Source organism: Tardiphaga robiniae (genome assembly GCF_001618955.1).
In the GTDB taxonomy this organism is placed as follows: domain Bacteria; phylum Pseudomonadota; class Alphaproteobacteria; order Rhizobiales; family Xanthobacteraceae; genus Tardiphaga; species Tardiphaga robiniae_A.
Window position 1 is genome coordinate 170,411 of sequence record NZ_LVYV01000002.1, and the last position, 57,277, is coordinate 227,687.

52 protein-coding genes, 1 tRNA gene and 4 pseudogenes (2 of these 57 cut by a window edge) are annotated in these 57,277 nt (G+C 61.5%); 40 read left to right on the forward strand and 17 right to left on the reverse strand.

Annotated features, from left to right (window positions below; genetic code table 11):
• Positions 1-2,102, reverse strand: partial view of a multidrug efflux RND transporter permease subunit gene (locus A4A58_RS06375; RefSeq protein WP_068730619.1) — the 5' portion only. 1,042 nt of this gene lie to the left of the window's left edge; 2,102 of the gene's 3,144 nt are visible here — the first part of the coding sequence; its start codon is at positions 2,100-2,102; its stop codon lies beyond the left edge, outside the window.
• Positions 2,103-2,104: 2 nt separating this feature from the next.
• Positions 2,105-3,271 (reverse strand): efflux RND transporter periplasmic adaptor subunit, encoded by a 1,167-nt coding sequence (locus A4A58_RS06380; RefSeq protein ID WP_068730735.1) that lies wholly within the window; start codon positions 3,269-3,271, stop codon positions 2,105-2,107.
• A gap of 338 nt (positions 3,272-3,609) precedes the next feature.
• Between A4A58_RS06380 and A4A58_RS06385 the strand changes: the two genes are divergently transcribed.
• The 6 genes from A4A58_RS06385 to A4A58_RS06410 all read left to right on the forward strand — a co-directional run bounded on the left by A4A58_RS06385 (position 3,610) and on the right by A4A58_RS06410 (position 9,384).
• Positions 3,610-3,849: a hypothetical protein gene (locus A4A58_RS06385; protein ID WP_068730620.1), complete on the forward strand. Its 240-nt coding sequence runs from the start codon at positions 3,610-3,612 to the stop codon at positions 3,847-3,849.
• Positions 3,850-4,025: 176 nt separating this feature from the next.
• Positions 4,026-6,470 (forward strand): TonB-dependent receptor, encoded by a 2,445-nt coding sequence (locus A4A58_RS06390; RefSeq protein WP_068730621.1) that lies wholly within the window; start codon positions 4,026-4,028, stop codon positions 6,468-6,470.
• Positions 6,471-6,473: 3 nt separating this feature from the next.
• Complete coding sequence (locus tag A4A58_RS06395; RefSeq protein WP_068730622.1) at positions 6,474-7,163, forward strand: Fe2+-dependent dioxygenase; 690 nt, start codon at positions 6,474-6,476, stop codon at positions 7,161-7,163.
• A 2-nt stretch (positions 7,164-7,165) separates the two neighbouring features.
• Positions 7,166-8,095, forward strand: a complete 930-nt coding sequence (gene exbB / locus A4A58_RS06400) for a tonB-system energizer ExbB (RefSeq protein WP_081421754.1) — start codon at positions 7,166-7,168, stop codon at positions 8,093-8,095.
• A gap of 2 nt (positions 8,096-8,097) precedes the next feature.
• Positions 8,098-8,580, forward strand: a complete 483-nt coding sequence (gene exbD, locus A4A58_RS06405) for a TonB system transport protein ExbD (RefSeq protein WP_068730624.1) — start codon at positions 8,098-8,100, stop codon at positions 8,578-8,580.
• A 15-nt stretch (positions 8,581-8,595) separates the two neighbouring features.
• Positions 8,596-9,384: an energy transducer TonB family protein gene (locus tag A4A58_RS06410; protein WP_068730625.1), complete on the forward strand. Its 789-nt coding sequence runs from the start codon at positions 8,596-8,598 to the stop codon at positions 9,382-9,384.
• A 13-nt stretch (positions 9,385-9,397) separates the two neighbouring features.
• Here A4A58_RS06410 and A4A58_RS06415 read toward each other — a convergent pair whose 3' ends face one another.
• The 3 genes from A4A58_RS06415 to A4A58_RS06425 all read right to left on the reverse strand — a co-directional run bounded on the left by A4A58_RS06415 (position 9,398) and on the right by A4A58_RS06425 (position 12,855).
• Positions 9,398-10,144: an SDR family NAD(P)-dependent oxidoreductase gene (locus A4A58_RS06415; RefSeq protein WP_068730626.1), complete on the reverse strand. Its 747-nt coding sequence runs from the start codon at positions 10,142-10,144 to the stop codon at positions 9,398-9,400.
• Between the two features lie 16 nt (positions 10,145-10,160).
• Positions 10,161-10,895, reverse strand: a complete 735-nt coding sequence (locus A4A58_RS06420; protein ID WP_068730627.1) for an SDR family oxidoreductase — start codon at positions 10,893-10,895, stop codon at positions 10,161-10,163.
• Between the two features lie 121 nt (positions 10,896-11,016).
• Positions 11,017-12,855 carry an IlvD/Edd family dehydratase gene (locus A4A58_RS06425; protein WP_068730628.1) on the reverse strand — a complete coding sequence of 613 codons (1,839 nt, stop codon included), beginning with the start codon at positions 12,853-12,855 and terminating at the stop codon, positions 11,017-11,019.
• A gap of 234 nt (positions 12,856-13,089) precedes the next feature.
• Between A4A58_RS06425 and A4A58_RS06430 the strand changes: the two genes are divergently transcribed.
• The 15 genes from A4A58_RS06430 (at position 13,090) to A4A58_RS06500 (ending at position 29,894) form a co-directional block, all read left to right on the forward strand.
• Positions 13,090-14,157: an ABC transporter ATP-binding protein gene (locus A4A58_RS06430; RefSeq protein WP_068730629.1), complete on the forward strand. Its 1,068-nt coding sequence runs from the start codon at positions 13,090-13,092 to the stop codon at positions 14,155-14,157.
• A 72-nt stretch (positions 14,158-14,229) separates the two neighbouring features.
• On the forward strand, positions 14,230-15,555 hold the full coding sequence (locus A4A58_RS06435; protein ID WP_068730630.1) for an ABC transporter substrate-binding protein: 1,326 nt from the start codon (positions 14,230-14,232) through the stop codon (positions 15,553-15,555).
• A 98-nt stretch (positions 15,556-15,653) separates the two neighbouring features.
• Positions 15,654-16,067 carry a RidA family protein gene (locus A4A58_RS06440; protein WP_158005659.1) on the forward strand — a complete coding sequence of 138 codons (414 nt, stop codon included), beginning with the start codon at positions 15,654-15,656 and terminating at the stop codon, positions 16,065-16,067.
• Between the two features lie 70 nt (positions 16,068-16,137).
• Positions 16,138-17,097 carry a carbohydrate ABC transporter permease gene (locus A4A58_RS06445; RefSeq protein WP_068730632.1) on the forward strand — a complete coding sequence of 320 codons (960 nt, stop codon included), beginning with the start codon at positions 16,138-16,140 and terminating at the stop codon, positions 17,095-17,097.
• On the forward strand, positions 17,090-18,013 hold the full coding sequence (locus A4A58_RS06450; protein WP_068730633.1) for a carbohydrate ABC transporter permease: 924 nt from the start codon (positions 17,090-17,092) through the stop codon (positions 18,011-18,013). The genes A4A58_RS06445 and A4A58_RS06450 overlap by 8 nt, the downstream gene beginning before the upstream one ends.
• 162 nt (positions 18,014-18,175) lie before the next feature.
• A complete protein-coding gene (gene denD, locus A4A58_RS06455; RefSeq protein WP_068730634.1) occupies positions 18,176-19,162 on the forward strand; it encodes a D-erythronate dehydrogenase in 987 nt (328 codons plus the stop codon).
• Between the two features lie 7 nt (positions 19,163-19,169).
• Complete coding sequence (locus A4A58_RS06460; RefSeq protein WP_068730736.1) at positions 19,170-20,093, forward strand: sugar kinase; 924 nt, start codon at positions 19,170-19,172, stop codon at positions 20,091-20,093.
• A 13-nt stretch (positions 20,094-20,106) separates the two neighbouring features.
• On the forward strand, positions 20,107-20,769 hold the full coding sequence (eda, locus tag A4A58_RS06465) for a bifunctional 4-hydroxy-2-oxoglutarate aldolase/2-dehydro-3-deoxy-phosphogluconate aldolase (protein WP_068730635.1): 663 nt from the start codon (positions 20,107-20,109) through the stop codon (positions 20,767-20,769).
• Between the two features lie 49 nt (positions 20,770-20,818).
• Positions 20,819-21,988: an acetyl-CoA acetyltransferase gene (locus A4A58_RS06470; protein WP_068730636.1), complete on the forward strand. Its 1,170-nt coding sequence runs from the start codon at positions 20,819-20,821 to the stop codon at positions 21,986-21,988.
• A 29-nt stretch (positions 21,989-22,017) separates the two neighbouring features.
• A complete protein-coding gene (locus A4A58_RS06475) occupies positions 22,018-23,571 on the forward strand; it encodes a class I adenylate-forming enzyme family protein (RefSeq protein ID WP_068730637.1) in 1,554 nt (517 codons plus the stop codon).
• Positions 23,572-23,715: 144 nt separating this feature from the next.
• Positions 23,716-24,939 carry a CaiB/BaiF CoA transferase family protein gene (locus tag A4A58_RS06480; protein WP_081421756.1) on the forward strand — a complete coding sequence of 408 codons (1,224 nt, stop codon included), beginning with the start codon at positions 23,716-23,718 and terminating at the stop codon, positions 24,937-24,939.
• A gap of 3 nt (positions 24,940-24,942) precedes the next feature.
• Positions 24,943-26,109: an acyl-CoA dehydrogenase family protein gene (locus A4A58_RS06485; RefSeq protein WP_068730639.1), complete on the forward strand. Its 1,167-nt coding sequence runs from the start codon at positions 24,943-24,945 to the stop codon at positions 26,107-26,109.
• 208 nt (positions 26,110-26,317) lie between these two features.
• Positions 26,318-27,454, forward strand: a complete 1,137-nt coding sequence (locus tag A4A58_RS06490) for a thiolase family protein (RefSeq protein WP_068730640.1) — start codon at positions 26,318-26,320, stop codon at positions 27,452-27,454.
• The gene (locus A4A58_RS06495) at positions 27,451-27,819 is read left to right on the forward strand and encodes a Zn-ribbon domain-containing OB-fold protein (RefSeq protein WP_068730641.1); all 369 of its coding nucleotides are present in this window, start codon (positions 27,451-27,453) and stop codon (positions 27,817-27,819) included. The genes A4A58_RS06490 and A4A58_RS06495 overlap by 4 nt, the downstream gene beginning before the upstream one ends.
• Positions 27,816-29,894 carry an acetate--CoA ligase family protein gene (locus tag A4A58_RS06500; protein WP_068730642.1) on the forward strand — a complete coding sequence of 693 codons (2,079 nt, stop codon included), beginning with the start codon at positions 27,816-27,818 and terminating at the stop codon, positions 29,892-29,894. The genes A4A58_RS06495 and A4A58_RS06500 overlap by 4 nt, the downstream gene beginning before the upstream one ends.
• 42 nt (positions 29,895-29,936) lie before the next feature.
• Here A4A58_RS06500 and A4A58_RS06505 read toward each other — a convergent pair whose 3' ends face one another.
• Positions 29,937-30,800, reverse strand: coding sequence for a LysR substrate-binding domain-containing protein (locus A4A58_RS06505; protein ID WP_204378169.1), 864 nt, complete (start codon positions 30,798-30,800; stop codon positions 29,937-29,939).
• A gap of 98 nt (positions 30,801-30,898) precedes the next feature.
• On the opposite strand from A4A58_RS06505, the gene A4A58_RS06510 reads away from it, so the two are divergent.
• Complete coding sequence (locus A4A58_RS06510) at positions 30,899-31,915, forward strand: bile acid:sodium symporter family protein (RefSeq protein ID WP_068730644.1); 1,017 nt, start codon at positions 30,899-30,901, stop codon at positions 31,913-31,915.
• 81 nt (positions 31,916-31,996) lie between these two features.
• Here A4A58_RS06510 and A4A58_RS06515 read toward each other — a convergent pair whose 3' ends face one another.
• Positions 31,997-33,124 carry an S-(hydroxymethyl)glutathione dehydrogenase/class III alcohol dehydrogenase gene (locus tag A4A58_RS06515; protein WP_068730645.1) on the reverse strand — a complete coding sequence of 376 codons (1,128 nt, stop codon included), beginning with the start codon at positions 33,122-33,124 and terminating at the stop codon, positions 31,997-31,999.
• Positions 33,125-33,225: 101 nt separating this feature from the next.
• Between A4A58_RS06515 and A4A58_RS06520 the strand changes: the two genes are divergently transcribed.
• Positions 33,226-34,113, forward strand: a complete 888-nt coding sequence (locus tag A4A58_RS06520) for a DMT family transporter (RefSeq protein WP_068730646.1) — start codon at positions 33,226-33,228, stop codon at positions 34,111-34,113.
• Positions 34,114-34,278: 165 nt separating this feature from the next.
• Here A4A58_RS06520 and A4A58_RS06525 read toward each other — a convergent pair whose 3' ends face one another.
• The 3 genes from A4A58_RS06525 to A4A58_RS06535 all read right to left on the reverse strand — a co-directional run bounded on the left by A4A58_RS06525 (position 34,279) and on the right by A4A58_RS06535 (position 37,199).
• A complete protein-coding gene (locus A4A58_RS06525; RefSeq protein WP_068730647.1) occupies positions 34,279-34,641 on the reverse strand; it encodes a hypothetical protein in 363 nt (120 codons plus the stop codon).
• A 74-nt stretch (positions 34,642-34,715) separates the two neighbouring features.
• Complete coding sequence (locus tag A4A58_RS06530) at positions 34,716-36,194, reverse strand: cryptochrome/photolyase family protein (RefSeq protein ID WP_068730648.1); 1,479 nt, start codon at positions 36,192-36,194, stop codon at positions 34,716-34,718.
• A gap of 345 nt (positions 36,195-36,539) precedes the next feature.
• Complete coding sequence (locus A4A58_RS06535) at positions 36,540-37,199, reverse strand: peroxiredoxin (RefSeq protein ID WP_068730649.1); 660 nt, start codon at positions 37,197-37,199, stop codon at positions 36,540-36,542.
• Between the two features lie 384 nt (positions 37,200-37,583).
• Here A4A58_RS06535 and A4A58_RS06540 point away from each other — a divergent pair, with 384 nt between their 5' ends.
• Positions 37,584-38,150, forward strand: coding sequence for a hypothetical protein (locus A4A58_RS06540; protein ID WP_068730737.1), 567 nt, complete (start codon positions 37,584-37,586; stop codon positions 38,148-38,150).
• Between the two features lie 70 nt (positions 38,151-38,220).
• Here the strand turns inward: A4A58_RS06540 and A4A58_RS06545 are convergent, their stop codons facing one another.
• On the reverse strand, positions 38,221-40,050 hold the full coding sequence (locus tag A4A58_RS06545) for an alkaline phosphatase family protein (protein WP_068730650.1): 1,830 nt from the start codon (positions 40,048-40,050) through the stop codon (positions 38,221-38,223).
• A gap of 156 nt (positions 40,051-40,206) precedes the next feature.
• On the opposite strand from A4A58_RS06545, the gene A4A58_RS06550 reads away from it, so the two are divergent.
• The 3 genes from A4A58_RS06550 to A4A58_RS06560 are packed head-to-tail and all read left to right on the forward strand — an operon-like array spanning position 40,207 to position 43,385.
• Positions 40,207-42,222: an acetyl-CoA carboxylase biotin carboxylase subunit gene (locus tag A4A58_RS06550; protein WP_068730651.1), complete on the forward strand. Its 2,016-nt coding sequence runs from the start codon at positions 40,207-40,209 to the stop codon at positions 42,220-42,222.
• Positions 42,219-43,085 carry an isocitrate lyase/PEP mutase family protein gene (locus tag A4A58_RS06555; protein ID WP_283804891.1) on the forward strand — a complete coding sequence of 289 codons (867 nt, stop codon included), beginning with the start codon at positions 42,219-42,221 and terminating at the stop codon, positions 43,083-43,085. The genes A4A58_RS06550 and A4A58_RS06555 overlap by 4 nt, the downstream gene beginning before the upstream one ends.
• Positions 43,086-43,385 carry an acylphosphatase gene (locus tag A4A58_RS06560; protein WP_068730652.1) on the forward strand — a complete coding sequence of 100 codons (300 nt, stop codon included), beginning with the start codon at positions 43,086-43,088 and terminating at the stop codon, positions 43,383-43,385.
• Between the two features lie 6 nt (positions 43,386-43,391).
• Here the strand turns inward: A4A58_RS06560 and lipB are convergent, their stop codons facing one another.
• Positions 43,392-44,123: a lipoyl(octanoyl) transferase LipB gene (lipB, locus tag A4A58_RS06565; protein ID WP_068730653.1), complete on the reverse strand. Its 732-nt coding sequence runs from the start codon at positions 44,121-44,123 to the stop codon at positions 43,392-43,394.
• 81 nt (positions 44,124-44,204) lie between these two features.
• Between lipB and A4A58_RS06570 the strand changes: the two genes are divergently transcribed.
• Complete coding sequence (locus A4A58_RS06570; RefSeq protein ID WP_068730739.1) at positions 44,205-44,447, forward strand: FliM/FliN family flagellar motor switch protein; 243 nt, start codon at positions 44,205-44,207, stop codon at positions 44,445-44,447.
• Positions 44,448-44,548: 101 nt separating this feature from the next.
• Positions 44,549-44,633, forward strand: a tRNA-Leu gene (locus tag A4A58_RS06575).
• Between the two features lie 227 nt (positions 44,634-44,860).
• Here A4A58_RS06575 and A4A58_RS31800 read toward each other — a convergent pair.
• Positions 44,861-44,995: pseudogene (locus tag A4A58_RS31800) on the reverse strand (cupin domain-containing protein); the annotation flags it as partial.
• Here A4A58_RS31800 and A4A58_RS30745 point away from each other — a divergent pair.
• On the forward strand, positions 44,961-45,101 hold the full coding sequence (locus tag A4A58_RS30745; RefSeq protein WP_158005660.1) for a hypothetical protein: 141 nt from the start codon (positions 44,961-44,963) through the stop codon (positions 45,099-45,101). The pseudogene A4A58_RS31800 and the gene A4A58_RS30745 overlap by 35 nt on opposite strands.
• Positions 45,102-45,284: a hypothetical protein gene (locus A4A58_RS31425; RefSeq protein WP_244499687.1), complete on the forward strand. Its 183-nt coding sequence runs from the start codon at positions 45,102-45,104 to the stop codon at positions 45,282-45,284.
• Here the strand turns inward: A4A58_RS31425 and A4A58_RS31805 are convergent.
• Positions 45,197-45,424: pseudogene (locus tag A4A58_RS31805) on the reverse strand (helix-turn-helix domain-containing protein); the annotation flags it as partial. The gene A4A58_RS31425 and the pseudogene A4A58_RS31805 sit on opposite strands and share 88 nt — an antisense overlap.
• On the opposite strand from A4A58_RS31805, the gene A4A58_RS06585 reads away from it, so the two are divergent.
• The 8 genes and pseudogenes from A4A58_RS06585 (at position 45,408) to A4A58_RS06620 (ending at position 54,474) form a co-directional block, all read left to right on the forward strand.
• Complete coding sequence (locus A4A58_RS06585) at positions 45,408-46,658, forward strand: DUF2325 domain-containing protein (protein WP_068730655.1); 1,251 nt, start codon at positions 45,408-45,410, stop codon at positions 46,656-46,658. The pseudogene A4A58_RS31805 and the gene A4A58_RS06585 sit on opposite strands and share 17 nt — an antisense overlap.
• Positions 46,659-46,699: 41 nt before the next feature.
• Positions 46,700-46,933: pseudogene (locus A4A58_RS06590) on the forward strand (integrase core domain-containing protein); the annotation flags it as partial.
• Between the two features lie 117 nt (positions 46,934-47,050).
• A complete protein-coding gene (locus tag A4A58_RS06595; RefSeq protein ID WP_081421757.1) occupies positions 47,051-48,148 on the forward strand; it encodes a sensor histidine kinase in 1,098 nt (365 codons plus the stop codon).
• Positions 48,145-48,792 carry a response regulator transcription factor gene (locus A4A58_RS06600; RefSeq protein ID WP_068730657.1) on the forward strand — a complete coding sequence of 216 codons (648 nt, stop codon included), beginning with the start codon at positions 48,145-48,147 and terminating at the stop codon, positions 48,790-48,792. The genes A4A58_RS06595 and A4A58_RS06600 overlap by 4 nt, the downstream gene beginning before the upstream one ends.
• Positions 48,793-48,905: 113 nt before the next feature.
• Positions 48,906-49,295, forward strand: coding sequence for a response regulator transcription factor (locus A4A58_RS06605; RefSeq protein ID WP_068730741.1), 390 nt, complete (start codon positions 48,906-48,908; stop codon positions 49,293-49,295).
• 121 nt (positions 49,296-49,416) lie between these two features.
• Complete coding sequence (locus tag A4A58_RS06610) at positions 49,417-51,402, forward strand: carbohydrate porin (RefSeq protein WP_068730658.1); 1,986 nt, start codon at positions 49,417-49,419, stop codon at positions 51,400-51,402.
• A gap of 14 nt (positions 51,403-51,416) precedes the next feature.
• Entirely contained in the window at positions 51,417-53,150 is a 1,734-nt protein-coding gene (locus tag A4A58_RS06615; protein ID WP_068730659.1) for an ABC transporter permease, read from the forward strand.
• Between the two features lie 13 nt (positions 53,151-53,163).
• On the forward strand, positions 53,164-54,474 hold the full coding sequence (locus A4A58_RS06620) for an ABC transporter ATP-binding protein (protein WP_068730660.1): 1,311 nt from the start codon (positions 53,164-53,166) through the stop codon (positions 54,472-54,474).
• 130 nt (positions 54,475-54,604) lie between these two features.
• Here A4A58_RS06620 and A4A58_RS31430 read toward each other — a convergent pair.
• A pseudogene (locus tag A4A58_RS31430) lies at positions 54,605-54,798 on the reverse strand (cupin domain-containing protein); the annotation flags it as partial.
• Positions 54,762-56,069 carry an MFS transporter gene (locus tag A4A58_RS06625; protein ID WP_081421758.1) on the reverse strand — a complete coding sequence of 436 codons (1,308 nt, stop codon included), beginning with the start codon at positions 56,067-56,069 and terminating at the stop codon, positions 54,762-54,764. The pseudogene A4A58_RS31430 and the gene A4A58_RS06625, both read right to left, overlap by 37 nt.
• Positions 56,070-56,501: 432 nt before the next feature.
• Between A4A58_RS06625 and A4A58_RS06630 the strand changes: the two genes are divergently transcribed.
• Positions 56,502-56,873, forward strand: coding sequence for a hypothetical protein (locus A4A58_RS06630; RefSeq protein WP_068730661.1), 372 nt, complete (start codon positions 56,502-56,504; stop codon positions 56,871-56,873).
• 11 nt (positions 56,874-56,884) lie between these two features.
• On the opposite strand, the gene A4A58_RS06635 is transcribed toward A4A58_RS06630, so the two are convergent.
• Positions 56,885-57,277 carry the 3' end of a polysaccharide deacetylase family protein gene (locus tag A4A58_RS06635; RefSeq protein WP_068730662.1) on the reverse strand. Its footprint extends 906 nt past the window's final position, so only the last 393 of its 1,299 coding nucleotides appear in the window; the start codon falls outside the window, past its right edge — the gene reads right to left on this strand; the stop codon is at positions 56,885-56,887.

The following is a 57,277-nucleotide window of genomic DNA, read 5'->3' on the forward strand; positions in this document are numbered from 1 at the left end:
TCGGTGGCGACGTCGCGCAGCTCCGGCAGCGTCTGCATCTTGGCCAGAATTTTCGGCGCCCACTCGTTCAGTTCGGTCAGATTGGCGTCCTGCAGCGTGTATTCGAACTGGGTACGGGTGGCGCGGCCGCCAAGCCGGATATCCTGCGCCGCCTGCATGAACAGGCGGGCGCCCTGGATCTTTTCCAGCTGCGGCCGCAGCCGCGTGATGATCTGCTGCGCGCTGGCAGAGCGCTCGTCGCGCGGCTTCAGCGTGATGAACATGCGTCCCGTATTCAGCGCTCCGCCGCTGCCGCCGATCGACATGGCCACGCTGGCGACGTCGGGATCGGCCTGCACGATCTTGCCGAGTTCTTCCTGATGTATCTTCATGTCGGCGAAGGAAATATCCTGCGCCGCTTCGGAGGATGCAGTGATCAAGCCGGTGTCCTGCTGCGGGAAGAAGCCCTTCGGGATAATCATGAACAGATAGACCGACAGGACGAGCGTGGCGAAGAACACCATCAGCGTCGTCAGGCGCCAGCGCAGCACGAGGTCGAGGCCGCGCTCATAGGCGCGCAGCAGAGCGTCGAAGGCGTTCTCGCTGAGCTGATAGAGCCGGCCATGCTTGGCGTGTTTCTCCTCGCGCAGGAAGCGCGAGGCCATCATCGGGGTCAGCGTCAGCGACACCACCAGCGAGACGAAAATCGTCATGGTCAGTGTCACAGCGAATTCGCGGAACAGGCGGCCGATGATGCCGCCCATCAGCAGCAGCGGGATCAGCACCGCGACCAGCGAGACTGATATCGAGACGATGGTGAAGCCGATCTCACCGGCGCCTTTCAGCGCGGCAGCCATCGGTGTCTCGCCTTCCTCGATATAGCGCGTGATGTTTTCCAGCATCACGATGGCGTCGTCGACCACAAAGCCGACCGAGATGGTCAGCGCCATCAGCGACAGATTGTCGAGCGTATAGCCGAACACCCACATCAGCGCGCAGGCGCCGAGCAATGCGAGCGGTACGGTCACGCTGGGAATGACGGTGGCCCAGACGCTGCGCAGGAAGACGAAGATCACCATCACGACGAGGGCAATGGTCAGCAGCAGTGTGAACTGGACATCCTGCACGGCGGCGCGGATGGTCTGCGTACGATCGCTGAGGACCTCGATCTTCACGGTCGGCGGGATCGCGGCGACCAGACGCGGCAGCTCGGCCTTGATCTTGTCGACGGTGTCGATGACGTTGGCGCCGGGTTGCTTGAAAATCACCAGAAACACGCCGCGCTTGCCGTTAGCCCAGGCCGCCTGCTTGGCGTCTTCGGGACCCGTCACCGCCGTGCCGATATCCCTGACCCGCAGCGGGCCGCCATTGCGGTAGGCGATGATGACGTCGTTCCAGTCTTTCGATTCCGGCAACTGGTCGTTGGCGTAGATCGTGTAACTGCGAGTCGCGCCGTCGATATTGCCTTTCGGGCTGTCGACAGTGGTGATCGCGATCTGGCTGCGGATGTCTTCGAGTTGCAGCCCCTTGGCGACCAGCTTGGCGGGATCGATCTGGATGCGGATCGCCGGCTTTTGCTGGCCGCCGATCGTAACCTGGGCGACGCCGGAGATCTGGCTGATCTGCTGCGCCAGTTGCGCATCGACACTGTCGCTGACCGTCGTAATGGGGAGCGTATCCGATGTCGCCGACAGCAGCATGATCGGCGAGTCCGCCGGGTTGACCTTGCGATAGGTGGGCGGGCTCGGAAGCGTCTTCGGCAATTGCCCGCCGGCGGCATTGATCGCGGCTTGCACGTCATTGGCGGCGCCGTCGATCGAGCGGTTGAGATCGAACTGGATCGTGACCGCGGATGTGCCGAGCGAACTCGTGGAGGTCATCTGCGCCACGCCGGGGATCTGCGCGAGCTGTCGCTCCAGCGGCTGCGCCACCGAGGATGCCATGGTCTCGGGACTGGCGCCGGGCAGGGTGGCGGCGACCTGGATGGTCGGGAAGTCGACCTGCGGCAAAGGCGCTACGGGAAGCTGGGGATAGGAGACCAGGCCGACGAACAGGATGCCGGCCATCAGCAATGACGTTGCGATCGGATAGCGAATGAACGGTGCTGAAATTCCTCCGTTCATGGCTATTCGCCTTTCGCCGGAGTGGCTGCGGATGTTGCGACTGACGTCGCCACCAGCGCGCCCGGCTGCACTTTATATTGCCCGGCGACGATGACGCGCTCGCCGGCGCTCAGCCCGTCTTCGACCACGGTGCGGCCATCGATGGAACGGCCGACCTTGATTTTCTTCAGCTCGGCTTTGTTGTCAGCGCCGACCGCAAAGGCATAGAGCCCGTCGGCCCCATGCTGAACGGCGTCGTCGGGAATGACAGTCGCATCCTTCAACGTGGTCACCAGAAGCCGTGTCGAGACCGAGAGGCCGGGCCACAGCACGTGGTCCTTATTGTCGAACACCGCCTTCAGCCTGATGGTGCCGCTGGTCGTATCCACCTGATTATTGATGACTGAGAGCGTGCCTTCCGAAAGCACTCGCTTTCCGTCAGTCGTCAGCGCGATCACCTTGAGCGGATGTTCCGCGAGCGACTGGCTGATGTCGATGAGGTTCTGTTCAGGCGCGGTGAAGATCACGGCGATCGGCTCGATCTGCGCAATGGTGACGATGCCGGTCTGGGTGGCAGCGTTGACGATGTTGCCCTTGTCGACCTGACGGAAGCCGACGCGGCCGGAGATCGGCGCCTTGATCGTGGTGTAAGCGAGTTGGGTCTGCGCATTCGAGATCGCGGCATCATCGGCAGCGATCTGCGCGCTCAGCTGCTGCACGGTGGAGCGTTGTGTGTCTGTCTGTTGCCGTGTCGCGAATTCGCCGAGTTTGGTGAAGCGCTGCAGATCCAGATTGGCATTCGCGAGATTGGCTTCGTCCTGCGCCTTTTTGGCCTTGGCCTGATCGAGCGCTGCCTGGAACGGGCGCGGATCGATCTGTGCGAGCAGGTCACCCTCCTTGACGATCTGTCCTTCGATGAAAGCGATTGTGTCGATCTCACCATCGACGCGGGTCCGCACTACCACGGTGTTGAAACCCTGCACTGTGCCCAAACCGCCGAGATAAACGGGGAAATCAGCTTTTTCGACAGATGCAATTTTCACCGGGACGGGGGCAGGGCCGCGCGGTTTGTCGGCATTCGCCTGCTGTGCTCCGGTAGTCTCGTAATGACGCCATGCGATGGTTCCGCCGGCGGCAAGCAGCGCCAGAACGATCAGCCCAGTCCATCGAAAACGGGTAAGCGTTGGCATGGTGATCTCATCAATCTCTTGGCAGCCACTGACGCGGACATGCGCGTCCAATGCGCGCCCGCTTGGGCGGCTCCTGATCAGCTAGGTCTCGACTCAAATGCTGTAAACACACGACCGCTTGAACGCGTGCTTCATTGCCAAATCTTCATGTTCGCTGTTGGTGACGCCTGATCTCTCGCATCGTTCCGAGGGTACGCTGAGCTCCATTTTGTGCGGCGTCTTGGACAATCCATCGGTGCGGTGAGAAGCGCCTGGCGTTGTAACTGCGCGTCGTATCCGCCATAGCCTCGTCGAAGCCGACATCGCGGCCTGCAAATGTAATCGATCCGGAGCGAGACATGGACGAGTTGAATGGGCGGATGATCGCCTGTCAGATTTTGATTACCGGATTGATCGCGCGGGTCGCCAATGACTCGCCGGATCCGCTGCGCTTCCTGACCGACTATCGGGACGAGATCAAAGCCGTCGTGCGAGGCATCAACATCGCCGGCATGGAGAATACGGATCGGGTGAGGCAGTCGGCGCTGCAGACCATCGACGAGATGTTCTCGCTGATGAAGCCACCGAGCAGCGAGTAGGGCGGGCGTTTCATATTACCTTCAGGTAGCTGCCGCGACCAATCTAGACATATTCAAACATATGCCCCCTGCAATTTCGCCCAATTGCGTTGACCACCCGTTCTCCCGCCGACTACGTCCATGGGACAAATTATCGCACTTGATGCGTCCTAGCGTCGCAGTTTTGGGGGGATTCGATGGGTACGGCGAAAATGCCGCGGTCTTTGCGTGCTGTTTCTGAGGTTCGGGCCGGCGAGGGCGCCGATCCCTATTCTGGCCGCAAGGTGACTGCGGTTGCTGGTCTTATCGCGGTTGCGTCGTTCAGCGGTGCCGAGGCGCAGCAATCCACCCTTCCGCCGGTCACCGTGGAAGCCCCGGTTGCCCGGCCCCGGCCGGCGGCATCGAAGCCAACTCCGGACCAGATTCGCGCGCGCACTGCGCTGCGTCGCGCAGCCCGGCGGGCTCAACCGGTGCCAGTCGCACCCGTACCATTTCCGAATGCCGGCGGACTTGCCGCTGATCCTTATGCTGATCCCTCCGCGCCCTATAAAGGCGATCGGCTTGCGGGCGGAAAATTCACCGAGAAGCTGCTGGATACGCCGCGCACCGTCACGGTGCTCACCAGGGAAGTTCTCGAGGACAAGAACGCGACGTCGCTGCGCGATGCCGTCCGTTCGACAGCCGGCGTGACGCTCGGAACTGGAGAGGGCGGCAATGCTTTCGGCGATCGCTTCTTCATTCGCGGCTTCGATGCCCGCAATGACGTGTTCGTTGACGGTATCCGCGATCCGGCCGTCAGCATTCGTGAAAACTTCTTCACCAAACAGGTCGAGATTCTGCGCGGACCGGCATCGTCCTTCGCCGGACGCGGCACTGCCGGCGGTGCGATCAACATTGTCACCAAACAGGCAGGCGACAGGAATTTCACCAATATCGATACCGCCTTCGGCACCGATGCCACCAAGCGCGTGACCATCGACGCCAATCAGGTTCTGAGTCCGACGGTCGCGGTGCGCGCCGGCGGCCTGTTCCAGGACGCCAATGTTGCTGGCCGCAACACCACGACTGACGATCGCTGGGGAGGCTTCGCGGCCATCAAGTGGACGCCGGTCGATGCCGTGAAGGTCACGGCCAACTACATCCACACCGATCTCAATTCGATTCCGGATTTTGGTATTCCATGGGACCGCGCGGCCAACAAGCCATCAACGGAAACCGGCATCGCGAACCGCAACAACTACTATGGCTTCGCCAAACGCGATTTCCAGCATGCACGTCAGGATATCGGCTCGCTGAACACCGAAGTCGCGCTGACGCCGGATGTCACCTTCAGCAACAAGATGCGGTTGGAACGCTCGACCCTGGCCTATGTCGGCACCTTGCCGGAAGCGCCCCGCGCCGGCATTCCCGGCTATTCTCCCGATCCTGCCGGCTACGGTTTGGTGCAGCTCAACGCCGTCAGCCGCTATCAGACGACGGATACGATCGCCAACCAGTCAGATTTGAAGTTCAAATTCGACACCGGCCCGATCAGGCACACGACCATCGTTGGCGCCGAAATCTCGCGCGAAAAGGTCGACATTGACACCTTTACGGGCCTGACGACGGAGTCGCTGCCGGGTGGAAGCACGAGCATCGGCTCGGTGATCGTTCCGATCAACAATCCGTATCTGACCTATTCGGCTTTTGCGCAGCCCACGCGGGCCAACAACCCAACGGTGATCAAGGTCGACACCAATGCGGGCTACGCCATCAACACGGCGAACTACAACGACATCGTCTATCTGAACACCGGCATCCGCTACGACGATTACAGCGTCAGCGCGGGCAAGCCGTTTGCGACCACCACCACATTCCCGCAAAAGGCCGATAGCGGCAATGTGAATTGGAATGTCGGCCTGACGTTGAAGCCGCTGCCCTATGGCAGTGTTTATGTGGCCTATGCTACGTCGACCAACCCGGTCGGTGCGGAACTGGACGGCACCGACGCGCGCTATGGCGGCTTCAACCTCACGGGCGCCTATAATCAGGTGTTCGCGCCGGAGAAGAACAAGTCTGCGGAAGTCGGTACCAAGTGGGAACTGTTCGATCGCCATTTGTTGCTGACAGGCGCTCTGTTCGAGACCACCAAGAGCAATGCGCGTGAGCAGCTGACCGTTGCCGGTGCTACGCAGGTCGTGGCTGGCGCATCATACAGAATCCGCGGCATCGATCTCGGCGTTGCCGGCAAGATCACCGATCGCTGGAGCGTATTCGGCGGTCTGGTTCTGATGGAATCCAAGGTGCTGAACTCGGCAACGCCTGCTTTCATCGGGCGCGATCTCGCCAACATTGCACATCAGTCGTTCAACCTGATGACCAAGTACAAGTTCGATTACGGCTGGGAGCTGGGCGGGCAGGCGACCTATCAGTCGCAGCGGACTGGCGGCATCCTGTACACGACCACAACGACGGTCCTGCCGGAATTCTGGCGCTTCGACATGTTCGTCGAGAAGAAGATCGACCAGAACATCACCCTCAAGCTGTTCGTCAACAACCTGACCAACAAGCTTTACTATGACGGCTTCTACAACAGCGCGGCACCGTTTGTGCTGGTGGCGCCGGGCCGGTCGGGAACACTTGTTCTGAGCGGCAAGTTCTAGGGGATGCTAATCTGCATCCCTGATGTTCTGAGCAAGAGTGATGTGGCGGAGTTCCGCCGCATCATGGATGCGGCCGGTTGGGAGGACGGTCGCTCGACTGCCGGCGCGCAATCGGCACTGGTCAAACGAAATGAGCAACTGCCGCCGGATAGCGAGGTTGCCCGCGCGCTCGGCAATCGCATCATCTCGGCACTGATATCGAACCCGCGGTTTTTATCTGCGGCAATTCCGCTGCATATCCTTCCGCCGCTATTCAATCGTTACGTCTCGTCGGATGGACATCACTTCGGCGTGCATGTCGACAATGCGGTGCGCGGCGATCATCTCACTGGCATGCGTATCCGCACCGACCTCTCAGTCACATTGTTCCTCTCCGAGCCCGAGGAATATGAAGGCGGTGAGCTTGTTATTGAAGACAATTACGGCTCACACGAGGTGAAGCTGCCGGCCGGTCATCTCGTACTTTATCCTGCTTCCAGTTTGCACCTTGTAACGCCTCTAAGGGCAGGTATGCGCGTAGCGTCTTTTTTCTGGCTACAGAGCATGATACGTGATGCTCATGCGCGCAGCATGATCTTCGATCTCGACAGCGCGATTCAGAGCCTAGTTGAACGTCTCGGAAGAGACGACCCAGAAACGGTCAAATTAACGGGCATCTATCATAATCTCATCCGCTACTGGGCCGAGGTATAAGCTTGTTTAGAACTGTTCTTAAGTCGCTGGCTGTGCTGGCAGTGGTCGCATTTGCTTCGCCAATCATTGCGCAGCAGGCTGCAAAGCCCGTGGCGCCTGTGGTTACTCAGGCAGCTCCCGCTGCGGCGCCGGCCCCGGTAACTGCTCAGCCGAGCAGCCCAGCGGCGAGCCCGGCCGCTTCGACAGCTCTTGCTAGCCCGGTGGTGGAGGCCGCGCCCAGGCCGATGGTCGCGACTGGTGAGCACGATCTGTCGCCCTGGAAAATGTTCATGGGCGCCGACATCATCGTCAAGGCGGTGATGGTGGGTCTGGCTTTCGCATCGGTCGTCACCTGGACGGTCGGCATTTTCAAGATGATGGAACTGACCTGGGCCATGCGTCGCCTGAAGGCTGCGCTCCGCAAGATCGGTGAATCGCGTTCGCTGTCCGAGGCGCAGATGGCGCTCGGCGAGCGCGGCACGATCCTGTCGCGCTTTTTGGCAGCGGCGATGCGGGAAGGGCGGATGTCCGCCGGAATTTCGAGCGATGAAGGCATCAAGGAGCGCGCCGCGTCGAGCTTTGGCGAAATCGTTCGCGCTGAAGGCCGCAAGGTGCGCACCGGTATGGGCATCCTCGCGACCATTGGCGCAACGTCGCCGTTCGTCGGACTGTTCGGTACCGTGTGGGGCATCATGAACAGCTTCATCGGTATCTCGAAATCGCAGACCACGAATCTTGCAGTCGTCGCGCCCGGTATCGCCGAAGCGCTGCTGGCGACCGCCATCGGCCTCGTCGCGGCGATCCCGGCGGTCATCATCTACAATCACTTCTCGCGCGTGACGAAGGCCTACATGGAAATCGTCGGCCGTGCGCAGGGCGCCGCCGGTCGTCTGCTGTCACGCGATCTTGATCGCACGCATTCGAGTTCACACGCACGCGCAGCGGCTGAATAACCATGGGTATGTCGCTTTCCGAAGGTGCAGACGACGATGATGATTTCGGTGAAAATCACGAAATCAACGTCACCCCCTTCATCGACGTCATTCTGGTTCTGCTGATCATCTTCATGGTGGCCGCGCCGCTCTCGACGGTGGACTTGCCGATCAATCTGCCGTCCTCCACGGTGACGCCGCAGAAGAAGCCGGACAAGCCGACTTATGTGAGCATCAAGCCCGATCTCGCCGTCGCGATCGGCGAGAACATGGTCAAGCGCGTCGATCTGGTGCGTCAGCTCGATGCGATGGGCGATGGTAACAAGGATCGACCGATCTTCCTGCGCGTTGATCGCGCGGTGCCCTATGGCGAATTCTTCGATGTGATGGAACGGCTGCGTGCCGGTGGCTATCAGAAGACCAAGCTTGTTGCGCTGGAAGGTGTTCCGGATGCCGCTGCGGCATCGCCGGCACCGGCCGCTGCACCTGACGCGCCGAAGCCCTGACGTTACGGAAGCGCTATGTCCGAGCTCGATAGAAAGTCGTCCTGGCGACTGTGGCTGATCGCGGCGCTTGTCGCCGTGCTGCTGCATGTCGGCGGCATCGCTGCGGCTGTGTTTGAGATGCAGCAGGAAGAGGACGACGACGGCCTTGGCGCCAATGCTATCGAAGTCGGGATGGAAATGGTGTCGCCCGACGTCGAGCCGACCGATCTTCCGCAGGGCCCGGATTCGGAGGCTTCGACCGCATCTCCGGCCGTTCAGGAGCAGAAGGCTGTCGAGAAGCAGAGCGATCTCCCCAAGGAGACGCCGCACGAGAGCGAAGAACCCGATCAGGTCGTGACCGAGAGCAAAGCGACCAAGCCGGAAGAAGAGACACCCGAAAAGGCGCAAAAACAGCAGCAGGCGTCGCAAGAATCCGTCGCGTCGGAGGCCGCCGCACAGCAGAAGCTCGATGACTCCAAGGCTGGCGAGAAAGCACAGGCGCAGCAGGGCGGCATCGGCACCGACAAGAAGCGCCTGTCGACAATCTGGTCCAAGCAGCTCAGCGCCTATCTCGAAAAGAACAAGCGCTATCCGCAGGAGCGCCAGCAGAAGACGGCGGAAGTGACGGTGAATTTCGAGATCGACCGCGTCGGCAAGGTTCTGGCCGTGCGAGTCGTGAAGGGCTCCGGCGACGCCGCATTCGACGAGGCCGCGGTTGCCATGGTCCGCCGCTCAGACCCGCTGCCGGCGCCGCCGCCGTTGATCGCCGACGACGGCCTGAGCTTCACCGTCCCCGTGATCTTCCGCGTCAAGAGCAAGGGCTGATGAGAAGGGCGACTTAGTAGGTCGCTCGTCCGCCCGAAATATCGAAGACCGCGCCTGTCGAGAAGGCGCAGTCTTCCGAGGCCAGCCAGGCAGCCATCGCGGCCAGTTCCTGCACCAGTACGAAACGTCCTTTCGGAATCTTCGACAGCATGAAGTTGATGTGCTGTTCCGTCATCTGGTCGAAGATCGCCGTCTTCGCGGCAGCAGGCGTGATGGCGTTGACGTTGATCTCGTGGCCGGCCAGTTCCTTGCCGAGCGACTTGGTCAGCGCGATCAGGCCGGCCTTCGATGCCGAATAGTGCGAGGCGTTCGGATTGCCTTCCTTGCCGGCGATCGAGGCTATGTTGACGATGCGGCCGTAATTCTGCTTCAGCATCACGGGGACGACGGCCTTGCAGCACAGGAACGGGCCGTCGAGATTGATGCGCATCACCTTACGCCAATCGTCGTAATCGATCTCCCACACCGGCTTGTTGAAGCCGGTGATGCCGGCATTGTTGACCAGGATATCGATGTTGCCGAACTCTTGAAGCGTCGCAGCGCGAGCTTCATCAATTGAAGCCACGTCGGTGACGTCGACTTTGAGGGCAATCACTTCGTCGCCGATTTCGCTCGCCGTTTTTACGGCTAGGTCAATATCCTGATCCCAGATCGCCACCTTGGCGCCGGAAGCGACGAAGCGTTCAGTGATCGCGCGGCCAAAGCCCTGGGCGCCGCCCGTGACCACGGCGCAGCGGCCGTTCAAATCGATCTTGTTCATGATGCGATGTCCTCGGTTACAGCGTCCAGCCGCCGTCGATGATGTGCGCGACGCCGGTGGTGAAGGCGCTCTCGTCGCTGGCGAGATAGACGGCGAGGGACGCGATCTCCTCGGCGGTCCCGAGGCGGCCCATCGGCTGCCGGCTCACGAACAGCTCGCGGCCATTCGGGCCTGCGGCTGCGGCGCGGTCGAGCATCGACGGCGTTTCGATCGTGCCGGGACAGATCGCGTTACAGCGAATGCCTTTGGTGATGTAGTCGACGGCCACAGCACGGGTGAGGGCGGCGACGGCGGCTTTGGTTGCGCCATAGACGTAGCGGTTCGGCGCTGCCTTGAAGACACCGGCGGCGGAGGAAATGTTGACGATCGCACCATTGCCGCGCGCAAGCATGCCGGGCAGGAACGCACGGATGGTCCGATGCATCGATTTGACGTTCAGGTCGAACGAGAAGTCCCAGTCGGAATCGGAGCATTCCAGTGCTGCGCCGTGATGCACGAAGCCGGCGGCGTTGAGCAGGATGTCGATATCGCCGACCTTCTTTGCCATCGCTTCGACGGCAGCCGTGTCGCGCACGTCGAGTCGTGCAGTCTCGGCGATACCATCCTTGGTCAGCAGTGCCACGCCCTTGTCGTCGATATCGGTGGCGAACACCGTCGCCCCTTCGCGCGCAAAAGCCAGCGCGCACGCCCGGCCGATGCCGACGGCGCCGGCGGTGACGAAGGCGCGTTTGCCTTTCAAGCGGTCAGACATGTGAAATCTCCCTGAGACGTTTTTTGTTTTGGACGTCATACGCGGGCTTGACCCGCGTATCCATCTTGCTGCGAAGGAAGTTGGATTGCTGGGTCAAGCCCGGCAATGACACCGTTGGCTGCTAGTGATTATGCCGCGCCGTCCCGACCGTGCCGGCGATATCGCGATAGCGCGTTGCCAGTTCGAGACATGCGCCGGTGGCCTGCTGGCCGACGGTGTTGCGATAGAGCTCCTGCCACGGGGTCTGGTTGGCCGGATATTTGAATCCGCCATTGGCCATCAGTTCGGCGCGACGTCGCTTCAGCTCCTCGTCGGAAATCAGGATATTCGCCGAGCCCTTGTTGAGATCGATGCGCACCTTGTCGCCCGTCTGCAGGATTGCGAGGCCGCCATTGGCTGCCGCTTCAGGCGTCGCGTTGAGGATCGACGGCGAGCCGGATGTGCCCGACTGCCGGCCGTCGCCGATGCAGGGCAGCGATAGAATGCCGCGTTTGATCAGCGCTGCCGGCGGCTGCATGTTCACGACTTCCGCGCCGCCGGGATAGCCGATCGGGCCGGTGCCACGCACGAACAGGATGCAGTGTTCGTCGATGTCGAGCGAGGCATCGTCGATGCGGTGGTGATAATCCTCCGGCCCTTCGAACACGATGGCGCGGCCTTCAAATGCGTTCGGATCCTTCGGATTGATCAGATAGCGATCGCGGAATTCCTTGGAGATCACCGAGGTCTTCATGATCGCGGAATCAAACAGATTGCCGCGCAGGACGAGGAAGCCGGCATCAGCCACCAGCGGTTTGTCATAGGACCAGATGACGTCGTTGTCCGGCTTGGGCGAGGCGGCGCAGTTTTCCCCCATCGTCTTGCCATTCACGGTGATCACATCCTCGTGGATGCGCTTGTGCTTCATCAGCTCGCGCACCACAGAGGGCACACCACCGGCGCGGTGATATTCCTCGCCGAGATAGAAGCCGGCCGGCTGCATATTGACCAGCAGCGGTACGTCATGGCCGAATTTCTGCCAGTCGTCGATATCGAGCTCGACGCCGATATGGCGGGCGAGTGCATTGATATGGATCGGTGCGTTGGTCGAACCGCCAATGGCGGAATTGACCACGATGCAGTTCTCGAAGGCCTTGCGGGTCAGGATGTCCGACGGCTTGAGGTCCTCCCACACCATGTCGACGATGCGGCTGCCCGTCTCATAGGCAATCTGGCCGCGCTCGCGATAGGGCGCCGGGATAGCGGCGCAGCCGGGCAGTGACATGCCCAATGCTTCGGCCAGCGAGTTCATCGTCGACGCGGTGCCCATGGTGTTGCAATGGCCGACCGACGGCGCCGAGGACGCGACCAGCGTCATGAATTCTTCGTAGCCGATCTCGCCGGCGGCCAGCCGCTCACGCGATTTCCACACCACGGTGCCGGAGCCGGTGCGTTGGCCTTCGTGCCAGCCATTCAACATCGGACCTCCGGACAACACGATCGCGGGCAGATTTACGGTAGCCGCTGCCATCAGGCAGGCCGGAGTTGTCTTGTCGCAGCCGGTCGTGAGGACGACGCCATCGAGCGGATAGCCGAACAGGATTTCCACAAGACCGAGATAAGCGAGGTTGCGATCAAGCGCCGCAGTCGGCCGCTTGCCGGTCTCCTGAATCGGATGCACCGGGAATTCCATCACCAGACCGCCGGCGGCGGTAATGCCTTCGCGCACGCGCTTGGCGAGTTCGAGATGATGGCGATTGCAGGGCGACAGGTCGTTACCTGTCTGCGCAATGCCGATGATCGGCTTGCCGGACTGCAATTCGTGACGCGTCAGGCCGTAGTTCAGATAGCGCTCAAGATAGAGTGCAGTCATTCCGGGATTGTGGGGATCGTTGAACCATTCGCTCGAACGAAGTTTGCGCTTGGTTGCCTTTGCAGGCGAGGTCCCCGCAGTCGGCGTGGACGAAGTCGACTTGGTCATCATTTCTCCCGCAGCGCACACTTTATATCCTGGTGCGTCGTCTCTTTTGATTGATCACGAATGTTTGCACGCCGCTGGCTGCTTCGCAACGTTTGCATCTGCGAAGTTTTTCTACGACTATGATCCAACGACACGCCGCCAGAAAATCTGGTAGGATGTCAGACAAGTAAGAACAGGCGGCTCCGGCAATCGGAGGACGCCGTCTCTAAAATGGGACATTTGGGAGGGAAATGTATGGCGTCCGTGCAGATTCACGACGTTCGTAAGTCTTTTGGCGGTTTTGAGGTTCTCCACGGCGTGTCGGTCCCCATCGAGGATGGCCAATTCGTGGTTCTGGTTGGGCCATCCGGCTGTGGAAAATCCACATTGCTGCGCATGTTGGCGGGCCTGGAGAAGATCACCTCCGGGACGATCTCGATCGGCGATCGCGTGGTCAATGATGTCCAGCCGAAAGAGCGCGACATCGCCATGGTGTTCCAGAATTACGCGCTCTATCCGCATATGACGGTTGCCCAGAATATGGGCTTTTCGCTCAAGCTGCGCGGCGCCGACAAAAGCGAGATCGATCAGAAGGTCAATCGCGCTGCCGATATTCTCGATTTGAGGCGATTGCTCGAGCGTTTTCCCCGGCAGTTGTCGGGTGGTCAGCGTCAGCGCGTCGCCATGGGCCGCGCCATTGTACGCGATCCGCAGGTCTTCCTGTTCGATGAGCCACTGTCGAATCTCGACGCCAAGCTGCGCGTCGCCATGCGCGCCGAGATCAAGGAACTGCATCAGCGCCTGAAGACGACAACGGTCTATGTGACTCATGACCAGATCGAAGCCATGACCATGGCCGACAAGATCGTGGTGATGCAGGACGGCATCGTCGAGCAGATGGGCGCACCGTTGGAGCTCTACGATCGCCCCGAGAACAAGTTCGTTGCCGGCTTCATCGGATCGCCTGCGATGAATTTTCTCGAAGGCACGCTGAAGGTGAATGGTGGCCAGCCCTGGGTGGAGACCGCTAACGGCGCGAAGCTGCCGATCACGGCGGCGCCGGCTGCAGCCAACGACAAGTCGGTGACCTACGGCATTCGGCCCGAGCATCTCGAATTTGCCGATGACGGCATCGAGGCCGAGGTCGTGGTGGTCGAGCCGATGGGGTCGGAGACTCAGGTCGTCGCACGCATCGGCACCCAGGACATTATCGCGATCTTCCGTGATCGTCGTCCGGTCGCGCCGGGCGACAAGATTCATCTCAGGCCGCGCGCGAATTCGGCGCATCTGTTCGACAAGGAGACCGGAAAGCGCGTCAACTGACGCGCTTTTCCACCAATCAATTTCAAAACATTGGTCGATCAACGAACCAATATTACAGGGAGAAGACGAAAGATGACTGGATTTACACCGGATCGCCGATCTCTGCTCAAGGGCGGCGCGATCACGCTTGCTGCTGCGGCGACCATGTCCGCGGATCAATTGCTGGGCTACGCAAAAGCCTGGGCGCAGGCCTCACAGTGGAAGCCGGAAGCCGGCGCCAAGATCAACCTGCTGCGCTGGAAACGCTTCGTCGAAGCCGAAGACGTGGCCTTCATGAAGATCGTCGACGCCTTCCAGAAGGCGACCGGCGTCACCATCTCCGTCTCCAACGAATCCTATGACGACATTCAGCCGAAGGCTTCGGTCGCGGCGAATACCGGACAGGGCCTCGACATGGTCTGGGGGCTGTACTCCCTGCCGTTTCTGTTCCCGACCAAGTGCATGGACGTCTCCGACGTCGCCGACTATCTCGGCAAGAAGAACGGGGGTTGGGCTGAGTCCGGCAAGCAATACGGCATGTATAACGGCAAGTGGATCGGCGTTCCGGTCGCTGCGACCGGTGGCCTCGTGAACTACCGTGTCGCTGCTGCGGAAAAGGCCGGGCACAAGACGTTCCCGAACGATCTCGGCGGCTTCCAGGATCTGTTCAAGGGCATGAACAAGAACGGCACCCCGGGCGGCATGGCGCTGGGCCACGCATCGGGCGATGCCAATGGCTGGGTGCACTGGGCGCTGTGGGCCCATGGCGGCAAGCTGATCGACAAGGACAACAAGGTTGTCATCAACTCGCCGGAGACCGCGAAGTCACTGGAATACGTCAAGTCGCTCTACGACAACTTCATTCCCGGCACCGCATCCTGGAACGACTCGTCGAACAACAAGGCATTCCTCGCCGGCCAATTGCATCTGACCACCAACGGCATCTCGGTCTATGTGACCGCGAAGAAGGAAGCCCCGGCGATTGCCGAAGACATGAACCATGCACATTTGCCCGTCGGTCTGGATGGCAAGCGGCGTGAACTTCATCTCGGCTTCCCGATCCTGATCTTCTCCTTCACCAAGTTCCCGCAGGCGTGCAAGGCATTCACCGCCTTCATGATGGAGCCGGAGCAGTTCAATCCATGGGTCGAGTCAGCCCAGGGTTACCTGTCGCCGTTCCAGCTCGCTTTCGAGAAGAACCCGATCTGGACCGCCGATCCGAAGAACACGCCATATCGCGACGTGGCTTCGACGGCATCGACCCCGGCGGGCGAAGCGCAGATGAGCGAGAATGCGGCGGCGGCGATCGCCGACTTCGTGGTCGTCGACATGTACGCCAATTACTGCACGGGCCGCGAGGACGTGAAGACCGCGATGTCGTCTGCCGAGCGCGCGGCGAAGCGCATTTTCCGCGCCTGAGGACGACCTTGTCGGCGCGGAGCGACCCGCGCCGGCAACTCTCCGGAGCAGCCGTGAATTTCGTTTCACAAAAGGCTGCCTGAACGATGGGAATGGGAATGCCAGAGATCGACTACAAGACTGTTCTCCCGGAAGGCTGGGCGCGGCCGCGCGGTTTCGCGCATGCGGTGGTGGCCGGCGGTACGCGGAGCATCCGCATCTCCGGTCAGCTCGGCAAGCAGAACGGGCAGGGGGAGGTCGCCGCGGAATCCGACTTCGGGACGCAGTGGCGCTACGCAATGGAGAATCTCGTCACCGTGCTGAAGGCGGCGGGCGGCGAACCCAAACAAATCGTGATGCTGCGCGCCTATGTCACCGACATCAATGCATTCAAGACGTCCGGCGCCGCCATCGGCGAGGCCTGGGGCGCTACGCTCGGCAAGCATTTTCCAGCGATGACGCTGGTTCAGGTCTCCGCCCTGATCGATCCGCACGCACGTGTCGAGATCGAGGGCGAAGCGATCCTGCCGTAACCGGATCATGACGCATGACTGACTGCACGACATCAGAACGAAGCCGACATCCGACTGGAGCTATCTTGCAATGACCACGATCCAGACATCGATGCCGGAGGCAGGGAAAGTGATCCCCAGATCCTCGGCCTGGGACCGGCTGTGGATCAACCGCAACTGGCTCGCCATGTGGTTCATGCTGCCTGCAGCCGCGTTCCTGATCTTGTTTCTCGCCTATCCGTTGTTTCTCGGCGTCTGGATGAGCTTCACCGACGACCGCATCGGTCGTGGCGGCGTCTTCGTCGGTCTCGAGAACTACGAGTGGCTGCGCGACGACTCCATCTTCTGGCTCTCGGTGTTCAACACGCTGCTCTATACGATCGTCGCCTCGGCCATCAAATTCGCCGTCGGTCTCTATCTCGCGCTGCTGCTGAACCGGCACATGCCGTTCAAGGCACTGATCCGCGCCGCTGTGCTGATCCCCTTCATTGTGCCCACGGTATTGTCGGCGATCGCGTTCTGGTGGATCTACGACTCGCAGTTCTCGATCATCTCGTGGTCACTGATCAAAATGGGCCTCATCAGTCACAACATCAACTTCCTCGGCGACAGCAACTGGGCGCGCGCCAGCGTGATCTTCGCCAATATCTGGCGCGGCGTGCCGTTCGTGGCGATCACGCTGCTGGCCGGCCTGCAGACGGTGTCACCGTCGCTCTATGAAGCGGCGACGCTGGACGGCGCGACCTCTTGGCAGCGCTTCCGCTTCATCACCTATCCGTTGCTGACGCCGATCATCGCAGTCGTCATGACCTTCTCGGTGCTGTTTACGTTTACCGACTTCCAGCTGATCTGGGCGCTGACCCGCGGCGGTCCGGTGAATGCGACGCATCTGATGGCGACGCTGAGCTATCAGCGCGGCATTCTCTCGGGCCGGCTCGGCGAGGGCGCAGCAATTGCCACCGCCATGATCCCGTTCCTTCTGGCAGCCATCGCCATCTCCTGGTTCGGCATGCAACGCCGTAAGTGGCAGCAAGGTACTGACAATGACTGAGACCATAGCAGATGCCGCGCGCGTCGCGGCCGTTCTCCCAACCGAGGCGAAGGACGATCACAGCGAGGGCATGGCCTATCTGGAGTCGGTGCCCCGCCGCATCGTCACGCTCTACATTCCGCTGTTCATCATCGTGGTGATCCTGCTTTTCCCGTTCTACTGGATGGCTCTCACCTCCATCAAACCTGACGAGCAGCTGATCGACATGGAGCGGTTCAATCCGTTCTGGGTGGTCAAGCCGACCTTCAAGCACATTCAGAAGCTGCTGTTCGAAACCAACTATCCGCAGTGGCTTTGGAACACGATGTACGTAGCCGCGGCGTCGACGCTGCTGTCGATCATCGCCAGCGTGCTCGCGGCCTATGCCATCGTGCGCCTGCGGTTTCGTGGGGCGCAGACGGTCGGCGCGCTGATCTTCATGGCGTACCTCGTGCCGCCGTCGATCCTGTTCATTCCGCTGGCGACAGTCATTCAGGCCTACGGTCTGTTCGACTCGCCGCTATCGCTGATCCTGGTTTATCCGACGCTACTGATCCCGTTCTCGACCTGGCTGCTGATGGGCTATTTCAAGACCATCCCGTTCGAGCTCGAGGAATGCGCCCTGATCGACGGCGCCTCGCGCTGGCAGATCCTGGTCAAGATCATCATCCCGCTCGCGGTGCCCGGCCTGATCTCGGCCTTCATCTTCTCGTTCACTTTGTGCTGGAACGAATTCATCTATGCGCTGACCTTCCTGCAATCGACGCAGAACAAGACCGTGCCGGTGGCCATCGTCAACGAATTCGTCGACGGTGACATCTATAAATGGGGCTCGCTGATGGCCGGCGCGCTGGTCGGCTCGCTGCCGCTGGTGATCCTGTATGCTTTCTTCGTCGAGCACTATGTGTCGGCGATGACAGGCGCGGTGAAGGAGTGACCTAACTCCGTCGTTCCGGGGCGCGAGCGCCGCTTGGCGATCGCGAACCCGGAACCTAGTCATAGTGAATCTCATATCGGGATTCCGGGTTCGCACGTCGCAAGTGCGACGCGCGCCCCGGAATGACAGCCAAGAACCAAAATCAAGAAAAGGAAACCTCCCTTGCACATCCTCATCCTCGGCGCCGCCGGCATGGTTGGCCGCAAGCTCACAGAGAAACTGGTTCGCGACGGCCGTCTCGGCAATCGCGATATCACCCGCATGACCCTGCAGGACGTGGTGGCGCCGGCAAAGCCTGCGGGCGCGTCGATCCCGATCGAGCTGGTGACCTCCGACTTCGCCGATCCAAAGACGGCTGCGCCGCTGGTCGCCCACAAACCGGAGGTGATCTTCCATCTCGCCGCCATCGTGTCGGGGGAGGCGGAGGCCGATTTCGACAAGGGCTATCGCATCAATCTCGATGGCACCCGCTACCTGATCGACGCTATCCGGGCCATCGGCGGCGGCTACAAGCCGCGGCTGGTCTTCACCTCGTCCATCGCCGTGTTCGGCGCGCCGTTCCCCGACAAGATCGGCGACGAGTTCATTCACACGCCGCTGACGTCCTATGGGACGCAGAAGTCGATTTGCGAAATGCTGATCGCCGACTACACCCGCAAGGGCTTCCTGGACGGCATCGGCATCCGCCTGCCGACCATCTGCGTCCGTCCGGGCGCGCCGAACAAGGCCGCCTCAGGTTTCTTCTCCAACATCATCCGCGAACCGCTGGCCGGCAAGGAAGCCATCCTGCCGGTCTCCGAGGACGTCCGCCACTGGCACGCATCGCCGCGCTCTGCCGTGGGCTTCCTCGTTCACGCCGGCACCATGGATCTTCAGGCGATGGGCCCGCGGCGTAATCTGAGCATGCCCGGCATGTCCGTCACCGTTGGCGAGCAGATCGCCGCACTGGAGCGCGTTGCCGGCAAGAACGTCGTCGCTCGTATCAAGCGGGAGACCGATCCGGTCATCACCGGCATCGTGTCAGGCTGGCCGCGCGATTTCGACACCGCACGCGCGCTGAAGCTCGGCTTCACCACCGCCGAGAAAACCTTCGACGACATCATCCGCATCCATATCGAGGATGAACTCGGCGGCAAGTTCGTCGATTGAGGCCACCATGCGGATCGCCAGCATCGGCGAATGCATGATCGAGCTGCGTCAGATGCCCGATAGGCGCCTGACGCGGTCCTTTGGCGGCGACACGCTGAACACTGCGGTCTACCTTGCCCGGCTTGGTGCGGAGGTCGATTACGTCACCGCGCTCGGTGACGATCCGCTCAGCGACGAGATGATTGCCGGCTGGCAGGCCGAGGGCGTTGGCACCGAGCGTGTGATGCGCCTCAGGGGCAAGCTGCCCGGTTTGTATATGATCGAGACCAATGAGGCGGGCGAGCGCCGCTTCCATCACTGGCGCGATGCCTCGGCTGTGCGAGGCTTGATGAGCCTACCCGAGACCGATGCGCTGCTGGCGGCGCTCGCCGATTGTGATCTGATCTATCTCTCGGCCATCACGCTGTCGCTGTTCGACGTGGCGGGCCGTGACCGCCTGATTGCGGCGCTTCAACGAGCGCGCGGCGCAGGCGTCCGCGTCGCCTTCGATACCAATTTCCGCGCCCGCGGCTGGCCCGATCTCGATATCGCACGCAACGCGTTTCAGAGCGCCTTCGCGGTGTCGGACATCGTGCTGGCCTCGGTCGAGGACTTGTTGCCGCTCTATCCTGGCGAAGCCGAGGAAATGCTGCTCCTGCGTATCGACGCAGATGAAGTGGTGCTCAAACTCGATACCCCCGCGAGCATCATACGGCTTCACGGCCAGTCGCAGCGCGTCGAGGCCGAGTCGGTCAGTGGCGCGGTGGTCGATACCACGGCGGCCGGCGACAGTTTCGCCGCTGCCTATCTGCACGCACGTTTGAGCGGCGCTCAGCCTGTCGCCGCCGCAAAGGCAGGTCACTATCTCGCCGGCACTGTCGTCTGCCATCCCGGTGCGATCATCCCGCGCGAGGCGATGCCTGATATGATCGCGTTCGATACACCCTCATGAGAGAGCCATCCGCATGAACAAGCCTGTCGATGCCGGTCAGCGTCAGGATCATCTGCGAAAGCTGCTGAAGGCAGCGTTCGTTGTTCCCGTGCTCACGATCGAGCGCGTATCCGACGCCGTGCCGCTGGCGCGCGCATTGGTCGCCGGCGGCGTTCGCACGCTGGAGATCACCTTGCGCACCGATGCCGCGGTGGAGGCGGCGAAGGCCGTCGTCGCCGAAGTGCCGGAGGCCATTGTCGGCATCGGCACGGTGCTGTCACCCGGGGATTTCCAGACGGCCTATGCCATCGGCGCGCGCTTCACGGTCAGTCCCGGCGCGACGCGCGAATTGCTGGACATCGCAGCTTCCAGCGATCTGCCGTTCCTGCCGGGCGTCGCCACGGCCTCGGACCTGATGCAGGCGCGCGAGCGCGGCTTCGACATCATGAAGTTCTTCCCCGCAGAACAGGCCGGTGGCATCGCGATGCTGCGCGCCTGGGCGGGACCGTTTGCGGATGTCAGATTTTGCCCTACGGGCGGGATCGGCGAGGCCAATGCGGCGAGCTGGCTCAGCGAGCCGATGGTTCTGGCGGTCGGCGGTTCCTGGATCTGTCCGTCGTCCATGATACGTTCTGGCGATTGGGCAGGCATAACGGCCATGTGCGCGCGGACCATGAAAACCCTGCAAGCGCCGTGAAGCCGGGCTATAACGAACGCAATATTTGAAATCGATCAGGGAGACGACCATGACTGCCAGCATCGTTGGTTGGGCGCATATGCCGTTCGGAAAATTCGACGCCGAGACCGTCGAGAGCATGGTGGTCCGCGTTGCGACCGAAGCCATGGCCGATGCGGGCATCTCCGCAGCCGATGTCGATGAAATCGTGCTCGGCCATTTCAACGCCGGCTTCTCGCCGCAGGACTTTACCGCGTCGCTGGTGCTGCAGGCCGACCCCGCGCTGCGCTTCAAGCCCGCCACCCGCGTCGAGAATGCCTGCGCCACCGGCTCCGCCGCCGTGCATCAGGGCATCAAGTCGATCGCCGCCGGCGCTGCCAAGATCGTGCTCGTCGTCGGCGTCGAACAGATGACCCGCACGCCGGGACCTGAAATCGGCAAGAACCTGCTGCGTGCTTCTTACTTGCCGGAAGACGGCGAGACGCCTGCGGGCTTTGCCGGCGTGTTCGGCGGCATCGCGCAAAAATACTTCCAGAAGTATGGCGACCAGTCCGATGCGCTGGCCATGATTGCCGCCAAGAACCACGCCAACGGCGTCCACAATCCCTATGCGCAGATGCGCAAGGATGTCGGCTTCGAATTCTGTCGCTCCGAGAGCGACAAGAACCCGTTCGTCGCGGGCCCCTTGAAGCGCACCGACTGCTCGCTGGTGTCCGACGGCGCCGCGGCACTGGTGCTGACGGATTCCGAGACCGCGAAGACCATGGGCAAGGCGGTCAACATCAAGGCCACCGGCCATGCGCAGGATTTCCTGCCGATGTCGAAGCGCGACATCCTTCAATTCGAGGGCTGCACCGTGGCGTGGCAGAAGGCGCTGAAATCTGCTGGCGTCGAGATCGGCGATCTGTCTTTCGTCGAGACCCATGACTGCTTCACGGTCGCCGAACTGATCGAATATGAAGCCATGGGCCTGACGCCGCGCGGCCAGGGCGCGCGCGCCATCAAGGAAGGCTGGACCCAGAAGGACGGCAAGCTGCCGGTCAATCCGTCCGGCGGCCTGAAAGCCAAGGGCCATCCGATCGGCGCCACCGGTGTGTCAATGCATGTGCTGAGCGCGATGCAATTGCTGGGTCAGGCGCCCGAGGGCATGCAGATCAAAAATGCAAAGCTCGCCGGCATTTTCAATATGGGTGGCGCCGCAGTGGCGAACTACGTCTCGATCCTCGAGCCCGCGAGGTAACGCGCGGGCGACGCCAAGAAGATCGTACAATGAATGTCGCATTATGGCTGGCATCGTCGGCGCGTCTGCATCCGCAGGCGCCGGCGCTGCTGACCGGCACGACGGTCCAGGCTGACTACGCCACATTCGCGCGCCGTGCCGCTGCCATCGGTGCCGGCCTCGTGCGCGATTACGGCATTCAGTCCGGCGACCGCGTCGCGCTGTTCGCGTCAAACTGCACCGAATATCTCGAATGCATGTATGCGGTGTGGTGGATCGGCGCCGTCGTGATCCCCATCAATGCCAAGCTGCATGGCCGCGAGGCCGCATGGATTTGCGACAATGCTGGCGCGAGACTGGCCTTTGTCGACGACGACAGCCGTGGCGCGCTTGTTCAGGTCGAGGAAGACCTGCCGACCGGGATGCAGATGCTGTCGATCGACAGCGAGACCTATCGCGAATTACAGCATGGCGAGCCGACGTCACTGGTGCCGTTGCCGCACGAGGACAATGACCTCGCCTGGCTGTTCTACACCTCGGGCACCACCGGCCGGCCCAAAGGCGTGATGCTCAGCCACGGCAATCTGGTGGCCATGTCCATGTGCTATCTCGCCGATGTCGATCAGGTCCATCAGCACGACGCGATCCTCTATGCCGCGCCGATCTCGCATGGTGCCGGTCTCTACAATTTCATCCATATCCGTATGGCCGCGCGGCACGTCGTGCCGGAGAGCCAGGGCTTCGAGCCGGACGAAGTACTCGATCTCGGCCGCGCGCTTGGCGATGTCGCGATGTTCGCGGCGCCCACCATGGTGCGACGTCTCGTCGATGCGGCGAAGAAGCGCGGCGAGACCGGCGAGGGGCTGCGCACCATCGTCTATGGCGGCGGGCCGATGTATCTGGCCGACATCCGCGACGCCATCGCGACCATGGGGCAGCGCTTCGTGCAGATCTACGGCCAGGGTGAATCGCCGATGACGATCGCCTCGCTGCCGCGCGCCTTTCATGCCGATACCGAACACCCGCGCTATCTCGAACGCCTTGCTTCGGTCGGCCCGGCGCAGAGCGTGATGTCGGTGCGGATCACCGGCGCCGACGGCAAGTCTTTGCCGACAGGCGAGACCGGCGAGGTCGAGGCCAAGGGGCCGGCTGTGATGCTCGGCTATTGGAACAACGACAAGGCCAATGCCGAGACATTGAAGGACGGCTGGCTCCGTACCGGCGATGTCGGCCGGCTGGACGAGGATGGTTTCCTTACGCTGTCCGACCGCTCCAAGGACGTCATCATTTCCGGCGGTACCAATATCTATCCGCGCGAGGTCGAAGAGGCGCTGCTGACGCATCCCGCCGTGCGGGAAGTGTCGGCGATTGGCGTGCCCGAGCCGGACTGGGGCGAGGTCGTGGTCGCCTGTGTGGTGCTGGAGCCCGGCGCGTCGGCTGACGATGCTGCGCTCGACGCGCATTGCCTCGCCAATATCGCCCGGTTCAAGCGCCCCAAGCGCTACGTCTATCTCGATGCGCTGCCGAAGAACAATTATGGCAAGGTGCTCAAGACCGAGCTGCGGGAGATGATGCGCGCTTCGGCGTCGGCGGGGGCCGGCTAGCCGTTACCACTTTGACGCGTACCGGCATCCCACGCATACGGCCCCGCGTCTGGCGCCCTTGCGTCCGCAAAGCCGCTCCCGCTAAGACGAAGGCAACAGGGGCGCATCCAGCGCTGGACGATACGCTTTCGGGAGCAAACGACTTTGACGGGACCACTTCACGGGATCAAGATCATCGACATGACCTCGGTGATGATGGGGCCGTATTGCACCCAGACGCTGGGTGACTACGGCGCCGATGTCGTCAAGGTGGAGTCCCCCGATGGCGACGTGGTTCGGTCAATCGGGCCGATGCGCAATCCCGGCATGGGGCCGATTTTCCTGAATACCAATCGCAGCAAGCGCTGCGTCTGCATCGACCTCAAGAAGGAAGAGGGCCGCGCGGCGCTCCTGAAGCTGGTCGAGACCGCCGACGTGCTGGTCTATAATGTTCGCCCGGCGGCAATGGCGCGGCTCAATCTCGGCTATGAGGTCATGGCCAAGATCAATCCGCGGCTGATCTATGCCGGCGTGTTCGGCTTCAGTCAGGCCGGCCCCTATGCTGCGAAACCCGCTTATGACGACCTGATCCAGGGTGCCACCGCGCTCCCGGCGCTCAATGCGCGGATATCAAGCGATGGTGTGCCGCGCTATGTGCCGAATGCGCTGGTCGACCGTATCGTCGGTCTCACTGCGCTTGGCGCCATTCTCGCCAGCGTCGTGCATCGCGACAAGACCGGCGAGGGCCAGCGCGTCGATATCCCGATGTTCGAGACCATGGCGAGCTTCATGATGGGCGACCACATGGGCGGCCTGACTTACGATCCGCCGCTCGACAAGGGCGGCTATGGCCGACACCTATCGCCGGATCGCCGGCCGTACCAGACCTCGGACGGCTATATCTGCGCGATGGTCTATAACGACAAGCAGTGGAAGAGCTTCCTCAAGCATGTCGGCCGCGAGGAGCTGTTCGACGATCCGCGCTTCGCTACCTTCCCGCAGCGCATCCAGCATATCGACACGGTGAATGCCGAACTGTCGCGCATCTTCAAGACCAGGACGACGGCTGAGTGGGCGAAGCTGCTCGATGACGCCGACGTGCCGTCAACCCCAATGCACACGCTGGAAAGCATGATGCAGGACCCGCATATGCTGGCGACCGACTTCTTCCAGCAGGTCGAGCATCCGACCGAAGGTGCGATCCGCAGCATGAAGGTATCGGCGACCTGGTCGAAGACCCCGGTCAATCCGACGCGCCTTGCCTCGCATCTTGGCGAGCAGAATGCCGAGGTGCTGGCCGAGGTCGGCTATACTCCCGAGCAGATCGAGAAAATGCACAAGGATGGTGTGCTCCGACAGGCCGCTATCCCAGATACGTCGGAGCTGTAACGCATGGATTTCGCCCTCGACGCCAACCAGGAATCCATCCGCGACGCTATCGAGAAGATCTGCGCGCGCTTCGACGATGCTTACTGGCTGAAGAAGGACAAGGAGGGCGGTTTCCCCATCGACTTCCACAAGGCGATGGCCGATGCAGGCTGGCTCGGCATCTGTATTCCCGAGGAATATGGCGGCTCGGGTCTCGGCATCACCGAGGCCGCGATCATGATGCGGGCGATTTCGGAATCCGGCGCTGGCATGTCCGGCGCCTCCGCGGTGCATATGAACGTGTTCGGGCTCAACCCGGTGGTGGTGTTCGGCACACCCGAGCAGTGCGAACGCATGCTGCCGCCGATCGTATCGGGCAAAGAGAAATCCTGCTTCGCCGTCACCGAGCCCAACACCGGTCTCAACACCACGCAGCTCAAGACCCGCGCCATGCGCGACGGCAACAAGTATGTCGTCAACGGCCAGAAGGTCTGGATTTCCACCGCGCAGGTCGCCGAAAAAATCCTGTTGCTGGCGCGCACCACGCCGCTGGAAGACGTCAAGAGCCCGACCCACGGCCTCAGTCTGTTCTATACGGATCTCGACCGTTCAAAGATCGCCGTGCACGAGATCGAGAAGCTCGGCCGCAAGGCCGTGGACTCCAACGAGCTGTTTATTGCCGATTTCGAAATTCCGGTCGAGGATCGCATCGGTGAGGAGGGCCGTGGTTTTGAGTACATCCTGCACGGCATGAATCCGGAGCGCATCCTGATCGCGGCGGAAGCCGTCGGTCTCGGCAAGGCTGCACTGAGGAAGGCGACTGACTACGCCAAGGCCCGCAATGTATTCAATCGCCCGATCGGCCAGAACCAGGCGATCCAGCATCCGCTGGCGAAGAACTGGATGGAGCTGGAGGCTGCCTGGCTGATGACGCTGTCCGCCGGCTGGCAATATGATCAGGGACTGCCGTGCGGTCCCGCGGCGAATTCGGCGAAGTATCTGGCGGGCGAAGCCGGCTATCACGCCTGCGAGCAGGCGGTGATGACCCATGGCGGTTTCGGTTATGCCAAGGAATATCACGTCGAGCGCTATTTGCGGGAGTCACTGATCCCGCGCATCGCCCCAATCAGCCGCGAACTGATCCTGAGCTTCATCGCCGAGAAGGCGCTCGGTTTGCCGAAGTCGTATTGATGCGTGATCGCGCCAACACACTCCGACCGTCGTCCCCGCCTAGCACGCCGAAGGCGTGCGCGGGGCGGGGACCCATAACCTCCGAGTTTGTAGTGAGGCGCTGTGGTTGCAGCCGCGTTCTAACTTCGCTTCCCGAGGCTATGGGTCCCCGCCCCGCGTGCGCCGAAGGCGCACTAGGCGGGGACGACAATCGAGTTTGGAGCGACGCATGAGCTACATCACCGGCGTCGGTCTTCTCCCCTACGGCAAGCACGAGGGCTCATCGACCATCGACCTGATGAGCCGCGCCGCCGAGCTCGCGCTCATTGACGCCGGCCTCAAGCGCGGCGATATCGATGGCTTCCTGTGCGGCTATTCCACCACCATGCCGCATATCATGCTGGCCACCGTATTCGCCGAGCATTTCGGCATCACGCCATCCTATGCCCATGCCATCCAGGTGGGCGGCGCCACTGGCATGGCGATGGCCATGCTGGCGCATCAACTGGTCGAGGGCGGCGTCGCCAGACATGTGCTGGTGGTCGGCGGCGAGAACCGGCTGACCGGTCAGAGCCGCGATGCCTCGATCCAGGCGCTGGCGCAGGTCGGTCATCCCACCTATGAAGTGCCGCTCGGCCCGACCATCCCGGCCTATTACGGCCTCGTTGCTAACAGATACATGCACGAATACGGCGTCACGCAGGAAGACCTCGCCGAATTCGCCGTGCTGATGCGCAAGCATGCGCTGATCCATCCCGGTGCGCAGTTTCACGAACCGATCACCGTTGCTGACGTGATGGCCTCGAAGACCATCGCGACACCGCTCAAATTGCTCGACTGCTGCCCGGTATCCGATGGCGGCGCGGCCTTCGTTGTGAGCTATGAGCCGACCAGCCCAACGAAAATCCGCGTGCGCGGCGCTGCGCAGGCACATACCCACCAGCACATCACCGCGGCGCCGGCGCTGTCCGAACTCGGTGCGGAGATCGCCATCGCGCGCGCCAAACAGGCAACCGGTATCGAAATCTCTGACGTCCGTTACGCCGCGGTCTATGACAGCTTCACCATCACACTGGCGATGTTGCTGGAAGATCTCGGTCTCGCCGACCGCGGCGAGGCGGCGGCACGGGTGCGCGCCGGCCATTTCGGCCAGCACGGCGCAATGCCGCTCAACACGCACGGCGGTCTTCTGAGCTACGGTCATTGCGGCGTCGGTGGCGCCATGGCGCATCTGGTCGAGACGCATCTGCAGATGACCGGCCGGGCAGGCAATCGCCAGGTCAAGGATGCCTCCGTCGCGCTGCTGCACGGCGACGGCGGCGTGCTGTCGTCCCATGTCAGCATGTTCCTGGAGCGCGTATCATGAGCGAGCTCAAGCCCGCCGTCGACTGGACCACCGGCACTGAAGCGATCAGTTATCAAAGCTGCCGCGCCTGCGAGTCGATCCAGTATTTCCGCCGCAGTTTTTGCGCCGCCTGTGGGGCACCTGACCTCGACGATAAAGTCGCGAGGGGCGAAGGCACCGTTTATGCGTCGTCGGTCGTGCTCCGCGCCGGCACGCCCGAAGCGCGCGAGCATGTGCCCTACAATATTCTGCTCATCGACACCGCCGAAGGCTTTCGCATGATGGCCCACGGCGCCAACGATCTCGTCATCGGCGACAGAGTGAAGGCCGTCTATCGGCAATTCACCGGCCGCCTCGTTCCGTTCTTCGAAAGGATTCCTTCATGAGCCGCCTGCGCTTCGCCCTCGATCCGAAATCCGTGGCCATCATCGGCGCCTCGGAAAATCCTAACAAGGTCGGCGGCCGTCCGGTCCACTATCTCCAGAAGTTCGGCTTCAAGGGCAAGATCTACCCGATCAATCCGTCGCGCACGGAGATCCAGGGCGAGAAGTGCTACAAGAGCCTCGCCGATCTGCCGGAAGCGCCCGAGATGGTGATCGTCGCCGTCGCCGGCGACAATGCCATCGGCGCCGTCGAGGATTGCGCCAAGGCCGGCGTCAAGATCGCACTGGTGATGGCCTCGGGCTTCGGCGAGGTCGATGCCATCGCCGGCAAGGCCAAAGAGCGCCGCATGGTCGAGATCGCGCACAAACACGGCATGCGCATCGTCGGCCCGAATACGCAGGGCCTCGCCAATTTCGGCACCGGCGCCATTGCATCGTTCTCCACCATGTTCATGGAGTTCGAGCGCGTTGAAGGCCATGTCGCCATGCTCAGCCAGAGCGGAGCATTGTCCACCGTGCCGGTCGGCTTCCTGAATCCGCGCGGCATCGGCGTCCGCCACAGCCATGCCACCGGCAATGACAGTGACATCACTGTCGGCGAACTCGCCATCGCGGTGGCCGAGGACCCGGAAGTGAAGCTGATGCTGCTCTATCTCGAGAGCATTCCGGAGAAGAAGTATCTGGAGGAACTCTCCGAAGTCGCGCTCCATCGCAACCTGCCGATCATCGCGCTGAAATCCGGCCGCACCGATGCCGGCAAGGCGGCGGCGCAGTCGCATACCGGCGCGCTCGCCAATGAGGATCGCGTGGTCGATGCCTTCCTCGAACATCATGGCATCTGGCGTGCGCCGGATATGCGCGGTCTCGTCGAGGCGACCGAGCTCTATCTGAAAGGCTGGAAGCCGCACGGCCGTCGCCTGGTCGCGATCAGCAATTCCGGCGCCGTCTGCGTGATGACCGCGGATGCTGCTTCGACCGTCGGCATGCCGATGGCGAAGCTGGCACCCGAGACCGACAAGAAGCTGAAGGGCATCCTGCCGAGCTTCGCGACCACGACCAATCCGATCGATCTCACCGCGGCGCTGCTGTCGAACAGCCGTTTGTTCGGCGACATCCTGCCTGTGATTGCCGAAGATCCGGCGGCTGATGCCTTCATCATCGGCGTGCCCGTCGCGGGCCCGGGCTATGATGTCCCGGCCTTCGCGCGCGATAGCGCCGCCTTCGCACAGCAGACCGGCAAGCCGCTGGTGGTCGCGGCGACGCAGCCGAGTGTGGCCAGAGAGTTTCAGGCGCAGGGTGTCTCGGTATTCCCGACGGAGGTCGAGGCGGTCACCGCGCTCAATCAATATGTGTCGCATCATGAGCTGATGGCGCGCGTGAAGGCGCGCAAGCGTGGTCCATCATCGTCGCTGATCTCGGCCGACAAGACCGAGATGCTGAACGAAGCCGACAGCCTCGCTCTGCTGGCATCGCACGGCCTCCCGGTGGTGCCGTATCGGCTCGCGCATTCCCGCGCCGAAGCCGAGGCGGCCTTCGATGCCATAGGCGGCAAAGTGGTGGTGAAGGGCTGCTCGGCCGACATCGCCCACAAGTCGGAGCTTGGTCTGGTCAAGCTCGGCGTCGCCTCGCGCGAGGCGGTCGGTGAGGTCTATGCCGAGATGGAAGAGATCATCCGCAAGCAGGGCTCGCGCTTCGACGGCGTGATCATCGCCGCCATGACCGGCGGTCGCCGTGAGATCGTGATCGGCGCGCATCGCGATCCCGTCTTCGGTCCGGTGGTCATGGTTGGCGACGGCGGCAAATATGTCGAGGTGTTCAAGGACACCACGCTGCTGCTGCCGCCTTTCACCAGGGACGATGCCAAGCGCGCGCTGGCGAAGCTCCGCATCGCGCCACTGTTCGAAGGCGTCCGCGGTGAGCCGCCGATGGATGTCGATGTGCTTGTGGATGCGATGGTGCGGATCGGCGAGCTGATGGCGGATACGTCCGCCAAGGTGATGAGCATCGACCTCAATCCGGTGATGCTGAACACGAACGGCTGCGTCGTGGTGGACGCCGTGGTGTTCAAGGGAGAGTAGGGCGCATGGACAGATCGGCGAGCCGGAGAGAAGGACGATCCGTTAGCTCTGCCGATCGCGCGGACCGGCCCAGTTCATGATGGTCGCAGCGAGCGCTTCGACGGCAGGTGGCGGGTGGTCCGGTAAGATCACCGCGAACTGAATGTCGGGCAGTTTCGGAAGACCTTCACGAGACGGCAGGATCGTCAAACCGGGCGGCATCAAACGGACTGAATGTGGCAACAGGCCGATGCCGGCACGCGCCGCAGCGCTCAGGCCGGAGACATTGGCGCTCGTGAATGCGATGCGCCATCGTCGCCCCGCCGCTTCGAGAGTCTCCAGCACGCCGACGCGCGTGATGCTGGGCGGCGGGTAGAGGATGAGCGGCAAGGGACTGTCGGGATCGAGCCGGAATTCGGGATGCGCCATCCATTCGATCGGCTCTTTCCAGGCAATCCTGCCCCGGCTGTCGCCGTCTCGCCGCTTCACCAGTGCGAGATCCAGTCGACCTGCATCGAATGACGTGCGCAGATCCTCGCTCAGTCCAGAATGCAGTTCGATATCAAGCTCCGGATGCCGGCGCGCGAAAGCGGCGAGCACGTTCGGCAATGCCGACAGCACGAAATCTTCCGATGCGCCGAACCGCAACCGGCCGCGCAGCGGCGCAGCCGACAGATACTGCTGCAGATGGGCATAGCGTTCCAGGATCGAGCGCGCATGATCGAGCAGGACATCGCCATCCGGAGTGAGGCCCACCCGGTGGGTGCTGCGGTCGAACAAGCGACGGCCGGTCTGCTCTTCGAGACGCCGGATGTGCTGGCTGACGGTCGATTGTTGCAGCCCGAGGAGACGGGCCGCGCCGGTGAAGCTCCCGGCATCGGCAACCGCGACAAAGCTTTGCAACAGGTCGACTGGCACATGATCCATGATCATCACGATACATGATGATTGATATCGTTGTTATGGGGATTTTGCATCAAGGCGGAAGAAATTAGATCTGGGCCATCAAACAGAGGCTCATCGCTATGATCACTTCAGCACGCCGCCATATCAAATTACCGATCGATCAATTCCTGTTGTGGCTGACAGCAACAGTCGCGCTGGCTGCCGTCCTGCCCGCGCGCGGCGATGCCGCCGTCTATGTCGATCACACCGTCACCGCTGCTGTGGCGCTCCTCTTCCTGCTCTATGGCGCGCGCTTGTCGCCGACCGCGGTGAAGGAGGGCCTGCTGCATTGGCGGCTGCAGTCGATGGTGTTCTCCAGCACCTATCTTCTGTTTCCGCTCGTCGGCGTTGCGGCGAGTCTCGCGCTGCGTCCGTATTTGCCAGCCGACCTCGCCACCGGTCTTCTCTTCATGTGTCTGCTGCCGTCCACCGTACAATCATCTATCGCCTTCACCGCGATCGCGCGCGGGAATGTCCCGGCGGCGCTGTGCAGCGCATCGGTGTCCAATCTTCTCGGCGTCGTGCTCACGCCGATCCTGGTTGCGCTGTTGCTGTCTTCGGCAGGCAGCGGATTCTCCCTCGTTGCCTTCGAAGAGATTGCCGCGCAGATCGTCGCGCCCTTCGTGGTCGGGCAGTTGATCCGCCCCTGGGTCGGAGCGTGGTTGCTCTCCCATTCGCGTCTCACCTCGACGGTCGATCGCGGCTCCGTGCTGCTCATTGTCTATGCCGCCTTCAGTGCCGGCATGGTCGAAGGAATCTGGGGCCAGCTCTCGGTCGGCACTCTCGCAGCGATTCTCGCCATCGATCTGGCAGTGCTTGCAGTTGTGATCGTCTCGACCATGCTGGCTAGCCGCTGGATGGGTTTCTCGATCGAGGACGAGATCGCCATCGTCTTCTGCGGATCAAAGAAGAGCATGGCGAGCGGCATTCCGATGGCCGCGATCCTTTTCCCGGGTCACGCCCTCGGCCTGATCGTGCTGCCGATCATGCTGTTTCACCAGGCTCAATTGTTCGTCTGCGCGATCCTTGCGCGGCGCTATGCGAGGCGCCGGGCTGAGCAGGGTATCGAAGGCGAAGCCGCGATGCTGCCGACGTGAGGCGTCGCTCGTTGGGTTGAAGGATGGCGCGCGAAGCTCGTTGGCTTCGCGCGCCATCCTTATTCAGAGCGGCGGATGCGCTTAAAACGTCACCACGCCGCGGATCGATTCCCCTGATTTCATCAGATCGAACCCCTTGTTGATGTCGCTCAGCGGCATCACGTGGGTGATCATCGGGTCGATCTGGATCTTGCCCTGCATGTACCAGTCGACGATTTTCGGCACATCAGTGCGGCCGCGGGCGCCGCCGAAGGCCGAGCCGCGCCAGACGCGGCCGGTCACCAGCTGGAACGGACGCGTCGAAATCTCCGCGCCGGCAGGCGCCACGCCGATGACGATGGATTCGCCCCAGCCGCGGTGGCAGGCTTCCAGCGCCTGACGCATGACAGTGACATTGCCGGTGCAGTCGAAGGTGTAATCGGCGCCGCCGATCTGGTCTGCACCGCGTTTGGTCATGTCGATGAGATGCGGGACCAGATCCTTGCCCAGCTCTTTCGGGTTGACGAAATGCGTCATGCCGAAGCGCTCGCCCCAGGCCTTGCGGTCATTATTGATGTCGACGCCGATGATCATGTCAGCGCCGGCGAGACGCAGACCCTGCAGCACGTTGAGGCCGATGCCGCCGAGACCGAACACGATGGCCTTGGCGCCTTGCTCGACCTTGGCGGTGTTGAACACCGCGCCGATGCCGGTGGTGACGCCGCAGCCAATATAGCAGACCTTGTCGAACGGTGCGTCCTCGCGGATCTTCGCCACCGCGATCTCCGGCAGCACGGTGTAATTGGCGAAGGTCGAGGTACCCATATAGTGGTGAACAGGCTTGCCCTCGAGCGAGAAGCGCGAGGTGCCATCGGGCATCAGGCCCTGACCCTGCGTCGCGCGGATCGACGTGCAGAGATTGGTCTTGCGCGACAGGCATGACGGGCACTGGCGGCATTCCGGCGTGTAGAGCGGGATGACATGGTCACCCTTCTTCACGGATGTGACGCCGCGGCCGACATCGACGACGACGCCGGCGCCTTCATGGCCGAGGATCGCCGGAAACAGGCCTTCGGGATCGGCGCCGGACAAAGTAAACTCGTCGGTGTGGCAGATGCCGGTGGCCTTGATCTCGATCAGCACTTCGCCGTCGCGCGGGCCTTCGAGCTGAACGGTGGTGATCTCCAGCGGCTTGCCGGCACTGATGGCAACGGCGGCGCGAACGTCCATGGCAATTCCTTCGATAATGGTCTCGGTGTCGTGATGTCAGGCGGGCAGGTCCGCGCAAACAGCCATTGCCGCTTAGCACATGATGGGGCACTGAGCAGCCCATGAAACAGGTTCAGAAAAGCGATCTTGAAACCCTGATCGGACGCGTCGCACCCATCGTCTTCGTGCTGCTGTGGAGCACCGGCTTCATCGGCACCAAGTATGTGCTGAACGGCGCCGAGCCTCTGACCTATCTGACCGTGCGCATGATGCTGGTGGTCGCGATCATGGCGGTGATCGTCGCGTGGGTACGACCGGTATGGCCGGATCGCGCGGGCGTCGGCCACAGCATCGTCGCCGGGCTGCTGGTGCAGGGGCTCTATCTTGCCGGCACTGTGTTTGCGGTCGCGCACAAGGTCCCGGTCGGTCTGTCGGCACTGATCCCGGGCCTGCAGCCGATCTTCACCTCCATTCTGGCGAGCCGCTTCCTCGGCGAGCGCGTCACGCCGCTGCAATGGGGCGGGGTGGCGCTCGGTCTCGCCGGTGTGCTGCTGATCCTGCATGGGCGGCCGATGACGGGCGAGGCGGGCTGGGGATGGTTTGCATCCGGCATTTCGCTGATCACGATCACCGTCGGCACGCTTTATCAGAAGCGCTATTGCGGCGGCATCGACTGGCGCACCGGCAGCTTCATTCAGCAACTCGCAGCAATGGTCATGCTCGGCATCGGCGCGCTGGCCCTTGAGACCAATGTGATCCACTGGTCGGCGGAGTTCGTGCTGTCGGTGGTGTGGCTCGCGGTGGTGCTGTCGATCGGCACCGTCGGGCTGCTCTACTGGCTGCTGCGGCGCCAGGCCTCGAGCCAGGTGGCGAGCCTGTTTTATCTGGTGCCGGCCGTGACGGCGCTGATGGCGTTCGTTCTGTTTGATGAAAAGCTCGATGCGGTTGCCATCATCGGCATGATTGCCTGCGGCGCCGCAGTATTGCTGGTCAACCGCGCCAGGCCTTAACCCCCTGTAGCCCGGATGAGCGAAGCGACATCCGGGGCCCGGCGCTTCAACACGCGCGACATTCCCGCATATCGCTGCGCTCATGCGGGCTACGGCTACTGCAATCCCCGGACATGAAAAAGCCTCCGGGCTTGGACCCGGAGGCTTTCACATCTGCGAAGAAGCTTACTTCTTCTTGGCAGCCTTCTTGGCCTTCTTGGCCTTCTTCGGAGCGGCCTTCTTGGCGGCCTTCTTCACGGTCTTCTTGGCAGCCTTCTTCACGGTCTTCTTGGCGGCCTTCTTGACGGTCTTCTTCACTGCTTTCTTAGCCATTGGTCTCGCTTTCTGGGTTTTCTTCTTTGAAGATTTCTTCGCAGAAGTTTTCTTGGTGGACTTCTTCGTCTTCTTAGCCGGGGTCACTTTCTTTGCGACTTTCTTTGCGGCCTTCTTGACCTTCTTCGCCACCGAGGTGGCGACTTCCTTAGTCGCGTCGGCTGCGCTGCTAAGCGCGTCCGTCACTTGCTCCAGGACTGGAGTGTCGTCGTTCATAGCATCCCCCAACATTGTCGACTTTTTCACGTTAGTCCGATTCGGGCGCGTGTTGAAGAGTGTGTCATCGACAGTCAACTATTTCGTATCGTTGTGTACGCCTTTAATGCGCGCTCGCGACCGACTTTGTGATCGACGATCGGCGACGGATAGTCTTTGCCTAAAGTGATTCCCGCGTTTTTGAGTTCGAGCGGTGAAGCTGTCCAAGGCTGATGAATATGTTTTGTGGATAGTTCTGTCAGTTCAGGTATCCAGCGCCTGACATAGACACCACCGGGATCGAACTTCTCACCCTGCAGGATCGGATTGAAGACGCGGAAGTAGGGTGCTGCATCCGCGCCAGAGCCTGCGACCCACTGCCAGTTGGCGGGATTGCTGCCCGCATCCGCGTCGACAAGCGTATCCCAGAACCACTTCTCGCCCTCGCGCCAGTCGATGAGCAGATGTTTGACGAGGAAGGATGCGACCACCATGCGTACGCGATTGTGCATCACACCGGTGTGCCAGAGCTCGCGCATGCCCGCATCGACGATCGGATAGCCGGTCAGACCGCGTTGCCACGCGCGCAATGCCGTCCGATCAGTCTTCCATGGGAACTCATCGAAGGATGATTGCAGATTGCGCGTGGCCAAATCGGGAACATCGAACAGCAGATGGCGACAGAACTCGCGCCAGCCGACTTCGCTCATGAACTTTGCGATGTCGCTGCTGTGCGTCGGATGTTCTGCAGCTGCGAAATGCGCGGCAGTCCAGATCTGTCGCGGACTGATCTCGCCGAAGCGTAGATGCGGCGAGAGGCGCGACGTGATCTCGCGGTCGGGCCGATCGCGATCGCTGCTATAGCCCGCGATCTCCCTGAGGAAACGCTTGAGATGTTTCTGCGCGGCGGCTTCGCCTGGCGTCCACGTCTCGCGCAGACCGCCGGCCCAGTCAGGCTTCGATGGCTCTAGCGCCCAGTCGGCGAGCTTGTCGCTCTTCAGCTTCGGCGCGGGCAGCAGTTTCTTCGGCGCCGGAAGCGGCTTCGCCGGTCCGCCCATCGCCTGGACGCGCCGCCAGAACGGTGTGAATACGCGCAAGCCGCGGCTCTCCTTCGTGCCGGTCTCCTTGGCGCGGATTGTCGCAGGATGTGCCAGGAGATCGTCCGGAAAGCTCTGCGTGCCGACATCGAGATCGGCGAGCGCTTCGGTGACGCCATCGGCGACCGCGAGATGCGGCGCCTGCACGATCTCGTTCCAGAAGACGTGGCTGGCATCGACTGCGCGCGCCACATCGACAATGACGTCGGCCGCAGCGCCCTTGCGCAGCACCAGCGTGCCGCCGATGGCGTCGAGGCTCGCGCTGAGTGCGCGCAGCGACTGCGCCAGCCACCACCTCGTCGCGCCGCCCATCGGCCGCGCCTGCCGTGGCTTCAGTGCCTTGCTCTGTTCATCGAGGATGTAGAGACAGATCACCGGCGCATTGCGCCTGGCCGCGGCATGAAGGGCAGGGTGATCGGATAGACGAAGGTCGTCGCGAAACCAGACGATGGTCGGTGTTTGGGATTGATCGGTCATCACTTCATCTAACGCGGATGTCGGGTGATCGATCCGGCCTCGAATACCGCGAGGGTTTGCAACCTTGCGCGTGCTGGCGCGTAGTATCAGGACATTTATTACCGAATTGGTACTGGAAGCGATTTCGAAGCGATACGCGGTTCTCTAGGTGACGACGTCGATCGTCATGCTGCCGCTGGATCTGCTCCTCCTCGGCATCGTCGCGAAGGGCTCCCCGTAAGGACGTGGAGAAGGCGACCCCATGACGACGGATAGTGCCTGCAGCATCGATTCGACGGGTCAAAGAAAAGAGGCGCCGCGATTTCCTCGCGGCGCCTCTTTCATTTCTGCAAATCAGTCGCAGCGTTACTTCGGCTGCGGCACGATGCGGATATAAGGCTTCGGTTCTTTCCAGCCATTCGGATAGATCGTCTTGGCTTCGTCATTGGTGACGGAGCCAGCGATGATGACGTCCTGACCCTGCTGCCAGTCGGCCGGCGTCGCGACGCGATGCTTGGCGGTCATCTGCAGTGAATCGATCACGCGCAGGATTTCCTGGAAGTTGCGACCGGTGGTCATCGGATAGACCAGCACCAGTTTGATCTTCTTGTCCGGCCCGATGATGAAGACGTTGCGCACGGTGGCGTTGTCCGCGGCGGTGCGGCTGTCGGCATCGCCCGCCACGTCGGCCGGAAGCATGTTGTAGAGCTTGGAGACCTTGAGATCGGTGTCACCGATCATCGGGAAGGTCGGGCGGGCGCCTTGGGTTTCGTTAATGTCGTCGACCCACTGCGCGTGCTTGTGCACAGGATCGACGCTGAGGCCGATCAGCTTGACGCCGCGCTTGTCGAACTCCGGCTGCAGCTTGGCGAGCGCGCCGAGCTCGGTGGTGCAGACCGGGGTGAAGTCCTTCGGATGCGAGAACAAAAGAGCCCAGCTATCGCCGATCCAGTCGTGGAACTTGATGCGGCCAGCCGTGGTTTCGGCCTCGAAATCGGGGGCGACGGCGTTGATCTGGAGCGTCATGATGGACCTCATGTCATTCTGATTACAGATGAATTTTGTGAGCCGATTATAAACGCGCACGCTGGTAAATGGAACTGTCCGGCAAAAAGGACAAGAACTTTCTTCAAATTAGGTGCGCGCTGGCATCCAGTTTCACGCAAGGGGGCTGCGGCAAAACACCCACGCAACATGATGTTATCGGGTGCCGTGATGTTGCCTCCCGCCCGGCGCAATCCCGCCTGACCGGATCGTCACACCTGATCGAACCAGACGGTGCCCCGGCGCGACTGAATTGCAACGGTTAGGGATAAGAAAATCCCGGATCGAGTTCTTAACCGAGCGTTAAGTCCCCCGTGGAATTGCTGGGTCATGTTGAGAAATATGCTGAAAACAGAAGAGTTTGAAATGTCATCCGCTGCCGCTGCCGACGTAATCGGCGCCATCGAAACCTCCAATATCAACGACCATCGCGCCGCGGCGCAGGCCCTCGCCATCGTGCGCGACGGCGTCATCACCGGCGAAGGGCCGACCACCCGTGGCCGTATCCATTTCTCCCGTGCACTCGATGCCGATGACGCCGCCTGGTGCGAGCGCATCCTGGGTGCGTCGGCGCTGGCCAGCCAGCCGGTCAGCCGCGATGAGGCCGAGGCACTGTTTGCGATCAACGAAGCGGCAGCCGAGCGCAGCGATGATGGTCGTTTCGACGACCTGTTCGCCAAGGCTGTCGTGCATCACGCGGCGTCCGCGTCGGGCCTGCCGGTGCCGCCGCGCGCGGTGGCGCTTTCGCCCGATGTTGCCATCGAGACCTGGGCGCCGACCAAGGCCGTCGGTGTGAATATCGAAGTGCTCGAATGGATCGCGTCGCAGATGCGCGCCAAGCGCGTCAGCAATGCCGCCATCATGACGCTGGTCACGACCGTGGTCGGCGCCGCGACGCTGCAACTGCCGAACGTGTTCGACATCGGCATGTAAGCCGGTCGCAGATCATCAGAATACGAAAACGGCGGAGCATGGCTCCGCCGTTTTTTGTTTGGGCTGTCTCTTACTTCGCGTCGAGTCCGACAGTCCGGCCCGGGAAACCGGCGACATTGAAATACTTGTGCTCGCCGACCTTCTGCAGTTGCAGCACCGTGACCAGACCCTGATCGTCGGGCGCCGAACGCATCACGTCGGTGGTTGCCGTCGGCGTTTCGCCCGTCACCGTCGCTTCACTCATCACGCGGCCGATCAGGCTGCCTTTGGCGTCGCGCTTCAGGCCAAGCAGGTGCGCGGCGGTGATGCCGGTATCGGCATTGCTGACCGGCAGGGGATCGACGAAGCCGGCTTTGAAGTCCGGTCCGATCGCCGCCATGAAGTTGTGGGTATCGCCACGCCCGAACGAGCCGTGCATGCCCTGGCCCTGACGCAGCACGGTGTCTGCGATCTCGACCTGGCACGCCGCCGGCTCTTCGCAGCCCTCCGAATAGGAGCGGAATGAGACGACGATCGCGGGATGCGGCGTGACAGCCTTGCCGGACAGGTTGATCGACGACAGTGGCAGCGCGCCGGGGAAGGAGCCCAGCGAGTCCTCGACAAAGATGCCGCTGATGTAATCCTGTTTCAGCAGCGCCTTTACGGTGCGGCCGGCGAGGTCCTTGTCGCCGGTCGGCAGATAGATCAGGTCGGAGCCGCCATTGGTGGCGATGATCAGCTCGGGCTTGTCTTTGTCCTTGCCAATATAGGCGTTGCCGGCTTTCGGATACGCGTTGTCGGTAACGGCGGCGAACTTGTCGTTGGGATCGAACAGCGGCAGGTCGAGCGACTTGGCGAGGTCGATGGCCAGGAAGCCTAGCGGCAGGAAGCCTTCCGGCGTATCCGCATAGGTGCCCTTGATGGTCGCCGAGGTCTTGCTCTCCTTGGAGATCGTCGAGAAGCCGTGATCCGCCGAGATCATGATGTTGGTATTGGCGGCGAGGCCGAGATCGTCGAGCGTCTTGCGCAGCTGCGCGAGATTGTCGTCGGCATTCTTGATCGAGGCGAGCGACGAGGGGCCGTTGATGCCGGGCGTCACCTTGTTGAGGCTGTCGCCCTGATTGTGCTGGGTGCCGTCGGGATCGCGCGACCAGAAGATGAGCACGAACGGCTTGTTGCGTGCCTTGAACATCGGCAGCACCACTTTGCTGGCGACATCGGCCATATAGGCCTGCTGCGTAATATTGGCCGATGTGGTGCCGGGCGTCTTGGCGTCGCCCGCCTTGCCGTTGTCGCCGCGGCCCGGTGTTTCCACCGCCAGGCCGGCCTTGGCCAAAGCGTCCTTCATCTCGTCAGACAGGGGAATGCCGAGCAGCTTGCCCGATTTGTCGATGCCGCCGGTCTGGTCGTCGATGGTGATGGTCTCCTTGCCGGTGCGTTCGGTGTGATCGAACATCAGCGTCGGGCCGACCTTGCCGATCGCGGCGGTGGAATAGCCGGCCTTGCGCGCGGCCTTCAGCAGCGTCTCTTCATTGAGGTAGTCGCCGTTGAACTGCTCGTCGAGGTCGCCCAGCACCTGGTCGTGTTCGATGAAAGGGATCGGGCTGTTGTTCTGCACCGGGGTGGGGTGGCCGGTATAGATCGAGTTCGAGAACACGCCGGTATCGCCGAGATAATGGCCGGACGCCATGCCCGACGCATTGGCCATGGTGAAGGTCGGAAACAGCGAATGCGAATTCCGGAAATTGACGCCTTTATCCCGCAGTGCGGACATCGCAGGCGCCGTTTCCGGCGTCACTTTCAGCGCCCGGAGCCCATCAGGTACGAACAAAATGAGGTTGCGGGGAGGGCTGTTTTGGGCGAAAGCCGTTGTTGCGGATATAAGAGTAAGACTGAGGGAGAGGATGGTGGCGCAGCGCATGAAAAACCTCGCTTCGAAAGAACTCGGCCGATCCGGTCCAGACGTCTTCTCTAGTTTTTGTCCGCGACAGAATTGTTACGACTGCGGCTCCATGCCACATTGTACCGTCGACCCCATCTTTCCGATCCCGCCTCAAGGTTGCAAGTAAGACAGCTCATGTTCAAAAAAATTCTGATCGCCAATCGCGGCGAGATCGCCTGCCGGGTCATCAAGTCCGCCCGCAAAATGGGCATCAAGACCGTCGCTGTCTATTCCGAAGCTGACCGTGACGCGCTGCATGTCGAGATGGCCGACGAGGCCGTATTCATCGGACCTCCGGCCGCGGCCGAGAGCTATCTCCTGATCGAGAAGATCGTCGAGGCCTGCAAGCAGACCGGCGCCGAAGCGGTGCATCCCGGCTATGGCTTCCTGTCCGAGCGCGAGGCCTTCCCGCGCGCGCTGGAGGCCGCCGGTATCGTGTTCATCGGCCCCAATCCCGGCGCCATCGCCGCCATGGGCGACAAGATCGAATCCAAGAAGGCGGCGGCCAAGGCCAACGTTTCCACCGTGCCGGGCTATCTCGGCGTCATCACCGACGACAAGCACGCCGTGAAGATCGCCGACGAGATCGGCTATCCCGTGATGATCAAGGCGTCCGCCGGCGGCGGCGGCAAGGGCATGCGCATCGCGCATTCGACTTCGGAAGTGGTCGAGGGTTTCAACCTCGCCAAGGCCGAGGCCAAGTCGTCGTTCGGCGACGACCGTGTCTTCATTGAGAAGTTCATCGTCGATCCTCGCCACATCGAAATCCAGGTGCTCGGCGACAAGCACGGCAACGTGATCTATCTCGGCGAGCGCGAATGTTCGATCCAGCGCCGCAACCAGAAGGTCATCGAGGAGGCGCCGTCGCCGCTGCTCGACGAGACCACCCGCCGCAAGATGGGCGAGCAGGCCGTCGCGCTGGCCAAGGCCGTGAATTACGACTCCGCCGGCACGGTGGAATTCGTCGCCGGCCAGGACAAGAGCTTCTACTTTCTCGAAATGAACACTCGTCTGCAGGTCGAACATCCGGTCACCGAGCTCGTCACCGGCGTCGACCTCGTCGAGCAGATGATCCGCGTCGCTGCCGGCGAGAAGCTGCAGCTTGCGCAGAAGGACGTCACGCTGACGGGCTGGGCCGTGGAGTCCCGCGTCTATGCGGAAGATCCGTTCCGCAACTTCCTGCCGTCCATCGGTCGCCTCGTGAAGTATCGTCCGCCGGCCGAGAGCAAGTCCGACAATATCACCGTGCGCAACGACACCGGCGTGCAGGAGGGCGGCGAGATCTCGATCTATTACGATCCGATGATCGCCAAGCTTGTCACCCACGCCCCGTCGCGCGCCGCCGCCATCGAGGCCCAGTCTCATGCGCTCGACGCCTTCTATATCGACGGTATCAGACACAACATTCCGTTCCTGTCGGCACTGATGAGCCATCCTCGCTGGCGCGAGGGCAATCTCTCCACCGGCTTCATCGCTGAGGAATTCCCGAAGGGCTTCGCCGCCAGGGCGCCGGAGGGCGAAGTCGCTCGCCGTATCGCCGCGGTGGCCGCTGCCGTCGACTCCATCTACGGCGAGCGCAAGCGTCAGATTTCGGGTCAGTTGATCGGTCGCGCGGTGACGCGTGCCGGCCGCCGCGCGGTATGGCTGGAGCGTGAGGAGATCGCGCTCGATGTAGCCCGTGACGGCGATGTCGTGACCGTGGCCTTCATCGGTGCCGACGGCAAGACCGGTACGCCGCATAAGCTCTCGTCGTCCTGGAAGCCCGGCGTGCCGGTCTGGGAAGGCACCATCGACGGGCACAACGTGGCCATGCAGGTGCGCCCGATGGCGTCCGGTATCCGCATTGCCCATCAGGGTTATGAAGTCGCGGTCAATGTCTTCACCGAGATCGAGGCTGCGGCCGCACGCCTGATGCCGGTTGGCGTCAAGGCTGATACCGGCAAGAAGCTGCTGTGCCCGATGCCGGGCCTCGTCGTCTCGATTGCCGTGACCGAAGGTCAGGACGTGAAAGCCGGCGAGACCCTCGCCGTTGTGGAGGCGATGAAGATGCAGAACGTGCTGCGTGCCGAACGCGATGGCACCGTCAAGAAAATCCATGCCGCTGCCGGCGCAACGCTGGCGGTGGATGCGCTCATTCTTGAATTCGCGTGACGACCTTCCGGCAACGCCGTTACGGATTGCGGGCGCTTCTGTCCGGCGATCGCTGCATGCGCTCGGGATCGGTCTATGACGCGATCTCGGTGCGTATCGCCGAAGATCTCGGCTTCGAGGTCGGCATGTTCGGCGGCTCGGCGGCGTCGCTCGCCATTCTTGGCGATCCCGACATCGCGCTGATCACGCTCACCGAACTCACCGAACAGATGCGGCGGATGTCGCGCGCCGGATCGCTGCCGGTTCTGGTCGATGCCGATCACGGCTACGGCAATGCGCTTAATGTTCGCCGTACGGTGGAAGAACTGGAAGCCGCCGGCGCTGCCGGTCTCACCATCGAGGATACGCTGCTGCCCGCGGCCTTTGGCGAAGCCAGGGCGCAGTTGATCTCCGCAGAGGAGGGCGTCGGCAAGGTCAAGGCTGCACTGAATGCGCGACAGGATCCGGCGCTGGTGATCGTGGGCCGCACCGGCGCTGCCTCCATCACATCCGTGGATGATGCGATTGCGCGTGCCAAATCCTATGAAGCCGCCGGCGTCGATGCCGTGATGTTCACCGGCCTCAAGAGCCGCGCCGAGCTGCAAGCGGCAAGCGCCGCGACCACGCTGCCGATCGTGCTCGGCAACCCCACCGACGACATGGATTGGGATTTCCTCAGCGCCCAGCGCGTCCGCATCGCCATTCAGGGCCATGCGCCGATTTCCGCCGCGACGGCCGCCGTTCATGCGACTCTTAAAGCAGTGCGCGAAGGTGCGGGGCCGAAAGAGTTGAAGAACCTCGCATCTGCCGAGCTGACGGAGAGCGTCACCCGCGGCGCCATCGTGAAGCAACGCGGCATCGATTTTCTCGGGCTCAAGAAATAGATGAGTGACGTGATCCGTCACGTCGCGATCCGCGGCCGTGTGCAGGGCGTTGGCTATCGCTACTGGACCGAACACACTGCGACGTCGCTGGGCTTGCAGGGCTGGGTGCGCAACCGCCGTGATGGCAGCGTCGAGGCCGTGTTCGCCGGATCTTCCGCGGTCGTCGAGCAGATGATCGCCGAATGCCGACGTGGGCCGATCTCGTCGCGTGTGGATGCTGTCGATGTGACCGATGCCGGTGCTGACATGCTGAAACTGCGCGGGGCAGGCGACGGCTTCGCGATGCTGCCGACACTCTGAGCCTGATCAGACCGTCACGCCGTCCACCACCTCTTGTTCGCTCTCGCCGAACACGTCCTTAAACGCCTGACGCAGCGCAACGTCTACATCGGTCATCGCGACGGGCAGGCCGAGATTGACCAGGCTGGTGACGCCGTAGCGCGGATCGACCACGCCGCAGGGCACGATGGCGTCGAAATGCGCCAGATCCGGTTCCACATTGATCGCGATGCCGTGAAACGAGACCCAGCGCCGCAGCCGTACGCCGATGGCCGCGATCTTGTCCTCGAATCCTGCGCCCTTGTCGGGGCGGGCAACCCAGACCCCGACGCGGTCCTCGCGCCGCTCGCCCTTCACGTTGAAGGCGTCCAGCGTCCGGATGATCAGGTCTTCCAGCGCCGCCACATAGGCCCGCACATCCGGCCGGCGCGCCTTGAGGTCGAGCATCACATAGGCCACCCGCTGGCCGGGGCCGTGATAGGTCACCTGGCCGCCGCGGCCGGTCTCGAACACCGGATACCGGGCATCCAGCAGGTCGTCCGACTTGCCGGAGGTGCCGGACGTATAGAGCGGGGGGTGTTCCAGCAGCCAGACCAGTTCCGGCGCGGTGCCGTCGGCAATGGCCGCGGCCCGGGCTTCCATCTCGGCCACGGCTTCGGGATAGGGAATCGGGGCGTCGGACACCCGCCATTCCACCGCGGCGCCGGCGACGCCGCGAGAAAACACTGTCAAATCGAGGGTTTGGCGGTCATTAACCATTGGCTAACCATAACATGTTGATCTCGCACGCACTGCAATCTTGCATCTGTGCGATCCTGCATCTGGGAATTTGAGGCCGACGTGCCAACCCTCGATAAAATTACCGTCGATATCATGGTGGTTCTCGGCACCACGTCGATGCCCGTCCATCAGGTGATGCGACTGAGCCGCGGCGCCATCATCGAACTGGATGCCACAGAGCAGGACGAGGTCAAAATTCTTGCCAATAACCTGCCTGTCGCCAGTGGTGTGGTGATGGTCGATCGCAACCGGATTGCGGTTGAGGTCAAGCAGATGCTGCCACGGTCCCCCGACCACAGATAGGTGGTCCGGAGAGGCCAAGAGGCCTTGTCTCCCCATCATTGGTTTGTTACATCGGCGCCGGTTGATCCGGCCGGGCGATTTGCCCTCGCCGGATTTCTTTAGCGCTCGTGGCGGAATTGGTAGACGCGCTGCCTTGAGGTGGCAGTCCGTAACAGGGTGGGGGTTCGAGTCCCTCCGAGCGCACCACACCTCATCCTTGAAATTGTTGGACTTTTCACTGCGGTACGCTGTCGTATCTCTGGTGCGACGAGCCGTGGGCACGCAACGATACGGCACTCATCCGTGCATGAAGGGGCCGGCGGGGCGGTTAGCGGCAACCGACTCGTGAGCTGTCGACAATGACAAAATACCGGCAGGTTGCGGCCCCCCGTATTCTCGAACGAATGCCGGGTGTCCGCCTGAAAATACAGCGAGTCGCCGGTCTCCAGCGCCAGCAGCCGGCCATCGATATGTGCCGTGAGGCTCCCCTCCAGCAGGTAGACATACTGTTCCAGCCCGCGGCGATGGATGTCGATGTCGCTGGTCCTGCCGCCCGGCGGCAATGTCATCGACACCCAGTCGATGCTGCGGCCCGGGATGACGGGGGACAATGCGCGGCGCGAAAAGCCCGATATCCCTTCGTTGAACGCCGTTTGCAGGTTCCTGGGAACGTGAATGATCGTGCGGTCTGGAGCCGGGGCAGCATCAGGAAGCGCGACACCGAGCGCGCGGGCGAGCTTCCCGAATAACGCCACCGACGGCACGGTTTCCGATCGCTCGATCTTCGAGATCATCGATCGGCTGACGCCCGATCGCTCTGAAAGCTGCTGCAGGGAGAGCCTGCGCGCCTTGCGGTGACGTTTCAGCTCAGCGCCGCCAGCCTGATATCTCGCGTCCAAGACGCCGTCCCCGGTCATGTTGCCAAACGCCCGAACCACCGTTAGCGTTATATCCAATTGAATATAGCGAAGTGGATATCCGGTGTCATCCCAGTCCATCCTTCAGATCAAGCCCAGTACGTCCGCGCCGCTGCTCGGGCACAAAGGGTTAGAGGCTCTCGTCAACATCGACCCCAAGGCCAATCGTCGCGCCAGGATCTGGGATATCTCGCCGGCACTGCACTGCTCGATCATCGGCACCTGCCTGACGGCAGCCGAGCTGCGGCAGTTCTTCGTCAGGTTCGGCGATACCGATGCGAAAACGATCACGGATCACGCGATTCATAGCCGCGGCGTTCGCGCGGCCGGGCAGCACGATGTGGCGGGCAAGATGCTGCACAAGCTGCTGGACAATCGTCATGAGACGACGGTCAAGCGGTTCTCGAACGCACGGACGACGGCTGAGGTGCGTGAGCTTTGGCTCAAGGCTTTCGACGAGGGCGTCATTCCGAGCGCCTATTGGGCGGTCCTGACGCATCCGGCAACGGACCGTCCGTTGATCGAGGAGGCTTTCGGCCAGGTGCATATGCTGTCGCATATGGTCGGCTCGTCGAACCGGATGGACATCGCCCGGCTGCGTGATCTCGAACGCGAGATCGGCGAGCGTGATGCGAAGCTCGCGCGTCAGGAAGCGCGTTTGGCAGCGGGGGCGTCGGATCGCTCCGAACTTCTCCGCCGCATCGAAACGCTTGAGGCTGAAAACAGGAGGCTGGTGTTCACCGAACAGATGATCGCGACATCGAGCGGCGGCCCCGACGCGGCCGCCTTGCTCCTGCGGATCGATACCGAGAAGGCGCACGCGACCAGACTGGCCGGTCGCGTCGGCGAATTGGAAGAGCAGCTGCAGGCTGCGCGAAAATTTGCGGCAAATCTGCACAAGCAGAACAACCAGCTCGAGAGCGAACTCGCGGCGGTCGAGGCTACGCTGCAAGTCGACGTCCGGAATGAGGACGAAGTCTCGTCGATCGCGGACGAATTGAACGGCCTTACATTGCTCTATGTCGGTGGTCGCCCCGGCTTGATCGAGCAGCTGAAAGTGCAGTGCGCCAAGCGTGGCGCAACGCTTCTGGCTCATGACGGCGGCATCGAGGAAAATTCGGCAGCGTTGCCTGGCCTGATCAGCCGCGCCGATGTCGCTTTTTTCCCGGTCGATTGCGTCAGCCATCATGCGGCAGGGCAGGTCAAGAAGCTGTGCCGCGATCATGGCAAGCCATTCGTTCCGCTGCGCGCCGCGAGTGTGGCGAGCTTCATCTCGGCAGTCGGCGACCGCAGTCGATTTTCACTTATCAAGTAGCGAAGAGGCCATGGGCGTTTGCGGCTGAGGGGCTGAAACGCATCGCGTCCGGCAAACCGATGCAGCACGGCTTTGTCGAAAGCTTCAACGGCAGACTGCGTGCCGAGTGTTTGAACGAGCACCTATTCGACAATCTCAACGAGGCTCGCCAGATCATCGAGGAGTGGAGGATCGACTACAACACCAACCGACCGCACACGAGCCTCAACGGGATCAAATCAACTGAGTTTGCAACCCGCACCAACAGGGGCCAAACCCAGAACAGAATCTCCTGATAAACAAGGGCGTATCGGGGAGCAGGTCATAATGGCTCGATAAAAAGATTGATTCTTCAATCATCGTCGATCAATCAGGGATTCGTTTCCAGATACGGACTAAGCGCGGATCTCTAGATGATGAACATCTTGGCACGACAACGAGCGCGTATCTCACCGTCCGCTAAGGGCGGAGCGCCCGCTCCTATGCTTTTGTTTGCAGCTTCAGCCCTTTCCTGCGCGATCTTCGTCGCAGATACCATTACGCAGCTAGAAATTGCGATTGCTGTCATGTACGTGGCGGTCATACTTATAGTTGTTCGTATCTTAGAACGCCCAGGCGTCTTGTTGGTTACTTTAGTTTGTGTGACGCTAACGATAGTAAGCTACTTCATTTCCCGAGAAGATAGTACCAGAAGCACAGGTTTCATTAATTGCGTGATTAGCATCGCAGCGATTGTTGCCTCGACCTATCTTGCTCTTCAAAATCGCTCTGCTCAAACGGCTTTGCATCAAGCGCAGACAAATCTCGCGCATGCGAACCGCGTGACCACTATGGGTGAACTCACTGCAGCGATAGTTCACGAAGTGAATCAGCCTATTGCAGGTGTAGTCGCCAATGCTGAAGCCGCCATGCGGTGGCTGGAGGCTAAGTCACCAGATCTCACAGAGATACAGCAAGCCCTTGAGGCTATCGTCGAGGACGGGAAGCGAACAAGCGACATCGTTAGCAGAATTAGGGCACTGTTTAAAAATACGCCGCCGCATAGCGAGATAGTCGATATAAATGAAATTGTCATCGACGTGATCGATCTAATGCGGCCCCAAATGCAGCGCGCGAATGTGGTGGTGAAAACCGAGTTCGATTCCGATTTTTTGTCAGTTGCCGGTGACCGAGTCCAGCTGCAGCAGGTTATCCTAAACCTTATCCTGAATGCGGTGGAGGCAATGGCCAACGTTAACAACGATCGACTACTTTACATCGGAGCCAAAAAGGCCGGTGCTGGAGGCGTTCTTGTTGAGGTGACTGACCTCGGAAGTGGATTGTCGACCAATGTATTGGATCAGCTATTTGACGCATTCTACACGACAAAACCAAGTGGGATGGGAATGGGGTTGTCGATCTGTCGAACGATCGTCATGGCGCACGGTGGCCGAATCTGGGCGGAGCCCAATGATGGGGGCGGCGCCACCTTTCGGTTCCTTCTCCCTAAGCCTGCGGAGCTAGTTTCGTGACGGCTGATGCGACAACGTTGCGTGCGTCTACTGACAAAGGTCTCGTTTTTATTGTTGATGACGATGTGGCTGTACGAAGGGGTTTGAGAAATCTGTTCAAATCTGCCGGGTTTAACGTTGAAGCGTTCGGGTCTGCGGCAGAAATGGCGCAGAGCTCACAATCCGACTTTGCCAACTGTCTGGTATTGGATGTGAGGTTGCCGATCTTGGACGGCATTGAGATTCAGAAAGATCTTGCTCAGTCTAATCGCCAGATTCCGATAATCTTTATCACCGGGCATGCCGACGTTCCCACCACGATCCAGGCAATGAAGGGTGGGGCGGTCGATTTTTTTACAAAGCCAGTAGACGGTCGCGCAATTCTCTCTGCCGTTGCGGCTGCAGTCGGTCGCGATAAGCGCCGACGTGAGGCGGAGGGGGTTGAAACGACCTTGCTCGCGATGTTCAGCGCACTGACGCCACGTGAAAGGGAGGTTATGACCCTGGTGACGTCGGGGCTGATGAACAAGCAGGTCGCTGCTGAATTGGGCCTACGCGAAATAACGGTTAAGATTCACCGTGGCAACATCATGAAAAAAATGAAAGCCAAATCGCTTCCCGATCTGGTTCGGATTGCTGACGCGATCTCTCTCATCCGCACCTGAGCTGCCCACTACAAACCTATGTATGTGTTGTGGAGAGCATCGAGCTGGCACAAGTTCAAGGCACGACGTAAATCTCCCGGCCCTCGAAAGGCAGCGACTTGTCCAAACTCCCCGTGATCTCGATCGTTGACGACGATAAGTCTGTCCGAAGAGCCACGGATAGGTTGGTTCGGTCGCTCGGATTCATAGCCTATACATTCTCCTCCGCTGACGAGTTCCTGGCGTCCCCGTATGTCAGCCATACGTCGTGCCTTATCATCGACGTTCGGATGCCAGGTATGACGGGACTACAACTGCAGTCAGTGTTGCTCGCCAAGGGAATCAATACGCCAATTATCTTTATTACCGCCTTCCCAGAGGAAGGCGATCGCGCGGCGGCCTTCGAAGCAGGGGCCGCTGACTTCTTGACTAAGCCCTTCGATGGCAAAATCATGATTCGCTCACTTGCTGCGGCGCTCAAGGGGCGCACCGTCGAAACGACGGCACGATCCTGCGATCCTTGATTGCGTGACCGAAAGGTTTCGAGAGGCGCTCTCGGTCGAGGAACCGACCTCAAGGACAACCAAATTTAGATAAGCTGACTCACTGGGTTCGCCGCGGGAGTCATTCGCGGAGCGAGCAACCATGCGTAGATCGGCCATCGTACTTCTATCGGTATTCTTACCAGATCTTCCTGCATACGCTGCAGACTTGGCAACAAAGGCCCAGGCTAAGAGCTTCGCTGCGATTTTCAATTGGACGGGCTTCTATATCGGCGGGCATGCCGGCTACGGCGGCGGCAGCTTCGGACCGGGCACGAACCCGCTTCCGGAGCAGGGAGTGTTTTTCCCACACAGCCTGACCGGCCTCACTGGCGGCTATCAGGCTGGCTACAACATTCAACTGTCCAACAACGTCGTCCTTGGCGCCGAGACCGATATATCGTTCACCAGTACGCTCGATCGCCCTCGGCTTACTCCGGCTCCGTTCAACACAACGTTCGACACGTTCGGGACGGTCCGGGGCCGGATCGGCTACGCTTTCGGGACGTTGCTTCCCTACGTGACCACGGGGGCAGCCTGGGCGCGGACCCGCATCGATATCAACGGCGATGACGGTGAGCCTGTCGGCTCGCGAGCACGCAGCCATCTCGGCTGGGTCGCCGGCGCAGGCGTCGAGGTTTCGATGGGCGGCAACTGGACAGGAAAAATCGAGTATAACTATATCGATCTGGGCAGCCGGACCTATAATTTGAACGACGTCGGACTGCCGAGCGTGCGCGTCGATCCGGATATTCATACGGTCAAGTTCGGCGTGAACTACCGGCTTTGGGACGTTCCACCCTGGACGCCATCGAACGATTTCGCAGTCAGGCGACCGGCTATTCCTGAGTCGCCCGACTGGAACATTCACGCCCAGACCACGCTCATCCCGCAGGGCTATCCAAGCTTCCGCTCGCCCTATCAGGGAGCCAACAGTCTGCCTGGAGCCGGCCGCGTCCGTGAGACCTGGACAGTCGGCGCTTTTCTCGGGTGGCGCCTGTGGGACGGCGGCGAATTCTATTTTGGTCCAGAGCTGGCGCAAGGTTTCGGCATCGGCGGGACGCTCGGCCTGGCAGGATTCTCGAACGGAGAGGCGCAAAAGGGCGGCGCGGAATACCCGAAATTCCGCGCGCAGCGCTATTATTTCCGTCAGACGTTCGGTCTCGGCGGCGAGCAGGAGGACGTCGCCGATGCAGCCAACCAACTGCCGGGGAAGCGTGACATTGACCGCGTCACCGTCACCGTCGGGCGGTTTGCCGTCGGAGATTTCTTCGACGGCAACTCCTATGCGAAGGACCCGCGCCTCGATTTCATGAACTGGGCGATGTGGTCGTCCGCCGCATATGATTTCCCGGCCGATCTGCCCGGCTTTACGCGGGGCGCAATCGTCGAACTGAATCGCAAGGATTGGGCGGTACGCGCCGGCTTCTTTCAGGTTCCGTCCCAGCCGAACAGTGACGTACTGACCTTCAAGACGGGCGGCGTCGTGCTCGAACTGGAAGAACGATACGCGATCCTCGAACAGCCGGGAAAACTCCGCCTTGGCGCCTTTGCGAACCGAGGCAATACCGGCAACTACCGCCGGGCGATTGGCATCGGAGCGTCGGACACGACGCTCGACATCAACGATGTCATGGCGAGTATCCGACGCGACAACCTCAAATACGGCTTCTACGTCAACGCGGAGCAGCAGGTCGCCCGGGATATTGGCGTGTTTGCTCGTGCAAGCTGGAACGATGGCCAGAACGAAATTCTGTCATTCACCGATATCGACCGAAGCCTCTCCGCTGGTCTGTCAATCAAGGGCAGCTATTGGGGACGCGCCAACGACACGATCGGTGTCGGCGGAGCCATCAACGGCCTCTCCGACTCTCACCGCGACTTTCTGGCTGCAGGCGGCAAGGGTCTGTTGATCGGTGACGGCCAGATCAATTACCGCCCGGAGCGGATTCTGGAGACTTATTACGCCTATTCGATCGACAAGAATTTCACGCTGACGGCCGATTATCAGCTGATCACAAATCCCGCCTATAACGCCGACCGGGGACCGGTCTCCATCTTTTCGGGCCGGCTTCACGGCGAGTTCTGAACAGGGCGGCATTCATGGCAATTCAACACACTCGCCCAGCCGCGTTGGGGCAAGCGCTGCGGCCCAACATCTGGGACCTCGTGGCCCTGATTCTTGTCATCGGTGCACTGGTGTTGATCGTCTACGGCGGAGAGCAGACCGCCGGGCCGTTGTCTGCGCTCGACGTTGCGCCTGTGTCGCTCGACCCCACCAATCTGCCTTTCTATGCGCTCCGGACAACCATGCGGATGCTGCTGGCCATCGTCTGCTCGATCATCTTCACCTTCATCTATGCCGCCTTGGCCGCCAAGAGCCGCCGGGCGGAGATGGTTCTGATCCCGCTGCTCGACATCCTTCAGTCAGTGCCGATCCTCGGCTTCCTGACCTTCACCGTCGTATTCTTCATGAATCTCTTTCCGGGACGTGTGTTTGGCGCCGAGCTTGCGTGCGTGTTCGCGATCTTTACCAGCCAGGCCTGGAACATGACCTTCAGCATGTACCAGTCGATGCGCAACGTCCCGAAGGATCTGGAAGAGGCCTCTCAGAGCTTTCACCTCAGCGGATGGCAGCGGTTTTGGCGGCTGGATGTGCCGTTCGCGATGCCGGGTCTGATCTGGAATACGATGATGTCGATGTCCGGCGGCTGGTTCTTCGTAGTCGCTTCTGAAGCCATCACGGTTGGGGATACCACCGTGACATTGCCCGGCATTGGCTCCTATGTGGCGTTGGCAATCAAGGAGCAAAACCTTCCCGCAATCGGCTACGCCATCCTCGCGATGTTTCTGGTCATTCTCGCCTACGATCAGTTGCTGTTTCGTCCTGTCGTTGCGTGGGCCGACAAATTCCGGTTCGAGCAAACCGCTTCGGCGACCGAACCGTCATCCTGGATGCTCGATCTGTTTCGCCGAACCCGGGCACTGCGGGCCTTGTCCTACCCGTTCACGGCCTTGAACAAGGCCGTCTCGAACCTGCACATCGCGCTTCCGAAAAATCTGCGGGTTTCGACGCGACGGGGGCCACCATCCCGCATTGCCGATGCGCTCTGGCTCGGATTGATCGTGGCAGGCACGGCTTTTGCGGCCTGGAAGGTCTATGAATATCTGTCGGCGACGTTGAGCGTCTCGGACGTGTTCAGCGCGGTTGGATATGGTTTCATCACGTTGGCACGGGTCGTCGTTCTGATTGCGCTGGCCTCGCTGATCTGGGTTCCGGTCGGCGTCTGGATCGGGCTTCGTCCGAAACTTTCCGAACGGATTCAGCCGCTCGCACAGTTCCTGGCGGCGTTTCCCGCAAATCTGGCGTTTCCCGTCTTCGTGGTCCTCATCGTGCGCTATGGGTTGAATGCGAACGTCTGGCTCAGCCCGCTGATGATCCTCGGTACCCAGTGGTATATCCTGTTCAACGTCATCGCGGGCGCCAGCGCGTTCCCGAGCGACCTCAAGGAAGCAGCCAGCAGCTTCCATCTCAAGGGATGGCGATGGTGGACCAAGGTCATACTGCCGGGCATCTTTCCGTATTACATCACGGGGGCGATCACCGCCTCCGGCGGCTCCTGGAACGCCTCCATCGTGGCCGAGGTCGCGAGCTGGGGTGACACCCACCTGACGGCGACGGGGCTTGGCGCTTACATTGCAACTGCGACAGAAGCCGGCGATTTCCCTCGGGTGGTGCTTGGTATCGCGATCATGTGCATTCTGGTGACGCTCTTTAACCGGCTGCTCTGGAGGCCACTCTATGCCTTCGGCGAGCGCCGCCTTCGGCTCGGGTAATCAGGAATAGCTCATGCTCGATCAAGCCAACGAAGCCACCCTTCTCGACATCCGCGGTGTCTGCCGGTCGTTTCCGAAAGGGAGCGGCGAAGACCTCCTGGTGCTGGAGAAGGTCGATCTGACGATCCATTCCGGCGAGATTGTCGGGCTGCTGGGGCGGTCAGGATCCGGGAAATCGACGCTGCTGCGCATCATCGCCGGGCTCATCACTCCATCCTCGGGCGATGCCAAATGCCGGGGGGAAGCCATCGACGGGCCGCCCAATGGCGTCTCCATGGTGTTCCAGTCGTTCGCGCTGTTTCCATGGCTGACAGTCTTGCAGAATGTCGAATTGGGACTGGAAGCGCTGGGCATCGACAAGGGTGAACGCCGCACGCGGGCGCTCGCCGCGATCGATCTCATCGGTCTCGACGGATTCGAGTCGGCTTATCCGAAGGAGCTATCGGGCGGGATGCGCCAGCGCGTCGGCTTTGCACGCGCCCTGGTCGTGCATCCGGATCTCCTCCTGATGGATGAGCCGTTCTCCGCTCTCGATGTCCTCACGGCGGAGACGCTGCGCACCGACCTCATCGACCTATGGGTCGAAGGCCGGCTGCCGATCAAATCGGTGTTGATGGTGACGCACAACATCGAGGAGGCGGTGCTGATGTGTGACCGCATCCTGGTGTTCTCGTCAAACCCAGGCCGCGTGGCGGCCGAGATCAAGGTGGATCTGCCTCATCCGCGCAATCGTCTGGATCCCACTTTCCGGCTGCTCGTCGATAGCATCTACGCCCGTATGACGCAGCGCTCGGAGACTCCCACACCTGCAATCGAAGGCATCCAGGGCAGCGGCGTTGGAATGGTGCTCAATCATGTCTCCTCCAACGTACTATCTGGCCTGATCGAGCGGCTGGCGGCTGCCCCATACAACGGGCACGCTGATTTGCCCGTTCTCGCCGGGCACCTGCAACTCGAAGCCGACGAAATTTTTCACCTGGGTGAGGCCCTTCAGTTATTGCGATTTGCTCACTTGAGCGAGGGCGACCTGATGTTGACTGAGCCCGGCAAACGTTTTGCCCACCTTGAAACCGACGAACGCAAGAAGCTCTTCGCTGAACACGTTATAAGCTATGTCCCCGTCATGGGCCTGATCCGCCGCGTCCTTGATGAACGTCCATCTCACACAGCCCCGGCAGCACGTTTTCGTAACGAGCTTGAAGACTACATGTCGGAAGATTACGCTGACGAGACGCTTAAAACGGCCGTGTCGTGGGGGCGATATGCCGAGTTGTTCGCTTATGACGAGCAGGCGGAGATGTTCAGCCTGGAGAATCCTCACTAGGAATATCGGTCGAGACCCTTGTAGGCGTAAATCAGAAATCCGTTTGAAGCGTACTGTTAGAAGAACGGCGCGCACTGATTACGATGCTCTGAAGTATCCTGCGGTTAGAGATTGCACATCGTCGAACCTGCTAAGTCGCATCGGTTCGAGCGTAGGGCGTCCCATCTTTGCGCGTGAAGAGACCATCCGAACTTACGCTTCGCATGTCTACGTCGCTGCCGTAGATGACATCGTTGGGGAGCGGCTTGCGACTTCAAGGTAGACTGCCGTCGAGTTCGACCGGTTGATCATGTGGTGTCCGTCGCCTGAATTTTTCGCGAAGGAAAGCCGTGGTTGATGGCTTGGTCGATTGTCGGAGATGGCCCAATATCATTATTGCATCTGATCTCTCCGTTATCGTCATCCTGTGCCGCCAGCACCAGCGCACAGATCGCTGCGACAGCGCCGATCAGAAACGCCGTCCCGTACCCGAACAGCCCCGCCGCATATCCCACCGCCGGCGCCGTCAGCCCGATCGCCAGATCGAAGAAGGCGATGAAATTCGCCACCGCGCGGCCGCGCTGTTCGATCGGCACGCGGCGCGTGGCCTCGACGCCCATCGACGGGAAAATCAGCGAGAAGCCGATGCCGGTGACGAGTGCGCCGAGCAGCGCCAGCATCGGGCTTGTCGACAGCCAGATCAGCGCCTGACCCAGCGCCTCGATCGCCAGCGATGCCATGGCGACACGAGCTCCGCCGAACCGGTCGGGCAGGTGGCTGCCGACCAGGCGCACGAAGATGAAGCCGGAGGAGAAGGCGGCGAGCGCGATGCCTGCGCCGGACCAGCCGCGTTCGACATAGGTCAGCGCGAGAAAGCCGGTGATCCCTGCAAAGGGAATGGTGGCGAGGAAGAGCACCGTGCCGGAACGCCAGATCAGTCCGATCACCTTGTAGAATGGCGTGCGTTCGGTGCTGCCCGACACAGGCACGTCGGGGATGGCGTAGGCGATCCCCAGCGCGATCAGTGGCGAGATGGCCGCCAGCACGCCGACGCCGGCAAAGCCGATAGATGCGTAGACCGCGAGGCCGATCGGTGCGCCCAATCCAATCGCCGAATACATGGCGATGCCCTGCCACGACATCACCAGACCGGTGCGGTGCGGGCCGAGCCGTCCGATGCACCAGCTCATGGCGCCGGTGATGAACAGGCTTTCGCCGAAGCCGAGCGCGACGCGTCCGGTCAGCAGCAGCGCGAGCTTGCCTTCGGCCGGCAGCGGCAGGGTGGCAGCCAGCAGATAGAACAGGCCGGCCAGCGCCGACAGCGGCAGGCCGAGCCGGATCGCGTAACGCGCGCCGTGATGGTCGCTCAGCGTGCCGGCGCGGTGGCGGGTGAGCACGGTCACCACCGACTGGATGCCGATGGCGAAGCCGATCACGCCGGCCGAGAAACCGAGCTGGTCATGGATGTAGAGCGAGATCGGCGGCAGCGGCAGGCCGACCGAGAGGAAGCCGAAAAAGACGATCAGGACCTGCTTGATCAGACTCTTGCGCTCGTCGCGGCTGAGCGGCGCGGGTTTGGACGCAGTTTTGAATTTTGGAGGAGCGTTCTGGTTCATGTCGACGTGCTTTCGAGGCGGCCAGCCACGTTGGGGCTGTCCGGAGCTGAGCACGTTGAGTGACGTTAACGCTTACGGCGGGGAGACACCCTGCAATGACGGCTGGTTACGGCGAAGCAGGTTCCTTTGTCAAGGTTGTACACTACGGAAAGCGCTGCCGCACGGTCGCGCTTATGGCACGGTGCCCGAACATGGCGTTGTGATCTTGCTACCGAAGCCGCCGCAGACATCATCGCGCCGGGCCGAGCATGATGTACCGCGCTGACCTATACGCGCCGTCGTTTGACAAAAGTCCGTTGGCGCGTTGCGGGTAAATCTCCAGATGCATTGCAGTTGTCATCATCCTTTAGCGCTCAGGTAACGACTTGCCAGTAGCAACGCCGCCGTCCGGCAGCTAGACATGGTCGGGAACGTCGATCTTCCGGAGCGGACATGAAATATCTGAGCTATGCCTATCGTTTCATCTCCAATTTTGCCTTCCTGGCGCTGGTCTATTTCAGCCTGAATTTCGTCGGCACCTACCAGCAGCGCGCCATCGTGGCGGCTCTGGTGCTGGCCTATGCCGGCATGCGGGCGATCTCGGCGCTGCGCACATTCGTCTTCTTCAAGGCGATCGAGAAGCTCGAACTCGAAGCACGCCGGCTTGGTGGATTGGCCGGCGAAGGCCCCTCCGCCGTGTCGTCGCGCAAGGCTGTCGTGAAGAACGTGGTCGAGCAGCGCCAGGCCGGCGAGATGAAGTCCTATATCGACCTGCTGTTCCTTGGCATCATCGTGGTGCTGTGCATCGCCAAGATCGTCACCTGATCCCGTCGCGCTCAGCGCGGGGCGGCAACTGCCGTCGGATGCAGGCCCGGCGGAATGGCGCCGGGGATGGTGCGTCTGGCGGCGCTGGCATCGAGCGAAATCAGTTTCGCAATCGCATCTGAATCGCTGCCGCGGGCAGGCGCCGTCTGTTGTGCGTGATGTGGTAGCTGCACGAGTGCCTTGATCGGAGTGCCGTGACGTTCGGCGAGCTCGAACAGGGTCTTTGCCGGCACCGGTAATGTGGCTGTGTCGATCATCGTCTGCAGCGGTGCTTCACGTGGCCACGGTGCCTGTTCGGGCAGCGGCACGGCATTGCGCGGCCGACGCATGCGATCGAAATTCTCGGTCAGCGACAGCATTTGGTCGGAGGCCGAGATCGCCGGCGCGGGCAGCATGTCATCATG

Coding starts and splice junctions, on each gene's coding strand:
- A4A58_RS06620 (WP_068730660.1), top strand. CDS start 53,164: ATGCTCGATCAAGCCAACGAAGCCACCCTTCTCGACATCCGCGGTGTC.
- A4A58_RS06495 (WP_068730641.1), top strand. CDS start 27,451: ATGAGCGAGCTCAAGCCCGCCGTCGACTGGACCACCGGCACTGAAGCG.
- A4A58_RS06470 (WP_068730636.1), top strand. CDS start 20,819: ATGACTGCCAGCATCGTTGGTTGGGCGCATATGCCGTTCGGAAAATTC.
- eda (WP_068730635.1), top strand. CDS start 20,107: ATGAACAAGCCTGTCGATGCCGGTCAGCGTCAGGATCATCTGCGAAAG.
- A4A58_RS06415 (WP_068730626.1), bottom strand. CDS start 10,144: ATGAACAAGATCGATTTGAACGGCCGCTGCGCCGTGGTCACGGGCGGC.
- A4A58_RS06505 (WP_204378169.1), bottom strand. CDS start 30,800: ATGGATCATGTGCCAGTCGACCTGTTGCAAAGCTTTGTCGCGGTTGCC.
- A4A58_RS06430 (WP_068730629.1), top strand. CDS start 13,090: ATGGCGTCCGTGCAGATTCACGACGTTCGTAAGTCTTTTGGCGGTTTT.
- A4A58_RS06520 (WP_068730646.1), top strand. CDS start 33,226: ATGAAACAGGTTCAGAAAAGCGATCTTGAAACCCTGATCGGACGCGTC.
- A4A58_RS06380 (WP_068730735.1), bottom strand. CDS start 3,271: ATGCCAACGCTTACCCGTTTTCGATGGACTGGGCTGATCGTTCTGGCG.
- A4A58_RS06540 (WP_068730737.1), top strand. CDS start 37,584: ATGTCATCCGCTGCCGCTGCCGACGTAATCGGCGCCATCGAAACCTCC.
- A4A58_RS06475 (WP_068730637.1), top strand. CDS start 22,018: ATGAATGTCGCATTATGGCTGGCATCGTCGGCGCGTCTGCATCCGCAG.
- A4A58_RS06460 (WP_068730736.1), top strand. CDS start 19,170: ATGCGGATCGCCAGCATCGGCGAATGCATGATCGAGCTGCGTCAGATG.
- A4A58_RS06630 (WP_068730661.1), top strand. CDS start 56,502: ATGAAATATCTGAGCTATGCCTATCGTTTCATCTCCAATTTTGCCTTC.
- A4A58_RS06545 (WP_068730650.1), bottom strand. CDS start 40,050: ATGCGCTGCGCCACCATCCTCTCCCTCAGTCTTACTCTTATATCCGCA.
- A4A58_RS06525 (WP_068730647.1), bottom strand. CDS start 34,641: ATGAACGACGACACTCCAGTCCTGGAGCAAGTGACGGACGCGCTTAGC.
- A4A58_RS06500 (WP_068730642.1), top strand. CDS start 27,816: ATGAGCCGCCTGCGCTTCGCCCTCGATCCGAAATCCGTGGCCATCATC.
- A4A58_RS06595 (WP_081421757.1), top strand. CDS start 47,051: ATGATGAACATCTTGGCACGACAACGAGCGCGTATCTCACCGTCCGCT.
- A4A58_RS06610 (WP_068730658.1), top strand. CDS start 49,417: ATGCGTAGATCGGCCATCGTACTTCTATCGGTATTCTTACCAGATCTT.
- A4A58_RS06550 (WP_068730651.1), top strand. CDS start 40,207: ATGTTCAAAAAAATTCTGATCGCCAATCGCGGCGAGATCGCCTGCCGG.
- exbD (WP_068730624.1), top strand. CDS start 8,098: ATGGGTATGTCGCTTTCCGAAGGTGCAGACGACGATGATGATTTCGGT.
- A4A58_RS06420 (WP_068730627.1), bottom strand. CDS start 10,895: ATGTCTGACCGCTTGAAAGGCAAACGCGCCTTCGTCACCGCCGGCGCC.
- A4A58_RS06395 (WP_068730622.1), top strand. CDS start 6,474: ATGCTAATCTGCATCCCTGATGTTCTGAGCAAGAGTGATGTGGCGGAG.
- A4A58_RS06490 (WP_068730640.1), top strand. CDS start 26,318: ATGAGCTACATCACCGGCGTCGGTCTTCTCCCCTACGGCAAGCACGAG.
- A4A58_RS06515 (WP_068730645.1), bottom strand. CDS start 33,124: ATGGACGTTCGCGCCGCCGTTGCCATCAGTGCCGGCAAGCCGCTGGAG.
- A4A58_RS06390 (WP_068730621.1), top strand. CDS start 4,026: ATGGGTACGGCGAAAATGCCGCGGTCTTTGCGTGCTGTTTCTGAGGTT.
- A4A58_RS06485 (WP_068730639.1), top strand. CDS start 24,943: ATGGATTTCGCCCTCGACGCCAACCAGGAATCCATCCGCGACGCTATC.
- A4A58_RS06615 (WP_068730659.1), top strand. CDS start 51,417: ATGGCAATTCAACACACTCGCCCAGCCGCGTTGGGGCAAGCGCTGCGG.
- lipB (WP_068730653.1), bottom strand. CDS start 44,123: ATGGTTAATGACCGCCAAACCCTCGATTTGACAGTGTTTTCTCGCGGC.
- A4A58_RS06535 (WP_068730649.1), bottom strand. CDS start 37,199: ATGACGCTCCAGATCAACGCCGTCGCCCCCGATTTCGAGGCCGAAACC.
- A4A58_RS30745 (WP_158005660.1), top strand. CDS start 44,961: ATGTCGCTGGTCCTGCCGCCCGGCGGCAATGTCATCGACACCCAGTCG.
- A4A58_RS06625 (WP_081421758.1), bottom strand. CDS start 56,069: ATGAACCAGAACGCTCCTCCAAAATTCAAAACTGCGTCCAAACCCGCG.
- A4A58_RS06445 (WP_068730632.1), top strand. CDS start 16,138: ATGACCACGATCCAGACATCGATGCCGGAGGCAGGGAAAGTGATCCCC.
- A4A58_RS06425 (WP_068730628.1), bottom strand. CDS start 12,855: ATGACCAAGTCGACTTCGTCCACGCCGACTGCGGGGACCTCGCCTGCA.
- A4A58_RS06450 (WP_068730633.1), top strand. CDS start 17,090: ATGACTGAGACCATAGCAGATGCCGCGCGCGTCGCGGCCGTTCTCCCA.
- A4A58_RS06440 (WP_158005659.1), top strand. CDS start 15,654: ATGCCAGAGATCGACTACAAGACTGTTCTCCCGGAAGGCTGGGCGCGG.
- A4A58_RS06435 (WP_068730630.1), top strand. CDS start 14,230: ATGACTGGATTTACACCGGATCGCCGATCTCTGCTCAAGGGCGGCGCG.
- A4A58_RS06560 (WP_068730652.1), top strand. CDS start 43,086: ATGAGTGACGTGATCCGTCACGTCGCGATCCGCGGCCGTGTGCAGGGC.
- A4A58_RS31425 (WP_244499687.1), top strand. CDS start 45,102: ATGATCGTGCGGTCTGGAGCCGGGGCAGCATCAGGAAGCGCGACACCG.
- A4A58_RS06530 (WP_068730648.1), bottom strand. CDS start 36,194: ATGACCGATCAATCCCAAACACCGACCATCGTCTGGTTTCGCGACGAC.
- A4A58_RS06410 (WP_068730625.1), top strand. CDS start 8,596: ATGTCCGAGCTCGATAGAAAGTCGTCCTGGCGACTGTGGCTGATCGCG.
- A4A58_RS06385 (WP_068730620.1), top strand. CDS start 3,610: ATGGACGAGTTGAATGGGCGGATGATCGCCTGTCAGATTTTGATTACC.
- A4A58_RS06510 (WP_068730644.1), top strand. CDS start 30,899: ATGATCACTTCAGCACGCCGCCATATCAAATTACCGATCGATCAATTC.